The organism is Promicromonospora sp. NPDC057488 (assembly GCF_042802395.1).
GTDB lineage: Bacteria > Actinomycetota > Actinomycetes > Actinomycetales > Cellulomonadaceae > Promicromonospora.
The window spans coordinates 1-51,316 of the sequence record NZ_JBHVEG010000031.1 but is presented as its reverse complement, the minus strand read 5'-3'; the positions used below and the strand labels follow the sequence as shown (position 1 = coordinate 51,316).

Sequence of the window (51,316 nt, the reverse complement as noted above, 5' to 3'; positions counted from 1 at the left end):
GCTCAGGTCCCTCCGGGGACCTGAGCGTCTGACACGTTCTAGTAGACGACGACCGGCGTGCCCGACGGGGCGCCCCAGGTGTCCCAGATCCAGTCCATCGCGCTGTTCGACACCCGCACGCAGCCGTGCGACGCAGGGAACGCCGGCACCGACGCCGAGCCGTGCACCGCGATGCCGCCGGTGAAGAACTTGGGCCGCCACATGTCGCCGAGCTCCAGGCCCGACGCGTACATCCGGTTCTCCTCGCGGTAGACCGCGAACGACCCGCGCGGCGTGTACGCCGTGTAGGTGTTGCCCTTGGCCTGGTACGTCTCCCCGTTGCCGGACGACGCGTTGATGACCTTGACGACCTTGCCGTTCTCGACGGCGAGCACGAGCTGCCGGTCGATGTCGATCTCCAGCACCTTGCCCGACGACGTCTGCGCCTTCGGCACCACGCCCTTGTCGGCCGCGGACTGCGTGGCGTCACCCACCACGCCGTCCCGGTACAGGCCGCCGGCCTTCTGCAGCGCGAACACCGCCTGCTGCGTCTCGCCGCCGTACGCCTTGTCCACGGAGGTCACGAAGTACCCGAGGTCCTGCAGCCGCTGCTGGAGCTTGCCCACGCGGGTGCTGGTCTCGCCGTACTCGATGTAGTCGGGCTTCTCCGGCTCGTCGTCCTTGCCGCCCTTGCCGTTGTCCTTGTCGTCGGACTTGCCGTCGCCCTTGCCCTCGTCGGAGCCCTTGCCGGAGTCGCCGTCGTCGTTCGCGTCGTCGCCCGACCCGTCGGTGCCCTCGTCGCCCTGGCCGGACCCCTCGTCCGCACCCTCGCTCGCGTTGTCCGACGGCGTGGCGCTCGGCTCCGCCTCCTCGGACGGCTCGCTCGCCGTCGGCTCAGGGGTCGGCGAGCTCTCCTGGGGCGTCGCGCTCGGCGAGCTCGTCGTCCGGTCCGCGTCCGCCGGGGGCTCCTGGTCGTCGCCGCAGCCCGACAGCAGGGTCGCCGCAAGCGCGACCGCGCCCAACGTGCCCACGATCCTCTTGCCCACGGCCCGGCTGACCACGCCGTGGCTGGACCTGCTGTGCACAACCCGCATCGTGACTCCTCCTCGACCGCGCCTGCTGGGGGTGGCGCGGCACAACACCCGCGAGACGACGTCGTCCCCCCGCGAGTGTCCTGTATCTGTAGCCGACGCGCGGCGGATCAGGATCGTTGGGACAGTCGATCGTCACCCAATCGTGACTGTTCCGCCCGCGGGGAGCCGAACCGGCGCGCCGGCGGGGTCGGGGGCCAGCAACCAGGCGTCCACCTCGGCCAGCAGTCGCGCCTTGGTCGACGACGACGCCCGGCTGGCCCGGATCGACGACGCCGCCAGCCCCGCGAGCTCCGCGTCCGTGAACCCGTGCGCGTCGCGCGCGATCTGGTACTGGTCCACGAGCCGCGACCCGAACAGGAGCGGGTCGTCCGCGCCGAGCGCCACGACCGCGCCCGCGTCCACCAGGGTACGCAGCGGCACCTCGCTCGCCTCCCCGTACACCCCCAGCCCGATGTTCGAGCCCGGGTTCACCTCCAGCGCCACGCCGCGGTCCACGATCTCCGCGAGCACCCGCGGGTCCTCTGCGGCTCGCACGCCGTGCCCGATCCGGTCCGGCACCAGCTCGCGCAGGACCTCGCTGATGTGGTCGGGGCCGAGCAGCTCCCCGCCGTGCGGCACGGCGGCCAGCCCGGCCCGGCGAGCGATGTCGAACGCGGCACCGAACTGCGACGTCTCACCGCGGCGCTCGTCGTTCGACAGCCCGAAGCCCACCACCTCGCCGACGCCGTCGCCCGCGTACCGGGCGGCGAGCCGCGCCAGCGTGCGCGCGTCGAGCGGATGCTTCATGCGCGACGCCGCGATGATCACGCCCACCTCGATCCCGTACGCGGCGCTCGCGGTCCTGGCGGCGTCGATGACGATCTCGACGGCCGGCGTGATGCCGCCGACGAAGGGTGCGTAGGAGGTGGGGTCGACCTGGATCTCCAGGCGGCCCGAGCCCTCCGCGGCATCGTCGGCCGCGGCCTCGTGGACCAGGCGGCGCATGTCGCCCTCGGACCGCACGCAGGCGCGCGCGGCGTCGTAAAGGCGCTGGAAGCGGAACCAGCCGCGCTCCGTGGCGGGCAGGCGCAAGGGGTCGTTGTCGATGAGCGCATCGGGCAACCGGACGTTGTACGCGGCGGCCATGTCGACGAGGGTCGGCACCCGCATGGATCCGGTGAAGTGCAGGTGGAGGTGCGCCTTGGGAAGAAGTGCGAGGTCGCGCATCTGCGTAGTCTGGCAAAGCAGCGTGCTGCTGGCAGCCGCGATCGTGATACTCCGCACTACTCACACACATCGCGCCGACCATCTTTGGTGTGCGCGCGCTCCGCTACGTATCCTGAGAAGAACATGCCGCAGATAGCCGAAATGACTGATTTGCTCGATCCGCAACGATGGACACCGGTGAACCAGTGACTGAGAACAACACGGGCGAGGCCGACGCAGCCGACCTCCCGGTGCACGTCGTCCTCGGGGGCCGGTACGAGCTGGTCGACGTCCTCGGCACGGGCGCCACATTCACCGTCTACGACGCGCAGCGGGTAGCGGCCCCGGAACCCGAGCCGAACGACGAGGACGCGGAGTCCGAGGCGGCCGACGCGGCCGACGCATCCGAGGCGGACGACGCCGGTGCGGACGGCGAGGCCGCGGCCGCCGACGGCGACGAGGCGAAGGCCGACGAGGCCGAGGCCGACTCCGGCGACGGTTCCGGCAGCAAGGACGGCGAGCCGGGCGCGGACGCCGAGACCGACGTCGACGGCGAGCCGGCCGCCGGGCCCGAGTCCGAGGCCGAGTCCGAGGCCGATCCCGACGCGACGGCCGAGATCACCGAGCCCGCGGAACCCGAGGTCGACCCCTTCGACGGGCCGCTCGTGGTCAAGGTGCTGCACCCGCACCTGGTCGACGACCAGAACGCGCGGGCCTCCCTGCAGCGCGAGGTCGACGCGTCGGCGCTCGTGACGCACCCGGGCGTCGTGAAGGTCCTGGACTCCGGCGAGGAGGACGTCGCGGGCGCGAGCGTCCCCTGGACGGTCATGAACCGCGTGCCGGGCGTCTCCCTGTCCGACTACGCCGGGGACAGCGGCCTGCCCTGGCGGGACGCGCTCGTGATCATCGACGGCCTGCTGGAGGGCGTCGCCGCGGTGCACGCGGCGGGCCTGGTGCACCGCGACATCGCCCCGCGCAACGTCATGGTCGACAGGCACCCGGACGGCACGTTCGCCGTGGGCCTGCTGGACCTCGGGCTCACGCGACCGGCGGGCGGCGAGGGCGACGGCGACACGGTGGCCGGCTCGGTCATCGGCATGTCGCCCGAGCAGGCGCGCGGCAAGCCGCTCGACGCCCGGAGCGACATCTACGCCGTCGGCGCGCTCGCGTACTACACGCTGACCGGGCACGCCCCGTTCGAGCGGGCGCAGGCCGAGGACGTGCTCCGGGCACACGTGAACGCCCCCGTGCCCGCGGCGTCCGCGCGGCGCGCGTCCGTCCCGGCGTCCGTGGACCGCCTCGTGTCCCGGGCCATGGCCAAGGACCCGAACCGCCGGTTCCCGACGGCCGAGTCGATGCGCGAGACCGTCACCGTCCTGCTCGGCGGCCCCGCGGGCCGGATGGGCACCAGCGGCGAGACCATGCAGCTTGGCGTGGGCGCGGGCGGCACCGAGGTGATCGACCCGGTGACCGGCGCGCCCAGCTCCGGCACGATGGTGCTGGGCCAGGCCACCGACCCGGAGGACCGCACGACCATGGTCGCCGCGGTGGGGGCCGCCGGCGCCGCCGCGGCGCTCGGCGCCGACCCGGCCGCCGCGTCCGTGCCGCCGCCGGTCGCGCCGCCGGAGGAGAAGCGCACCTTCTGGCAGAAGATGACCACCGGCCGCGGCCGCGTGATCACGATCATCGTGTTCGCGCTGCTCGTGTTCGGCGGGGCCGGCCTGGTGATCGCGAACATGCTGGGCAACAACGGGACGCCGGAGGTGATCCCGACCGAGAGCCCGACGACGCGGGAGCCGTCGCGGTCGCCCGAGCCGTCGACGACCCCGAGCGAGACGGAGGAGGTGGCCCCGCCACCGGAGTTCACCCCGCGGCCGACGCCGACCCCGTCGCCGACCCCCACGCCGTCGCCCACTCCTACGCCGTCGCCGACCCCGACGCCCACGCCGACCGAGGAGCCGACGGAGGAGCCCACCGAGGAACCGACGGAGGAGCCGACGAACGAGCCCACGGAGCAGCCGACGAACGAGCCGACCACCCCGGTCGAGCCGTCGACCAACCCGAGCGGTGGCGTCCAGGCCGACGGCGGCACCACGCAGCCCGCAGGCAGCCGCTAGCCGCTAGCCGCAATACGGAGGGCGCCCTGGTCTCATGACCGGGGCGCTCTCCGTGCGTCACAGCTCCTTGAGACGCTCCTTCAGGGCCATGGCGGCGCGCGCCCGGAGCATGGGGCCCTCGGCCTCCTCGTCGGACGCCGCCTCCGCGACCGTCGCCATGTGCGCTGCGAACCGCGCGTCCGCGGCGGCCAGGGTCGCGTCGGGCGCGGCCCGGAAGGCTTCGCTGACGTCGTCCAGCGCGCCGTCGTGGAAGGTCACGCCCATGGTGTCGATCGGCAGCACCATGTCGTAGATCGCCGACGCGACCGCCGCCTCGACGCGTGCTGTGATGTCGATTTCGCCCGAGTTGTTCATGCGGGCAACCTATCGGCCGCCCGTCACGCCGTCCTGGAAAGACGCCGTCGTCCGTCCCTGGGGGTCAGGCGATCCAGCCGCGTTCCCGGGCCACCGTCACGGCGGCGGTGCGGTCGGCGACGCCCAGCTTGGCGAACGCCCGGATGAGGTGCGTCTTGACCGTTGCCTCGGTGATCGACAGCTCCCGCCCGACCTCGGCGTTCGACCTGCCGCGCGCCACGAGCGTCAGGACCTCGGTCTCCCGCGCGGAGGGCCGCTCCGACGCGGTGCGGACCGAGCTGACCAGGCGCGTCGCCACGCTCGGCGCCAGCACCGTCTCGCCCCGGGCCGCCGCGCGGATGCCCGCGACGAGCACGGCCCGCGGCGTGTCCTTGAGCAGGTAGCCGGTCGCCCCGGCCTCGACGGCGCGCAGGATGTCGGCGTCGGTGTCGTACGTGGTCAGCACCACCACCCGGGGCCCGGTGCCCACGATCCCCGCGGTCGCGGAGACGCCGTCGAGCACGGGCATCCGTAGGTCCATGAGCACCACGTCGGGCGCGAGCTCCCCGGCCAGCGCGACGGCCTGCTGCCCGTCGGCGGCCTCGCCCACGACCTCGAGATCGTCCTCGACCGCGAGCATGCCCGCCAGTCCCGACCGCACCACCGGATGGTCGTCCACCACCAGCACCCGGATCATCGCGCCACCCCCTGTGTCCCGTCCTCCGCCCGGACGGCTGCCTCGCCGTCCGATGCCGTGCCCGTGCCCGCATCCGCGCCCGTGCCGGGCACGGCGGCGTCGACCGGGACCCGCGCGCGCAGGGTCGTACCGCTGCCGGGCGTGGACTCGACCGACAGCGTGCCACCCACCGACCGCACCCGGTCGCGCATCCCGGCCAGCCCGAACCCGTCGTCGACGTCGGGGCCGAAGCCGCGCCCGTTGTCGGCCACGGTGAGCGTCACCGCCCCCTCGGCCTGGGCCAGGCGCACCAGGACGAGCATCGCCCGCGCGTGCCGCCGGACGTTCGACAGTGCCTCCTGGGCGGCGCGCAGCAGGACCACCTCGGTCGCCGGCGGCAGCGGTCCCACCCCGCTGGCCTCGAAGCTCACCACCTGGTCCGTCTCCAGGGCGTACCGGTCCGTGAGCCGCCGCAGCGCCTGCGGGAGCGAGGCGTCCTGCAACGCCACCGGGGCGAAGGCCGCGACCAGGGCCCGGGCCTCGGCCAGGTTCTCGCGCGCCGTCTCCTCCACCACGTGCAGCCGCTCCCGCACGGCGCCGTCGTCCCCGTGGTCCAGGGCCGCCGTCGCCGCCTGCGCCTGCATGACCACGCTCGTGAAGCCCTGGGCCAGCGTGTCGTGGATCTCGCGGGCGAGGCGCTCGCGCTCGGCCACGACACCCGCCTCGTGGTTGGTCCGGGCCAGCTCCGCCTGGGCGGCGCGCAGCTCGTCGAGCAGGCGCGCGTGCTCCTCGGCGCGCCGCATCGCGAGGTGGAACCAGAGCCCCAGCCCGATCGCGAACAGGAGCGTCACGACCATCTGCGGCACCACGTCGAGCACCACGTCCGACGCGAAGTCGTAGGCCGCGACGATGCCGATCGTCACCGACGCGGTGAGCGCCGCACAGCCCACCACGCCCTGCTTGATCGACTCCAGCAGCATCCACACCTGCGCGAACGCGATGAACATCAGGAACGTCGCCACGCCGGCCTGTGAGACGGCCACCCCGGTGGCCAGCACCAGCACCACCAGGTAGGCCAGGGCCGGACCCCGCTGCCGGGTCCGCGCCGCGCGGGCACCCCACAGCAGGTACGCGCCCACGAGCGCCGCCAGCGCCGCACAGGCCACCACGAGGTGCGTGCCGCGCGTGCCCTCCAGCACCAGGGCGGCCGCGGTGAGCGCGACGATCACGCCGAACGCCGCGTCCCACCACCGCACCTGCTGCTCCCACCCGGCGTACAGGAGATCGGCGGAGTGCCCGACACCCGCCGCGTCGTCGGCGCGCCCTGCTCCGCGGGCCTCGTCAGCCGTCATCGTGCCGTCGCCACCGGAACGTCCGGGTGCCGACCACGAGCGCTACCACCAGCCATGCCGCCAGTACAGCAGCCGTCGCGCCGTGCTGCCAGGAGCCGGCCGGCTCCGCCGCCGCGAACGCCTCCGGCAGGAACACCGACCGCATGCCCTGCGCGATCCACTTCAGCGGGAAGATCGACGACAGGTCGAGCATCCAGCCCGGCAGCTGGGTCACCGGGAAGAACACGCCCGACGTGAACTGCAGCACCAGGAGCGGCGTGACCACCACGGCGCTCGCAGACCTGCCGGAGCGCGGCACGGACGAGTACGCGACGCCGCACACGGCGCCCGCCGCCGTCCCCAGCACGAACACCCACGCGAAGGTGATCCAGTGCGCTGCGTCGTCGGGCAGGGGCACGTCGAACGCGAGTGCCGCGACCGCGAGCAGCAGCGCGGTCTGCGCGAGCACGGTGACCAGCGACAGGAACACCTTGCCCAGGAAGTACGACGTCGCGGGCAGCGGCGTGGCACGCAGCCGCTTGAGCGTCCCGTCGTCGCGCTCGACGGCGATCGACATCGCGAGCGTCTGGTAGGTCGAGAGCATGACGCCCGTCGCGACCATGCCGGGCAGGAAGTACTGCGCGAAGCCCACGGTGACGCCCTGGGAGACGATCGGGTCGTCGTCGCCGAAGACCGTGGAGAAGATCGCGAGCATGATGATCGGGTAGGCGAACCCGAAGACCATCGAGTCGCGCTCGCGGAGGAACTGCAGCAGCTCCACGCCGCCGCGTACCAGGCCCAGCCGGATGGTGCCGGGCAGTCGCCGGGCGGTGCTCGCCCCGGTCCGGGCCCTCGTGCTCGTCGCAGCAGCCGTGCTCATCACGCCGCCTCCTCGGTGTTGATGGTGCTCTCGCCGATCAGGGACAGGTAGACGTCCTCGAGCGTCGGACGGGTCACGGACAGGCCGGGCACCTCGCCGTCCGGCCCGGCCGCGGCGATCAGGCGCGCGACGGCGGCCGTGGGCCGGTCGGTCCGCTCGGTGCGGCGCACGCCCTCGTCGTCCCACGCGACGACCGGCGTGCGCGCCCCGGGTCCCCCGAGCGTCTCGGGCGTGCCCTCGGCCACCACGACGCCGTCGCGCACGACGAGCACGCGGTCCGCGAGCTGCGCGGCCTCGTCGAGGTAGTGGGTGGTCAGCAGGATCGTGGTGCCGTCGTCGCGCAGCCCGGTCACGAGGTCCCAGAAGGAGCGCCGGGCCTCCGGGTCGAAGCCGGTCGTGGGCTCGTCCAGGAAGAGCAGCTCGGGCCGGCCCACGATCCCGAGGGCCACGTCCAGCCGGCGCCGCTGCCCGCCGGAGAGCCCACGCGTCCGTGCCTTCGCCTTCTCCGCGAGCCCGACGGCGGCGATCACCTCCGCCGGGTCGCGCGAGTCCGGGTAGGCGGCTGCCGTGGAACGCACCTTCTCCAGGACCGTGAGCTCGCTCAGGTCCCGGGAGTCCTGCATGACCACGCCGATCCGGGCGCGCCAGGCGCGGCCCGCGTGCCGGGGGTCCTCGCCGAGCACGGCGACGTCGCCGTCGTCCCGGTCGCGGAACCCCTCGAGGATCTCGACGGTGGTGGTCTTGCCGGCCCCGTTCGGGCCCAGCACCGCCACGATCTCACCGTGGGCGACGTCGAGGTCCAGGCCGGCGACGGCGTCCTTGAACCCGGTACGGGCGGTGCCGTACCGCTTGCGGAGGCCGCGTACCCGCACGGCCGACGATCCGGTTGTCTCCATGTCTCGAGCATGCTCCGCGGGGCCCCTTCCGTGGGACGCCCGTTCGGCTGCATCTCGTGTCCGTCGTCCGGTGGACAGGGCTCACCCGGTGACCTGCGCGGGGCCCTGAGGAACGAGTTCGACCTACGGCGCTGGGTACCGTACAGTTGTGCCTCGGTGATCGATGCTCACCTGATGCGGCGCGCCCCTCCAGGGCTCGCGGTGGTCAGGACCGGGTATCGGACACATAGGGTAGTGGCGCAATTGGTAGCGCAGCGGTCTCCAAAACCGCAGGTTGCAGGTTCGAGTCCTGTCTACCCTGCCAGCGTGAACCCCAGCGGGGCCGCGCGCAGCGGGCCCACGTGAGTGGACCTGGAACGGCAGTCCGCGCCGCCTGGCGCGCCGGGCCACAGGAGTGGGGTAGCAGTGAGCGACACCGAGGTGATCCAGAGCGCCGCGGAGCGTCCGAGCAAGGGCGGCGGCAACATCTTCGCCCGGATCGCGCTCTTCGTGCGCCAGGTCGTGGCCGAGCTCAAGAAGGTCGTCTCGCCGACGCGCTCCGAGCTCATCACGTACACGACCGTCGTGCTCGTCTTCCTGGTCGTCGTCATGATCTTCGTGGTGGCCCTGGACTACGCCTTCGGCATGCTGGCCGGCTGGGTCTTCGGCTGATCGTCCCTCTCGGAGACGACGGCTGAGGCGGTCGTCGGCGGGCCCGTCTGACGGGCCTACGCCGGTCCGGGTGCGCCGGACCCACTCATGCGGCACGCTGCGCAGTACTTCGCTGTGATCGTTCTCGCCCGTCGCTGATTGTCCCTTCGCGGTACTTTCGCGCGACAATGGCCGGACACAGCTCGTAGAAGTACGCACACCCGTGCCGGGCGCAGCCCCGGCGCACGAAGAGAAAGCAGGTTCGTTCGTGTCCCAGGACTCTCTGGACCAGACGGAGAACGTCTCGCCGGCCGACGGCGACGAGACGGCCGTCGACGCGCCCCTGGACGCCGAGAACGCTGACGTGCCTGCGGACGCCGAGACCCCGGCCGAGACCGTCGAGGACGAGGTCGAGGACGACGCCACCGACGAGCGCCCCGCTGACGCCGACGGCGACGTCATCGTGGACGAGGTCGAGGAGTTCAAGCGAACCCTCCGTGGCCAGTTCGGCGACTGGTACGTCATCCACTCGTACGCGGGTTACGAGAAGCGCGTGAAGACCAACCTCGAGAACCGCATCCAGAGCCTGAACATGGAGGACTACATCTTCCAGGTCGAGGTTCCGATGGAAGAGGTCGCCGAGATCAAGAACGCGCAGAAGAAGATCGTGAGCCGGGTGCGCATCCCGGGCTACGTCCTCGTGCGCATGGACCTGACCGACGAGTCGTGGGGCGCCGTGCGACACACGCCGGGCGTCACGGGCTTCGTCGGGCACACCCACCAGCCGGTGCCGCTGAGCTTCGACGAGATCTACTCGATGCTCGCGCCGTCGATGCTGCCCCAGGCCGGTCAGCAGGTCGGCCAGCAGGCCCCTGGTGGCGGCACGGTGACCAGCTCCGGCAAGGCTCCGGTCCACGTGGACTTCGAGGTCGGCGAGTCGGTGACCGTCACGGACGGTCCGTTCGACACGCTGCCCGCCTCGATCTCCGAGATCAACGTCGAGGCCCAGAAGCTCAAGGTCCTCGTCTCCATCTTCGGCCGGGAGACCCCGGTCGAGCTGGGGTTCAACCAGGTCGCCAAGATCTGATTCGTCCGTACCCCAGCATTTGCAACCGGGTCATCGCCCACGGCGTAGGCCCAGCCAACAGAAGGTAGTGAACGCATGCCCCCGAAGAAGAAGGTCTCCGGCCTCATCAAGCTGCAGATCCAGGCCGGCGCCGCGACGCCGGCTCCGCCGATCGGCCCCGCGCTGGGTCAGCACGGCGTGAACATCATGGAGTTCTGCAAGGCGTACAACGCGGCGACCGAGTCGCAGCGCGGCAACGTCATCCCGGTCGAGATCACCGTGTACGAGGACCGCTCGTTCACCTTCATCACGAAGACCCCGCCGGCCGCCGAGCTGATCAAGAAGGCCGCCGGTGTGGCCAAGGGCTCCGCGACGCCGCACACGGTCAAGGTCGCCTCGATCACGAAGGACCAGGTCCGCGAGATCGCGACGACCAAGCTTCCTGACCTGAACGCGAACGACCTCGACGCCGCGTCGCTGATCATCGCGGGCACCGCCCGCTCCATGGGCATCACCGTTTCCGAGTGATCCCCTCCCGGGGCGCCAGTCCCGGGACCGAAACACCACAGTGGCAGGGCCGGTCGGCCCGCTACGACCACAAGGAGAGAAACATGGCAAAGCGCAGCAAGGCGTACCTCGCCGCCGCGGAGAAGATCGACAGCGAGGCGCTGTACGCGCCGCTGGACGCGATCCGTCTGGCCAAGGACACCGCCACGGTCAAGTACGACGCCACCGTCGAGGTCGCGTTCCGGCTGAGCGTGGACCCGCGCAAGGCGGACCAGATGGTCCGTGGCACGGTCAACCTGCCCAACGGCACGGGTAAGACCGCCAAGGTCATCGTGTTCGCCAACGCCGCCAAGGCGGAGGAGGCCCGTGCGGCCGGTGCCGACGAGGTCGGTGGCGACGAGCTGATCGAGAAGGTGGCCGCCGGCTACACCGACTTCGACGCGGCTGTCGCCACGCCGGACCTCATGGGCAAGGTCGGTCGCCTCGGTAAGGTGCTCGGCCCCCGTGGCCTCATGCCGAACCCGAAGACCGGCACCGTGACGATGGACGTGACCAAGGCTGTCACCGACATCAAGGGCGGCAAGATCGAGTTCCGTGTCGACAAGCACGCGAACCTGCACTTCATCATCGGCAAGGCCTCGTTCTCCGAGACCCAGCTGCTGGAGAACTACGTCGCCGCGCTCGACGAGGTCCTGCGCCTCAAGCCGTCGTCGTCGAAGGGTCGCTACATCAGCAAGGCGACCATGACCACCACGATGGGCCCCGGCATCCCGCTGGACCAGAGCAAGACCACCAAGCTTCTCGAGGAGCTCTCGGCCTGATCCGAGCGCCCCGAAAGCGCAGAGAGGCCCGCATCCCGCAAGGGGTGCGGGTCTTTTTGAATTTTCATCAGGATCATGTATCGAACCGGGTGGTCCCACCTCTTGTCTGATGGGCGGCAGGAAGCCGACGTGAGCCGAGGAGAGAGGAGTGCCTGATGGGCGCTGTTTTCTACCTCCCCGGATCCGTGTGCTCGGCCGTAGACTCGGTTGGTCCAAGCGCTCCACGTCCAGCACGCGACGTGGAAACATCCGCCAGCAGAGAATCCCGTGGTGCAATGACAGGATCAAGGGAGGCCCTGCCCGACGTCGACGGGTCCGGTCTCACGCTCGGTGATCGCGCCGCGATCGCCCTGACCGAGTACCGCGCCGGAAACCACCAGGCGCTCGGCGACCTGGTGCGCGAGGCGACGCCGCTGCTGTGGCACACGGTCCGTGCGCAAGGGGTCGACCGCGATGCCGCGGACGACGTCGTGCAGAGCACCTGGGTCGCGCTGGTGCGCCACGCCGAGTCGATCGCCGAGCCGAAGGCCGTGCTGAAGTGGTTGCTGGTGACCGCGAAGCGCGCCGCCTGGGAGGCGGTGCGCAAGCACCGTGACGACGAGAAGCGCCGTACCGAGCTGCCGGACGACAGCCCCGAGCATCCGATGGCTCTCCCCGCGAACGACCCGCCCCCGGACGCCGAGGTGCTGCGCGACGAGCGCGACCGCATCCTGTGGACGTCCCTGAAGAAACTGCCCGGACGCTGCCAAGAGCTGCTGCGTCTGGTCTCGCTCGCCGACCGGCCGGACTACCGGTACATCTCGGCGGCGATCGGAATGCCGATGGGTTCCATCGGTTCGACTCGCGGCCGCTGCTTGGCGAAGCTGCGCACCATCCTCGATGAGCAAGGGGACTTCTCGTGGACCTGACGCCGGAACCCAACCAGGACGACGAGGCCGTGGGGCACCTCTCGTTCGACCCGAAGGGCGTGCTGGACGCCGAGGACGGCGCCGTGCTGACCCGGCTCGCCCGCGCGGTCGGGGCCGTGGACCCGGTGCCGGAGGGGCTCGTCGAGCGGTCGCTGTTCGCGATCACGCTGGCCGGCCTCGAGGCCGAGCTGATGGAGGCCGTCTACCTCGACGCCCCGCTCGCCGGCGTCCGGGGGGCCGCAGCAGCGGCCCGGGCCGACGACGCGGCGCCCGCCGAGGCGAAGACCATCACCTTCACGCACGACTCGCTGACCGTGATGATCACGCTGTCCCCGTCCGCCGGCGGACGGGTCCGGATAGACGGCTGGGCCGCACCCGCGGCCGGCCTGGACGTGGAGCTGCACCGCCCCGGGGTCGACGTCGTCACGACCGCCTCCGACGAGGACGGCCGGTTCGCCTTCGACTCGGTGGAGCGAGGGCGCGCGAGCCTCGTCGTCCGCCGCACCGACGGTGGTGGCGGTGCCGTGAGCACGCCGATCATCGAGCTGTGAACCGCTGAACTACCCACTGTGTGTGATCTGGCCGAGGGGCGCGGCGGGATCTGTCGAGCAATCGTCTTCGATGGAGAGGTACTGCTGTGAGCGAGCCCATGCCTGAGCCCGAGCTGCGCGTCCGCGACCACGCCGGGGGGTGGCGCCCGGTCCGAGAGGTCGACCCGGAGTCGTACCGGCTCCCCGGTGGCGGTCGCGTCGCGCCGACCCGATACGTACAGGACCGCGTGATCGTGCGGGGCGACGCCGAGGGCGGCCACAACGCTCTGCTGGACCTGATCACCGCCCGCGCCCGCGAGCAGGGCATCACTGTGACGACCAGCGACTTCGTCCAGGCGCAGTCCCGCGCAGGCGCCGGAGTCCTTGGCGGGCGGCCCGACGTCGAGGTGCGGCTCGACGACGTCCGGGACGACTGGGACGCGCTGGGGCTGATGGCGGCCGTCGCAGAGGACGCCGGCGAGGGTCGTGCTCGGCTGACGCTGGATCACGTGATCACCGGACACAAGAACAAGGGCGGCTTCGGCGACCCCGACGAACGCATTCCGGCGGTCTACCCGGGTGCTGCCCCGGTCCGTGCCCTCGACGGGGCCTCACCGCTCGTGACAGCCGGGGGAGTCGAGCGGCCCGTCGTCGCCATCCTCGACACCGGGATCGGTGCCCACTCCTGGTTCGACGAGCCCCGTACCGTGGTACTGCGCGACGCGCTCCTCGACGGTCAGCCGATCGGCACGTTTCCCGAGGAGGACGTCGACGCCGAACGGGACGGCCGCCGGGACGGGCCCGCCTCCCCTCTCGACACGTTCGCGGGCCACGGCACGTTCATCGCCGGCGTGGTGCACCAGATCTGCCCCGACGCGGCCATCTTGCCCGTTCGCGTTTACGGCGGTGCGGGAACGGTGTCCGAGTGGGACTTCGCGCGTTCGCTCGAGAGGCTGCTCGAGTTCCACCTGCGAGGCCTCGCTCGTGTTCCGGGCTACTTTCCGGTCGATGTCGTGGTCATCGCCAGCGGCTACTACCTGGAGCACCCCGAGGACGACGACGACTACGAGGGCATCTACCGCGGGCGGCTCCGTGACCTGCGCCGGGCTGGCGTCCTCGTCGTCGTCTCGGCGGGCAACGACGGCTCGGCCCGCAAGTCGTTCCCTGCGGGCTGGGCGCCCCCCGTGCGGCGGACCGCCGAGGGCACCACACCCGTGGACCCCGGCGACCTGACGTCGGGCCATACACCGCTAATCGCTGTCGCGGCATCCAACCCGGACGGTACTCTCGCAGCGTTCAGCAACGACGGACCGTGGGTCGCGGCAGTGCGACCCGGTGTCAACGTGCTGAGCACGATGCCTACGACGTTCGACGGTGCGCTGCGGGGCGAGCGGACTGCGGACGGTTTGCGGCACACGATCGATCTGGACGACTTCACGCGTGGGTTCGGTACGTGGAGCGGTACGTCCTTCGCGTCACCGCATCTCGCCGCGCAGCTGGCCGCGGCGCTGTATGCGCGGCGCAGCGCAGGAGAGGTGGCAGCCCAGGACCCGCAGGGCCGTGTCCGTGATGCCTGGCATGCTGTCGTCGAGGTGGGCGATCTCTACTCGGAGATGCCTGGAGTGCCAGTCTGACGTCGTGAACGGGGGGTGAGCAGCATCGATCTGGTCGCACTCACCGAGCGGTTCGAACGAGCGCGCGAGTGGAACCTCCGCGCGCGCCCGAAGGTGGCCTTCCGTGAGTTCCGGGACCTGCTGGAAGACCTCGGACGGGAGGATCGGACAGCACTCGACGACACGGCACTGGAAGCGTGGGTCTGGCTCACCGCGCGGTCCTGGATGGGTCTGGCGCAAGCAGAGTTCGCGCTGTCGGGCGACGCGAGGGCGGCGATCGCCTCGCTCGACAGCGCCGTCGCCGCGGCAGGCGCCCTTACCGGTCCTGAGCGCGAGCATGTCGAGGCGGTCGCCGCTGGGCAGCGAGGAATGATCCTGCTCCACGCCGGTCAGATGCGCGAGGCGATCCCGCTCTTCGACAGGGTGCTCGAGGTGAGCCATCACGAGGCTCATCGTGACCGGGCGATGGCGCACCTGAATCGTGGCGTGGCCTACTCGGACCTTGGTGCCTTCGACCAGGCGCTGGCCGACGACCTGGCGGCCGCGCGCCATGCCGAGGCGTCGGACAACCACAGGCTGGTCGCCTTCGCCCGGCACAACGCCGGCTTCGATCTGAGCATGCTCGGAGACCTTCCCGCGGCGCTCGCCGAGATGGCGGCCGCGAGGGCACTCGCACCGGACCAGGACGACGGCATCCCTTTGCAGGGGCGCGCCGAGGTCCTGTACGGGGTAGGGCTGCTCGAGGAGGCGGAAGCCCTCCTGAGCGAGGCGATACCGCAGCTGCTCAAGGCCGGCCTCCGCACCGACCGCGCCATCGCCGAGTACTTTCGCTCCAGGTGCCTGCTCGCGCTCCGACGCTTCGACGAGGCGGCCGCGCTCGCGGTGCGAGCCCGGCAGCACTTCCTGGCCGTCGGTTTCGAGCAGTGGGCGTCGCTGGCTCGCGTCCTCGAGCTCGAGGCCGCACTCGCGCCCGTCCGGAACGACGCGCAGACGCTGCCCCAGGTGGTCGTCCGGCGCAGAGCGGCGCAAGCGCTCGCCGTCGCCGTCGAGGGCGATGCGGCAGGTCCTGTGCTCGGTCAGCACCCCGGTCATGCGGCGAGGCTGGTCGCGGCGCAGTGGCTGCTTCTGGCCGGAGACCGGGCCGGTGCCCGGTCGACGCTCGCCGAGCTGCCGCGAGGCCTGGTCAACGCTCCGCTGACCATGCGCATCCAGCACTACACCGCTCGCGCGGAGCTGGCCTTCGCCACGGGGGACCGGGCAACCGGCCTGCGCGCCGTCCGCTCGGGCCTGGGGCTGCTCGCCGACCACCGCAGCCGGCTCGGGTCCGTCGAGTCCGTCACGGCCGCCGCGGCGCACGGCGTCGACCTGACCCGCGTGGACGTCGTAGCGGCGGTCCGCACCGGCAGGCCCGCTGCCCTGTTCGACGCCCTGGAACGTGGTCGCACCACGTTCGCGGGGACCGGCCGCGTCACCCCGCCCGACGACCCGGAGGCGGCCGCGCTCCTGACCGAGGCGCGCGGGCTGCTGGCCCGGGCCCGCGAGCTCGGCACCGGCGACTCCAGGGAGCGCGAGCGGCTCACCCGCCGTGCGAGCCGCATCCAGGACGAGGTTCGCGAACGGTCCTGGCGGCACGCCGGCAACGCCGGAGCAGTGCGGCGCCCGGTCACCGCCCGCGAGCTGCGTGGTGTCCTCACCGGGACCCGTCGCGACAGCGTCGTGGCCAACTTCGTCGTGATGGACGGCACGCTCCGCTGCGTCCGCGTCGACGCCGCCGGCGTCACCACCGTCGACATCGGCTCGGCCGACGACGTCATCGAGCACGTCCGCCGCCTGAACGCCGACTTCGCGATGGCCGCCAACGACCTGATCCCGGCCCCCCTGCGCGCCGCGGCCTCGTCCTCCCTGGCCCGCAACCTCAAGGCGCTCGACGCCGTCCTGCTCGCGCCGCTGCGCGCCGACGGCGACCTCTACGTCGTGGGCCGCGAGCCCCTGCTCAGCGTCCCGTGGGCCGCCCTCCCGTCCCGCGGCGGCCTGCGGACCTCCGTCAACTCGTACGTCGCGCGCGGCCGCGCGCACGCCCGGCCCACCGGTGAGCACCGGCTGCTCGCCGCTTCCGGCCCCGGCGTCCCCCACGGCGCCGCCGAGGCGCGCGGGGTGGGGGAGCAGTGGCCCGGCGCGACCGTGCTGACCGGCAAGGACGCCGTCACCGAGCAGGTCCGCACTGCGCTCGCCACCCACGACGTCGTCCACCTGGCCACGCACGGTCAGCACGACGCCGACAACCCGCTCTTCGCGAGCATCGAGCTCGCCGACGGCCCGCTGTTCGCCCACGAGCTCGACGGCACGCCGCTGCCCGGCTCGGTCGTGATCCTGTCGTCCTGCGAGGTCGGCGGTTCCACCCAGGTGCTCGGCGGCGAGCTCCTCGGCCTGACCTCGGTGCTCCTGCGCCTGGGCGCCCGCGCCGTCATCGCCTCGGTCGCCAAGCTCTCCGACGAGCTCGCCGCCCGCGTCATGCCCCGCCTGCACGCCCACCTGCGTGAGACCGACGACCCGGAGGCGGCGCTCGCGGCCGCGCTCCGCGACGTCGCCGAGCCCGTGCCCCTGGTCTGCTTCAGCTCGGTCGAGGGGCTCGCCGCCGGGTGATATCGCGACACCATGCCAATTCTTCACCCGGGACAACTCGCTGACCTGCACCGTCGTGGCAGGCGATGACAGGCCGCCCCGCGCCCCGCTATCGTTTCCCGCCCGGTGTCCCTCGGGCCACCGCGAGGCAAGGGGACAAGCATGTGGCCGGAACTTGAGGCGGAGCTCCTGGCCGCCCGGGATCTGAACGCCCGGTCGCGGCCCGGCGACGCACTGCCACGGTTCCGGGACGTGCTCGACCGGCTCCGGGTCATGGACCTCGCCGAGCTCGGCACCACCGACCGCGAACGCTGGGCCGAGGGCATGGTGCGGTCGCTGGCGGGCCAGGCGGTCGCCGTCCACTCCGTCGAGGACACGCTGGACAAGCCCCTCGCCCTGCTCGACGACGCCGACGGCCGCGCGGACGCCGCACCACGCCGGGTCCGCCGGCGGCTCTCCGCCGTCGTCGACGGCACCCGGGGCCTGCTGCTGCAGCGCTCCGGCCGGCTCACCGACGCGCTCGCGGCCTTCGACCGGGTGCTCGCCGACGCGGACCAGCTCCCCGCGCGCGACTACGCGACCGCGCTGCTGAACCGCGGCGCGACCGCCATCGAGCTCGGCCGGCTGGACGCGGCGCTCGCCGACTTCGACGCCTGCCACGAGGCCGCGGGTCGCGCCGACCTGCCCGGCATCGCCTCGCTCGCCCTGCACAACACGGGCTTCGTCCGGTACGCGCTCGGCGACCTGCCGGGGGCGCTGCAGGCCATGGCCGCCGCACGCGCCGTCGACCCGGAGCGCGCCGACGGCGTGCTCGACATCGGCCGCGGCGCAGTCCTCTACGAGGCCGGCCTGCTCGAGGACGCCGAGCAGGTCCTCACCCAGGCGATCTCCCGCATGGTCGTCCCCGGCCGCGCCCAGCACCGCGCGGAGGCCGAGTACTTCCGCGCCCGCTGCCTCATGGCCCTGCACCGCTGGGACGAGGCGCGCACGGCGGCCGCGTTCGCGCGGCGGTACTACGTCGGCGTCGGCCACCCGCAGCGGGCCGCCGTCGCGCGCGTGGCCGAGCTGGAGGCGATCCTCCTGCCGATCCGCCGCGGCGAGGCCCCCGTGCCCGACGACGCCCGCCGGCGTGCCGAGCAGGCCCTCCAGGCCGCCGAGGCGGGCGACGAGGTGGACCCGCTGCTCGGGCAGCGCCCCGGCCTGAGCGCACGGTTCGTCGCCGCGCACTGGTACCTGCTGGCCGGTGACGTCGACGCGGCCCGCGCCGTCCTCGGCAGCCTGCCCGACGGGATGGCCGACGCCCCGCTGTCCACCCGCATCCAGCGGCAGACCGTCCTCGCGCAGCTCGCGTTCGCCTCCGGGGACCGGTCCGCCGGCATCGACGCCGTGCGTACGGGCCTCGGGCTGCTCGCCGACCAGCGCGTGGGCCTCGGCTCGGTCGAGTCCGTGACCGCCGCGGCGGCGCACGGCGTCGACCTGCAACGGACCGACGTCGAGGCCGCGCTGCGCACCGGCCGGCCGGACTGGCTGTTCGAGGCGCTCGAGCGCGGCCGGGTCACGTTCGCCGGGATGGGCGGCACCACCGCACCCGACGAGCCCGCCGTCGGCGCGCTCGTCACCGAGGCTCGCGGGCTCGTCGTCCGGGCGCGCACCCTCACCGACCGGGACAGCGCCACCGAGCGCGCCCAGCTCTTCGAGCGGTCGCGCCGGCTCCTGGCCACGGCGCGCGAACGCGCCTGGCACCGTACCGGCGCGGACCCCGGCCCCGCCGAGGACCGGCCGGCCACGGCGGAGGAGGTCCGCGACCTGCTCGCCGCCCGCGACGACGGCGCCGTCGTCGCCAACTACCTGGTGCTCGACGGCGTCCTGCGCTGCGTCCGCGTCGACGCGCACGGCGCGCGCACCCTGGATCTCGGGCCGCTGGCCGAGGTCACCGAGCGCGTGCTGCGCGTCCGAGCCGACTTCGGCGCGTGCGCCAACGAGCACGTGCCCCCCGCCCTGCGCGACGCCGCCCGCCGCTCCCTGGCCCGCAACCTCGGCGCGCTCGACCGCCTCCTGGCCGTGCCCATGGACGCCGACGGCCCGCTGTACGTCGTGGGCCGCGAGCCCATGCTCGGCGTGCCGTGGACGGCACTCCCGTCCCGGCGCGGCCGGCGCACGACCGTCCGGTCCTTCATGGCGCGCGGCCGCGCGCACCCTCGCCCGGAGGGCAGGCACCGGCTGCTGGCCGCGTACGGCCCCGGCGTCGCGCTCGGCGCGCGCGAGGTCCAGGCCGTCGGGGAGGTGTGGCCGGGCGCCACGGTCCTCACCGGGAGCGCCGCGACCACGGCCGCCGTGCGGTCCGTGCTCGCCACCCACGACATCGTGCACCTGGCCACCCACGGCAGGCACGACGCCGACAACCCGCTCTTCGCCTTCGTCGACCTCGCCGACGGGCCCCTGTTCGCCCACGAGCTCGACGGCACCCGGCTGCCCGGGTCCGTGCTCGTCCTGTCGGCCTGCGAGGTCGGCGGCTCGTCGCAGGTGGTCGGTGGCGAGGTGCTCGGCCTGTCGTCCGTGCTGCTGCGCCTCGGCGCGCGTGCCGTCGTCGCCGCCGTCGCCCCGCTGTCCGACGCCGTCGCAGCGCGCGTGATGCCCAGGTTCCACGCTCACCTGCGCGCCACCGACGACCCCGAGGCCGCGCTCGCGGCGGCGCTCGCGGACGAGCCCGAGCCGGTGCCGCTGGTGTGCTTCGCGTCCCTGGAGGGCCTGGAGCGCTGAGGCTCCGGGGACGGCCGGGAACAGGGGAGTGGCTGTGTGGCGCAGGCCACCACTCGCCGCGTGCGGCCGCACGCGCGGAGCCATGTATAGTTCTCGGGTAACCCAAGACCGCCGGTCGTCCGACGCCGCCCGCTCCTTCCGAGCACAGGACGGAAGAAGACCGAAGTCCCGCTGAGAGCGGGGGCCTGCGCAGGTGACGAACTCGAGTGCGGTTCTACCGCGCGAACCGAGCCCCGTGCACCTGCGCCGGGGCTCTTTTTCTCGTTCCGGGGCGACGCCCGGGGCCCAGTGCCCCAGGGGACGGTGGTACCACCACCGGAAGGATTGCCATGGCGAGGCCGGACAAGGCAGCCGCTGTCGCAGAGCTCGCGGACAAGTTCCGTGACTCCAACGCGGCCGTGCTGACCGAGTACCGCGGGCTCACCGTCGCGCAGCTCAAGGAGCTGCGTCGGTCGCTCAGCGGCAACGCAACCTACGCCGTGGTGAAGAACACGCTTACGGGGATCGCGGCCAAGGAGGCCGGTGTCGAGGGTCTCGACGCCGACCTGAAGGGCCCCTCCGCCATCGCATTCGTGACCGGGGACCCGGTCGAGGCTGCGAAGGGTCTGCGTGACTTCGCCAAGGCGAACCCTGCTCTGGTCATCAAGGGCGGCGTGCTGGACGGCGCCGCGATGTCCGCTGCAGAGATCACGAAGCTCGCGGACCTCGAGTCCCGCGAGGTTCTGCTGGCCAAGGTGGCCGGCGGTCTGAAGGCCACGCTGACGCGTGCTGCTTACGCCTTCACCGCTAAGCCCGCCCAGGTCGCCCGTGTCATCGATGCCCTGCGTCAGAAGCAGGAATCGGAGGGTGCTGCCGCCTGACCAGGTGGCAGTGCCAGTTCACAACCCCCTGCTTCTCGCGGGTCCGCACCGGCCCGCGAAGCGCCAACTGAAAGGAACGCCATCATGGCGAAGCTCAGCACCGACGAGCTCCTGTCCGCCTTCGAGGAGCTCACGCTCATCGAGCTCTCCGACTTCGTGAAGGCCTTCGAGGAGAAGTTCGACGTCACCGCCGCCGCTCCGGTCGCCGCTGCCGTTGCCGGCCCGGCCGCCGCTGCCGCTGAGGCCGTGGAGGAGAAGACCGAGTTCGACGTCATCCTCGAGGCTGCCGGCGACAAGAAGATCCAGGTCATCAAGGAGGTGCGCGCGCTCACGTCCCTCGGTCTCAAGGAGGCCAAGGACCTGGTCGACGGCGCGCCGAAGCCGGTTCTCGAGGGCGCCGACAAGGACGCCGCCGAGAAGGCGAAGGCCGCCCTGGAGGGCGCCGGCGCCACCGTCACCCTCAAGTGACCTCAGGCACCACCGCCTTCGGGCTGGTGTGACGGCAGCCCGGGCTCGTCCCGGGCGCCGTCCCGCCGAACGTAGAGGCCCGCACCCCTCGGGGTGCGGGCCTCTCGCGTGCTCTGGATCGTCCGTCCGGGCGCCTGGTTCCGCGGCACGCGCCTCACCAGTGCGGATACGCAACGTTTCGAGGTTTACCACAGTCTCGAGGTGCGGGCGCTAGGGGGACTGGACATACTAGAACCAGATAGGTATGCTAGCGCTTTGCGCCCGCGTGTGCCCTCGACGCCTCCCCCTGCTTCCCGAAAGTCCTGGTCGCATCCCCCTCGTGGTGGGATGCCCACCGGTGACCGGTGAAGTCCGGCAGAGCTTCCTGCAGCACCGCAGAGCGTACAGCGTTCACCCGAACTGCAGGGAAGGACCCCTCTTGGCTGCCTCGCGCACCCCTTCAGCTCCGTCCGCCGAAGCCATTGCGAACCGTACCGCTTCCCGTCGCGTTTCTTTCGCAAAGATCTATGAGCCACTCGAGGTCCCCGACCTGCTTGGCCTGCAGACCGAGAGCTTCGACTGGCTCCTTGGTAACCCAGCCTGGCAGGGCCGGGTAGAAACTGCCAAGGCGGCTGGTCGTAATGATGTCCCGGAAACCTCCGGACTGGAAGAGATCTTCGAGGAGATCTCCCCGATCGAGGACTTCGGCTCCTCGATGTCCCTCTCCTTCTCGAACCACCGCTTCGAGCCGCCGAAGTACACGGCGGACGAGTGCAAGGAGAAGGACTTCACCTACGCGGCCCCGCTGTTCGTCACCGCGGAGTTCGTCAACTACACCACCGGTGAGATCAAGAGCCAGACCGTGTTCATGGGCGACTTCCCGCTCATGACCGCGCGCGGCACGTTCATCATCAACGGCACCGAGCGCGTCGTCGTCTCGCAGCTGGTGCGTTCCCCGGGCGTGTACTTCGAGCGCACCCCGGACAAGACCAGCGACAAGGACGTCTTCTCCGCGAAGATCATCCCCTCGCGTGGTGCGTGGCTCGAGTTCGAGATCGACAAGCGCGACGCCGTCGGCGTGCGCGTCGACCGCAAGCGCAAGCAGTCCGTCACGGTGCTGCTCAAGGCCCTCGGCATGAGCGAGGCCGAGATCCGCGAGCAGTTCGCCGAGTTCCCGTCGGTGCTCGACACGCTCGAGAAGGACCACGTCCACACCGAGGACGAGGCCCTGGTCGACCTGTACCGCAAGATCCGCCCGGGCGAGCCGCCCACGGTCGAGGCCGGCCGCGCGCTGCTCGAGAACTTCTACTTCAACCCGAAGCGCTACGACCTGGCGAAGGTCGGCCGCTACAAGGCGAACAAGAAGCTCGGTGTCGACGCGGAGCTTGCTGACTCCACGCTGTCGCTGACCGACGTGGTCCACACGATCAAGTACCTCGCGTCGCTGCACGCGGACAAGACCACCATGGACGGCGTCCGCAACGGTCAGCCCGTCGAGGTGCGCGTCGAGACCGACGACATCGACCACTTCGGCAACCGTCGTATCCGCGCCGTGGGTGAGCTCATCCAGAACCAGGTGCGCACGGGTCTGTCCCGCATGGAGCGCGTCGTTCGCGAGCGCATGACCACGCAGGACGTCGAGGCCATCACGCCGCAGACGCTGATCAACATCCGTCCGGTCGTGGCGTCGATCCGTGAGTTCTTCGGCACCTCGCAGCTGTCGCAGTTCATGGACCAGAACAACCCGCTGGCCGGTCTGACGCACAAGCGTCGTCTGAACGCGCTGGGCCCGGGTGGTCTGTCCCGTGACCGCGCCGGCATGGAGGTCCGTGACGTCCACCCGTCGCACTACGGCCGCATGTGCCCGATCGAGACCCCTGAGGGTCCGAACATCGGTCTGATCGGCTCGCTGGCGTCGTTCGGTCGCATCAACCCGTTCGGCTTCATCGAGACGCCGTACCGCAAGGTCGAGAACGGCAAGGTCACCGACAACATCGAGTACCTCACGGCCGATGACGAGGACCGCTACATCATCGCGCAGGCCAACACGCCGCTGCTCGAGGACGGCACGTTCGTCCTCGACCGCGTCCTGGTCCGCACGAAGGGTGGCGAGACCAACGACATCCCGGGTGCCGAGGTCGACTACATGGACATCTCGCCGCGCCAGATGGTGTCGGTCGCGACGGCCCTGATCCCGTTCCTCGAGCACGACGACGCCAACCGCGCCCTCATGGGTGCCAACATGCAGCGCCAGGCCGTGCCGCTGGTGCGGTCCGAGGCCCCCGTGGTCGGTACCGGCATGGAGCGCCGTGCGGCGGTCGACGCCGGCGACGTCATCGTGGCGACCAAGCCCGGTGTGGTCACCGAGGTCTCGGCCGACCTGGTGCTCGTGGCGAACGACGACGGCACGACGGGCTCGTACCGCGTGCACAAGTTCGTGCGCTCCAACCAGGGCACGAGCTACAACCAGCGCGTGCTGGTCGACGAGGGTGCGCGGGTCGAGGTCGGCTCCGTGCTCGCGGACGGCCCGGCGACGGACGAGGGCGAGCTCGCGCTCGGCCGCAACCTGCTGGTCGCGTTCATGTCGTGGGAGGGTCACAACTACGAGGACGCGATCATCCTGTCGCAGCGCCTCGTGGAGGACGACGTCCTCTCCTCGATCCACATCGAGGAGCACGAGGTCGACGCCCGTGACACCAAGCTCGGCCCGGAGGAGATCACGCGGGACATCCCGAACGTCTCCGAGGAGGTCCTCGCGGACCTGGACGAGCGCGGCGTGATCCGGATCGGTGCCGAGGTCGGCGCCGGTGACATCCTGGTCGGCAAGGTCACCCCCAAGGGTGAGACCGAGCTGACCCCGGAGGAGCGCCTGCTGCGGGCGATCTTCGGCGAGAAGGCGCGCGAGGTGCGCGACACCTCGCTCAAGGTGCCCCACGGCGAGCAGGGCACGGTCATCGCGGTGCGCGAGTTCAACCGGGAGGACGGCGACGAGCTGCCCGCCGGCGTGAACCAGCTGGTGCGCGTGTACATCGCGCAGCGCCGCAAGATCACCGTCGGCGACAAGCTGGCCGGCCGCCACGGCAACAAGGGCGTCATCTCGAAGATCCTCCCGCAGGAGGACATGCCGTTCCTCGAGGACGGCACGCCGGTCGACGTCATCCTGAACCCGCTGGGTGTGCCGGGCCGTATGAACGTGGGCCAGGTGCTGGAGACCCACCTCGGGTGGATCGCCAAGCAGGGCTGGGACGTCTCGCTGGCCGAGGACAAGGGCGGCGAGTGGCTGGAGAGCCTGCCCGAGGTCGCGCACAAGAGCGAGCCGAGCCGGCCCGTCGCCACCCCGGTGTTCGACGGACTGGAGGAGGTCGCGCTCCGCGGTCTCTTCGGCGCCACCCTGCCCAACCGTGACGGTCAGCGGATGGTCAACCAGGACGGCAAGGCGCAGCTCTTCGACGGCCGCTCCGGCGAGCCGTTCCCGGAGCCCGTCTCCACCGGCTACATGTACATCCTGAAGCTGCACCACCTGGTCGACGACAAGATCCACGCGCGTTCGACCGGTCCGTACTCGATGATCACGCAGCAGCCGCTGGGTGGTAAGGCGCAGTTCGGTGGTCAGCGCTTCGGTGAGATGGAGGTGTGGGCGCTCGAGGCGTACGGCGCCGCGTACACGCTCCAGGAGCTGCTCACCATCAAGTCCGACGACGTCCCGGGCCGGGTCAAGGTCTACGAGGCGATCGTCAAGGGCGAGAACATCCCCGACTCGGGTATCCCGGAGTCCTTCAAGGTGCTTCTCAAGGAGATGCAGTCGCTGTGCCTGAACGTCGAGGTGCTCTCGAGCGACGGTGTCTCCATCGAGATGAAGGAGTCCGACGACGAGGTGTACCGCGCCGCTGAGGAGCTCGGCATCGACCTCTCCCGGCGGCCGAACGCCGCCTCCAGCGTCGACGAGATCTGATACCAGGCCGCGCCCGTGCACCGGGCGCGGACCTGGACACCCCGAGGATTTTCGAGAACTTCAGGAAGTAGGACACCTTGCTCGACGTCAACGTCTTCGACGAGCTGCGTATCGGCCTCGCCACGGCCGAGGACATCCGTGCCTGGTCGCACGGTGAGGTCAAGAAGCCAGAGACCATCAACTACCGCACCCTCAAGCCGGAGAAGGACGGGCTCTTCTGCGAGAAGATCTTCGGTCCGACCCGCGACTGGGAGTGCTACTGCGGCAAGTACAAGCGCGTGCGCTTCAAGGGCATCATCTGCGAGCGCTGTGGTGTCGAGGTCACGCGCTCCAAGGTGCGCCGTGAGCGCATGGGCCACATCGAGCTCGCCGCCCCCGTCACGCACATCTGGTTCTTCAAGGGTGTGCCGTCCCGCCTGGGCTACCTGCTCGACCTGGCGCCGAAGGACCTGGAGAAGGTCATCTACTTCGCGGCCTACATGATCACGTCGGTCGACGACGAGGCCCGCCAGGAGGACCTGCCCAACCTGCAGAACGAGATCGACCTCGAGAAGAAGGAGATCTCCGACCGCCGGGACAACGACATCAACACCCGCGCCCAGAAGCTCGAGGCCGACCTGGCCGAGCTCGAGGCCGAGGGTGCCAAGGCTGACGCGCGCCGCAAGGTGCGCGACTCGGCCGAGCGCGAGATGGCTCAGCTGCGCAAGCGCGCGGACCAGGAGCTGGACCGCCTCGAGCAGGTCTGGGACCGCTTCAAGAACCTCAAGGTCGCCGACCTCGAGGGCGACGAGATGCTGTACCGCCAGCTCCAGGACCGCTACGGCACCTACTTCGAGGGTGCGATGGGCGCGAACGCGATCCAGCAGCGCCTGCAGAACTTCGACCTGGACGCCGAGGCCGAGTCGCTGCGCGAGACCATCCGCTCGGGCAAGGGCCAGCGCAAGACCCGTGCGCTGAAGCGCCTCAAGGTCGTCAACGCGTTCCTGACCACCACCAACTCGCCCACGGCGATGGTGCTGGACGCCGTCCCGGTCATCCCGCCGGACCTGCGCCCGATGGTGCAGCTCGACGGTGGCCGGTTCGCGACGTCGGACCTGAACGACCTGTACCGCCGCGTCATCAACCGGAACAACCGCCTCAAGCGGCTCCTGGACCTGGGCGCGCCGGAGATCATCGTCAACAACGAGAAGCGGATGCTCCAGGAGGCCGTCGACTCGCTGTTCGACAACGGCCGTCGTGGTCGCCCGGTGACGGGCCCCGGCAACCGTCCGCTGAAGTCGATCTCCGACATGCTCAAGGGCAAGCAGGGCCGGTTCCGCCAGAACCTGCTCGGCAAGCGCGTCGACTACTCGGGCCGTTCGGTCATCGTGGTCGGCCCGCAGCTCAAGCTGCACCAGTGCGGTCTGCCCAAGCAGATGGCGCTCGAGCTGTTCAAGCCGTTCGTCATGAAGCGGCTCGTGGAGCTGAACCACGCGCAGAACATCAAGAGCGCCAAGCGCATGGTCGAGCGCACCCGTCCCGTCGTCTGGGACGTGCTCGAAGAGGTCATCACGGAGCACCCCGTGCTCCTGAACCGTGCGCCGACGCTGCACCGTCTGGGCATCCAGGCGTTCGAGCCGCAGCTCGTCGAGGGCAAGGCCATCCACCTGCACCCGCTCGTGTGCGGCGCGTTCAACGCCGACTTCGACGGTGACCAGATGGCTGTCCACCTGCCGCTGAGCGCCGAGGCGCAGGCCGAGGCCCGCATCCTCATGCTCTCGAGCAACAACATCCTGAAGCCGTCGGACGGCCGTCCGGTGACCATGCCCTCGCAGGACATGATCATCGGTCTGCACCACCTCACGAGCGACCGTCCGGGCGCCGTGGGCGAGGGTCGTGCGTTCGGCTCCGTGGCCGAGGCCATCATGGCCTTCGACCGGGGCGAGCTGGACATCAACGCGCAGATCAAGCTGCGGATGTCCGACCTGGTGCCGCCGCTGAAGGACTTCGAGGCGCCCGAGGGCTGGGAGCCGGGTCAGCAGCTGCTGTTCGACACCACGCTCGGCCGCTACCTGTTCAACGAGACGCTGCCCGTCGACTACCCGTACGAGAACGGGATCGCCGACAAGAAGCGCCTCTCGACGATCGTCAACGACCTCGCCGAGCGCTACCCGAAGGTCGAGGTGGCCGCGGCGCTGGACGCGCTGAAGGACGCCGGCTACCGGTGGGCCACGCGTTCCGGCGTCACGATCGCCATCTCGGACGTCGCGGCCCCGACCGTCAAGGGCGAGATCCTCGACGAGCACGAGGCTCGTGCCCTCAAGGTCCAGCAGCAGTTCGACAAGGGTCTGATCACCGACGACGAGCGCCGTCAGGAGCTCATCGAGATCTGGACCCAGGCGACCGACAAGGTCGCGTCGGCCATGCGGGTGAACCTCGAGAGCAACGCGCGGAACACCGTGATGCGCATGGTGGGTTCGGGCGCCCGTGGTAACTGGATGCAGGTCCGTCAGATCGCCGGTATGCGCGGCCTCGTGGCGAACCCGAAGGGCGAGATCATCCCTCGTCCGATCAAGTCCAACTACCGCGAGGGCCTGTCCGTCCTCGAGTACTTCATCGCGACGCACGGTGCCCGTAAGGGTCTGGCCGACACGGCCCTCCGTACGGCGGACTCGGGTTACCTGACCCGTCGTCTGGTGGACGTCTCGCAGGACGTCATCATCCGCGAGGAGGACTGCGGCACCGAGCGTGGTCTCACGCTGCCGGTGGCGGAGAAGCTCGCGGACGGCTCGCTCGTCCCGGACGACCGCGTCGAGACCAGCATCTACTCGCGTACCTTCGCGACCGACGTGGTGGACGCCGACGGCAACGTCATCGCGACCGCCGGGTCGGACGCCGGCGACGTCATCATCGACAAGGTCATCGCCGCGGGCATCGAGAGCGTCAAGGTCCGTTCGGTCCTGACGTGCGAGTCCCGCGTCGGTACCTGCGCCAAGTGCTACGGCCGGTCGCTGGCCACGGGTCTGCTCGTGGACATCGGCGAGGCCGTCGGCATCATCGCGGCGCAGTCGATCGGTGAGCCGGGCACGCAGCTGACGATGCGTACCTTCCACACCGGTGGTGTGGCCGCGGCCGAGGACATCACGCAGGGTCTGCCGCGTGTCACCGAGCTCTTCGAGGCCCGCACCCCCAAGGGTGAGGCGCCGATCGCGGAGTACACGGGTCGCGTGACGATCGAGGACACCGAGCGGACGCGTCACCTCGTGCTGACGCCGGACGACGGTGGCGAGGAGATCAAGTACCCGGTCACGAAGCGTGCGCGCCTCAAGATCGCGGACGGCGACCACGTGACGGTCGGTACCCAGCTCGTCCAGGGTGCCGTCGACCCGAAGAAGGTGCTGCGCATCCTCGGCCCCCGTGCCACGCAGACGCACCTGGTGGACCAGGTCCAGGAGACCTACCGCAGCCAGGGTGTGGACATCCACGACAAGCACATCGAGGTCATCGTGCGGCAGATGCTGCGTCGCGTGACCGTGCTCGACTCGGGTGACTCGCAGCTGCTGCCGGGTGAGCTCGCGGAGCGCATGCGCTTCGAGGACGCGAACCGCAAGGCCGTGTCGGAGGGTGGCCAGCCGGCCGCCGGCCGTCCGGAGCTGATGGGTATCACGAAGGCGTCGCTCGCGACCGACTCGTGGCTCTCGGCGGCCTCCTTCCAGGAGACCACCCGGGTGCTCACCGAGGCGTCGATGAGCGGTCGTCGTGACCCGCTGCTCGGCCTCAAGGAGAACGTCATCATCGGTAAGCTCATCCCGGCCGGTACGGGTCTGCCCCGCTACCGCAACGTCGAGGTCGAGCCCACCGAGCAGGCCAAGGCCGAGCTCTACCCGAGCTTCGGCTACGACGAGATCGACTTCCCGACCCTGGGTATGGGTTCGGGCGAGGCGATCCCGCTGGAGGACCTGGACCTCGGCGACTTCCGCTGATCCTGGTCCGCTGACCGCGAGGTAGAGAGCGCCTGTCCTGCTCCGCACGGGTTCGTCCCGTACGAGAGCCGGGCAGGCGCTCTACTTCGCGGATCTACGGGGCGCACGTCACATCCGATTCGTTTTGACCCCCCGTAGACACGCAGGTATTCTTAGAATTCGTGCCCGCGCCGTCGGGCCGCACCTCCTGAAGGCCGCCGCGAGGCAGCTTCGGAAAGCGGCCGATGTGAGTGCGTGGGCATCCCGGCGAGATCCTCCGGGGCACGTCGTGCCCCGATGGTGGAGCCGGGCCATCGAGCCGGTGGTACGTGGCGTAGCAGTCCCTGTCTGGGGCCTGTGGGTGCCGCATGCGACCGGCACGCACAAGCCAGAACCATTGACGGGGACGCCGGCAGGGCGTCGCCGAAGCTCAAGAAGACGACGGAGACGTAGTGCCTACGATCCAGCAGCTCGTCCGCAAGGGGCGGACCTCGAAGGCCGGGAAGTCGAAGACCCCGGCCCTCAAGGGCTCCCCCCAGCGGCGCGGCGTGTGCACCCGCGTGTACACCACCACCCCCAAGAAGCCGAACTCGGCCCTCCGCAAGGTCGCCCGCGTGAAGCTTTCCTCGCAGGTCGAGGTCACCGCGTACATCCCCGGTGTCGGCCACAACCTCCAGGAGCACTCGATCGTGCTCGTGCGTGGCGGCCGTGTGAAGGACCTTCCCGGTGTCCGCTACAAGATCGTCCGCGGCGCGCTCGACACGCAGGGCGTGAAGGGTCGCAAGCAGGCTCGGTCCCGTTACGGCGCCAAGAAGGAGAAGAGCTGATGCCCCGCAAGGGTCCGGCCCCGAAGCGGCCGCTCATCGTCGACCCGGTCTACGGGTCCCCGGTTGTCACGCAGCTGATCAACAAGGTCCTGCTCGACGGCAAGAAGTCGACCGCCGAGGCGATCGTCTACGGTGCCCTCGAGGGTGTCCGCGCCAAGACCGACGGCGACCCTGTCGTGGTCCTGAAGCGCGCGCTCGACAACGTCCGTCCCGCCCTCGAGGTGCGTTCCCGCCGTGTCGGTGGCGCCACCTACCAGGTGCCGGTCGACGTGCGCCCGACGCGTGCCACCACGCTCGCGCTCCGCTGGCTCACCGACTTCTCCCGCGCTCGCCGCGAGAAGACGATGACCGAGCGTCTCATGAACGAGATCCTCGACGCGTCGAACGGTCTCGGTGCCGCGGTCAAGCGCCGCGAGGACATGCACAAGATGGCCGACTCCAACAAGGCCTTCGCGCACTACCGCTGGTAGTAGCTTCCGAGCGGCCCCGGGTCACCCCCGGGGCCGTCGGTGGATGCCGCACCGCCGGCCACCCAAGCCCACCTTTAGACCAAGGGGTAAGACACCGTGGCACTCGACGTGCTGACCGACCTGAACAAGGTCCGCAACATCGGCATCATGGCCCACATCGATGCCGGAAAGACCACGACGACCGAGCGCATCCTGTTCTACACGGGTGTGAACTACAAGATCGGTGAGACGCACGACGGTGCGTCGACGATGGACTGGATGGAGCAGGAGCAGGAGCGCGGCATCACGATTACGTCCGCCGCGACGACCTGCTACTGGAAGAACAACCAGATCAACATCATCGACACGCCGGGCCACGTCGACTTCACGGTCGAGGTGGAGCGCTCCCTCCGCGTGCTCGACGGCGCGGTTGCCGTGTTCGACGGCAAGGAGGGTGTCGAGCCCCAGTCCGAGACGGTGTGGCGGCAGGCGGACAAGTACGACGTCCCGCGCATCTGCTTCGTCAACAAGATGGACAAGCTCGGCGCCGACTTCTACTTCACCGTCGACACGATCATCAACCGCCTCAAGGCGAAGCCGCTCGTCATCCAGCTCCCGATCGGTGCTGAGAACGACTTCGAGGGCGTTGTCGACCTCATCGAGATGAAGGCGCTGACCTGGCGCGGCGACACCAAGATGGGCGAGGAGTACGAGGTCGAGGAGATCCCGGCCGACCTCGTCGAGAAGGCGCAGCAGTACCGTGCCGAGCTCATCGAGGCCGTCGCCGAGGCGGACGACGAGCTGCTCGAGAAGTTCCTCGGTGGCGAGGAGCTCTCGATCGCCGAGATCAAGAGCGGCATCCGCAAGCTCGTCATCTCGTCGTCGGCCTTCCCGGTCCTGTGCGGCTCGGCGTTCAAGAACAAGGGCGTGCAGCCCATGCTCGACGCCGTCATCGACTACCTGCCGTCGCCGCTCGACGTGCCGGCCGTCGAGGGCCACGACGTCAAGGACGCCGAGAAGGTCGTCGTGCGTCGCCCCGAGGAGTCGGAGCCGTTCTCGGCTCTCGCCTTCAAGGTCGCCACGCACCCGTTCTTCGGCAAGCTGACCTACGTCCGCGTCTACTCGGGCAAGGTCGCGCAGGGCGCCCAGGTGCAGAACTCGACCAAGGGCAAGAAGGAGCGCATCGGGAAGCTCTTCCAGATGCACTCCAACAAGGAGAACCCGGTCGAAGAGGCGCACGCCGGCCACATCTACGCGTTCATCGGGCTCAAGGACGTCACCACCGGTGACACCCTGTCGGACCCGCAGAACCAGGTCATCCTCGAGTCGATGAGCTTCCCGGAGCCCGTCATCGACGTGGCGATCGAGCCGAAGACGAAGGCCGACCAGGAGAAGCTGTCGACCGCGATCCAGAAGCTCGCGCAGGAGGACCCGACCTTCCGCGTCAAGCTGGACGACGAGACCGGCCAGACCGTCATCGGCGGCATGGGCGAGCTCCACCTCGACATCCTCGTCGACCGTATGCGTCGCGAGTTCAAGGTCGAGGCGAACGTCGGCAAGCCGCAGGTCGCCTACCGCGAGACCATCCGCCGCGTGGCGGAGAAGGTCGACTACACGCACAAGAAGCAGACCGGTGGTTCCGGCCAGTTCGCCAAGGTCCAGGTGACCTTCGCGCCGCTGGAGACGTCGGAGGGCGAGCTCTACGAGTTCGAGAACGCCGTCACCGGTGGTCGTATCCCGCGCGAGTACATCCCTTCGGTGGACGCTGGTATCCAGTCGGCCATGCAGCAGGGTGTGCTGGCAGGCTTCCCGGTCGTCGGCGTCAAGGCGTCGCTGATCGACGGTGCGTACCACGACGTCGACTCCTCGGAGATGGCGTTCAAGATTGCCGGTTCGATGGTCTTCAAGGAAGGCGTCAAGCGCGCCGACCCTGTCCTGCTCGAGCCGGTCATGGCCGTCGAGGTGCGGACGCCCGAGGAGTACATGGGCGACGTGATCGGCGACATCAACTCTCGTCGTGGCATGATCCAGTCCATGGAGGACGCGACCGGTGTGAAGGTCGTTCGCGCCCAGGTGCCGCTGAGCGAGATGTTCGGTTACATCGGTGACCTCCGGTCGAAGACCCAGGGTCGCGCGGTGTACTCGATGCAGTTCGACAGCTACGCCGAGGTTCCCAAGGCAGTTGCCGAAGAGATCATCAAGAAGACCCGGGGCGAGTGAGTCCCCACAGGTCGACCCGCACAACCAACCTGTAGGAAAAACCGCACGCCCCGCAGTTGTAGGCTTCTTGGCCGGACATCTGCAACGTTCGGAACATCTACCCAAGTCCCAGGAGGACCCCAGTGGCTAAGGCCAAGTTCGAGCGGACCAAGCCGCACGTCAACATCGGCACGATCGGTCACGTCGACCACGGTAAGACGACGCTGACCGCCGCGATCTCGAAGACGCTTGCGGACAAGTACCCGGAGCTCCCGGCGAACACGCAGCGCAACTTCGACGAGATCGACGCCGCGCCGGAGGAGAAGCAGCGCGGTATCACGATCAACATCGCGCACATCGAGTACGAGACGCCGAAGCGCCACTACGCGCACGTCGACGCTCCGGGTCACGCCGACTACATCAAGAACATGATCACCGGTGCCGCCCAGATGGACGGCGCGATCCTGGTGGTCGCCGCGACCGACGGCCCGATGGCCCAGACGCGTGAGCACGTGCTGCTCGCCCGCCAGGTCGGCGTGCCCTACCTGCTCGTCGCGCTCAACAAGTCCGACATGGTCGACGACGAGGAGATCCTCGAGCTCGTCGAGATGGAGGTCCGCGAGCTGCTGTCGTCGCAGGAGTTCGACGGCGACAACGCGCCGGTCGTTCGCGTCTCGGGCCTCAAGGCTCTCGAGGGCGACCCGGAGTGGGTCGAGAAGATCGTCGAGCTGATGGACGCTGTCGACGAGAACGTTCCGGAGCCGGAGCGCGACCTCGACAAGCCCTTCCTCATGCCGATCGAGGACGTCTTCACGATCACCGGTCGTGGCACCGTCGTCACCGGCAAGGTCGAGCGTGGAACCCTGGACATCAACTCCGATGTCGAGATCGTGGGTATCCGCGTTCCGCAGAAGACCACCGTCACGGGCATCGAGACGTTCCACAAGCAGATGGACCAGGCGCAGGCCGGCGACAACACCGGTCTCCTCCTGCGTGGCATCAAGCGCGAGGACGTCGAGCGTGGCCAGGTCGTCGTGAAGCCGGGTTCGATCACCCCGCACACGAACTTCGAGGCTCAGGTCTACATCCTGGGCAAGGACGAGGGTGGCCGTCACAACCCGTTCTACTCGAACTACCGCCCGCAGTTCTACTTCCGTACCACGGACGTCACCGGCGTCATCACGCTGCCCGAGGGCACCGAGATGGTCATGCCCGGCGACAACACCGAGATGTCGGTCGAGCTGATCCAGCCGATCGCCATGGAGGAGGGCCTGGGCTTCGCCATCCGCGAGGGTGGCCGCACGGTCGGCTCCGGCCGTGTGACCAAGATCCTCAAGTGATCTTGGAGCACGAGCTCAGCTGACGGAAGTCGGCGATGCGGTGGGGCCCGGGCGCTTCGGCGACCGGGCCCCGCTGTGTAGTAGTGGGCATCACACCGCCTTGCGTTTGGCGCATGCCAGGACGTATGGCAAGATTGCATAGTTGCCTGTCACAGGCGCGCTCTTTCAAGTGTCGAACAGTGTGCAGAACCGCAGCCCAGGCCCCGGATCGTTGGGGGCCGCCAGAGGCTGGAGCGGTCACCCTCCCGGGGTAATCCGGACGAGGGGTCGCGGGGTTTATCGCCTGCTATTCGATGCATATATGGGGCGCCCCGCGGAGCACACGTCCTCTGGATATCCGGAGGCACTGTTCCGAGCAGGCTCGGCAAACGTCGTGGTCGGTCCGGCTGTACAGCTGGGTCAGATCACTTCCCAACGGCCCTGACGCCAGCAATGGTGTTCTGCGCCCGGCTGTGCCGCTCTAAGCGACACGCCCGAGTGCGTGGGTCGGACAGTAGCGGTTCGAGAGAGAGAGTCAGACGACGCCATGGCGGGACAGAAGATCCGCATCCGGCTCAAGTCCTACGACCACGAGGTGATCGACAGTTCGGCGCGCAAGATCGTCGACACGGTCACTCGCGCTGGTGCGACGGTCGTGGGTCCGGTGCCGCTGCCGACGGAGAAGAACGTCTTCGTTGTGATCCGGTCGCCTCACAAGTACAAGGACAGCCGCGAGCACTTCGAGATGCGTACGCACAAGCGGCTCATCGACATCATCGATCCCACGCCCAAGGCCGTCGACTCGCTCATGCGACTCGACCTGCCGGCGGACGTGAACATCGAGATCAAGCTCTGAGGCTGGAGGGGACATCATGACCAACCAGCAGAAGAACGTGACCGCGTTGCTCGGCACGAAGCTTGGTATGACCCAGCTCTGGGACGAGGCCGGTCGCCTCGTGCCGGTGACCGTGGTCTCCGTGGGCACCAACGTGGTGACCCAGATCCGTACGGTGGACGCCGACGGCTACGCGGCTGTTCAGCTCGCGGCCGGCCAGGTCGACCCCCGCAAGGTCACCAAGCCCCTCAAGGGCCACTTCGAGAAGGCCGGCGTCACGCCGCGCCGTCACGTGGCCGAGGTTCGTACCGAGAACGCGTCCGAGTTCACGCTCGGCCAGGAGATCACCGCCGAGGCCTTCGAGGCCGGCGCCCTGGTCGACGTGGTCGGTACCACCAAGGGCAAGGGCACCGCCGGTGTCATGAAGCGTCACGGCTTCTCCGGCGTGGGCGCCTCGCACGGTGCGCACCGCAACCACCGCAAGCCCGGCTCGATCGGTGGCGCCTCGACGCCGTCGCGAGTCTTCAAGGGCCTGCGGATGGCCGGTCGGATGGGTAACGCCCGTCAGACCACCCAGAACCTGACCGTTCACGCGGTCGACGCCGAGAAGGGTCTGCTGCTCGTCAAGGGCGCGGTTCCCGGCCCCAAGGGTGGCGTCGTCCTCGTGCGTAACGCCGCGAAGGGAGCGTGAAACCGATGACCGCTCTGACTGTCGACGTCCTGGACGCCCAGGGCAAGAAGTCCGGCACCGCCGAGCTCCCCTCTGAGGTGTTCGACGCCGCCGTGAACGTCCCGCTGATCCACCAGGTGGTCGTTGCGCAGCGCGCAGCCGCCCGCCAGGGCACGGCCTCCACGAAGACTCGTGGCGAGGTCCGTGGCGGTGGCCGCAAGCCGTACAAGCAGAAGGGCACCGGTCGCGCCCGCCAGGGTTCGACGCGCGCCCCGCAGTTCGCCGGTGGTGGCACCGTCCACGGCCCGCAGCCGCGCAAGTACGACCAGCGCACCCCGAAGAAGATGAAGGCCGCCGCCCTCCGCGGTGCGCTCTCCGACCGCGCCCGCGCCGGTCGCGTGCACGTCGTCGCCGGCTTCGGCATCGAGGGCGTCCCGTCGACCAAGACGGCGCTCGCCACGATCAAGAAGTTCACGGAGCGCGAGAACGTGCTCGTCGTGACGCAGCGTGACGACGAGGCCACGGTCAAGTCGCTCCGCAACGTTCCCGAGGTGCACCTCCTGGTCGCTGACCAGCTGAACACCTACGACGTGCTCGTCTCCGACGACGTGATCTTCACCGAGGGCGCGCTCGCCGCGTTCCTCGAGGGTCCGGCCAAGGCCGGGAAGGCTGTCGCCACGGAGTCCGAGGCCGAGACCGAGGAGACCGCAAAGTGACCGTCACCGTGAAGGACCCGCGCGACATCCTGCTCGCGCCGGTCGTCTCCGAGAAGAGCTACAACCTTCTCGACGAGGGCAAGTACACCTTCATCGTGGACCCGAGCGCCAACAAGACCGAGATCAAGATCGCGATCGAGAAGGTCTTCAGCGTCAAGGTCGCCTCGGTGAACACGATCAACCGCAAGGGCAAGACGCGTCGCACGCGTTTCGGCCTCGGCAAGCGTAAGGACACGAAGCGTGCGATCGTCACCCTCCGCGAGGGAACGATCGACATCTTCGGCGGTCCGGTCGGCTGAGCTGACGAGAGACGATTGAGGACAGGTTTCCATGGGAATCCGTAAGTACAAGCCGACGACGCCCGGCCGCCGCGGCTCCAGCGTCGCCGACTTCGTCGAGGTCACGCGCTCGCAGCCGGAGAAGTCTCTGATCCGGCCGCTGAGCAAGACCGGTGGCCGTAACAACACCGGTCGTATCACGACGCGGCACAAGGGCGGCGGCCACAAGCGCGCCTACCGCGTCATCGACTTCCGTCGCCACGACAAGGACGGCGTGCCCGCGAAGGTCGCTCACATCGAGTACGACCCCAACCGCACGGCTCGCATCGCGCTCCTGCACTACGCGGACGGCGAGAAGCGCTACATCATCGCGCCGAACAAGCTGTCGCAGGGCGACCGCATCGAGGCCGGTGCAGGTGCCGACATCAAGCCCGGCAACAACCTGCCGCTGCGCAACATCCCGACCGGTACGGTCATCCACGCCATCGAGCTCCGGCCCGGCGGCGGTGCGAAGATCGCGCGTTCGGCTGGTGCGTCGGTGCAGCTCGTTGCCAAGGACGGCCCCTACGCCCAGCTGCGTATGCCGTCCGGCGAGATCCGCAACGTCGACCTGCGCTGCCGCGCGACGGTCGGCGAGGTCGGCAACGCCGAGCAGTCGAACATCAACTGGGGCAAGGCCGGCCGTATGCGCTGGAAGGGCAAGCGCCCGACCGTCCGCGGTGTCGCCATGAACCCGGTCGACCACCCCCACGGTGGTGGTGAGGGTAAGACGTCCGGTGGTCGTCACCCGGTGAGCCCCTGGGGCCAGGCGGAGGGTCGTACCCGCCGTCCGAACAAGTCGAGCGACCGGATGATCGTCCGTCGCCGTCGTACCGGCAAGAAGCGCTGATAGGAGCCTGAAACATGCCTCGTAGCCTGAAGAAGGGCCCCTTCGTAGACGGACACCTTCAGAAGAAGGTGGACGTCCAGAACGAGAAGGGGACCAAGACAGTCATCAAGACCTGGTCCCGTCGGTCGGTCGTCACGCCCGACTTTCTCGGTCACACCTTTGCCGTGCACGACGGTCGTAAGCACGTCCCGGTCTTCGTGACCGAGGCGATGGTCGGCCACAAGCTCGGCGAGTTCGCTCCCACGCGGACCTTCCGCGGCCACGTGAAGGACGACAGGAAGGGTCGTCGCCGCTGAGGCGTGGGGATCTCCCTACCCACAGCAGTGATGACCTGGACTGTCTGAGAAAAGGAAGCAGGACAGCAATGGAAGCCAAGGCGCAGGCGCGGTTCGTCCGTGTCACGCCCCAGAAGGCCCGGCGCGTCGTGGACCTCATCCGTGGCAAGCAGGCCTCTGAGGCCGTCGCGGTGCTGAAGTTCGCACCGCAGGCCGCCAGCGAGCCGATCCGCAAGGTTGTTGAGAGCGCGATCGCCAACGCTCGGGTGAAGGCCGACCGCGCCAGCGAGCGCTTCGACGAGAACGACCTGGTCGTCTCCGTCGCGTTCGTCGACGAGGGGCCGACGCTCAAGCGGTTCCGCCCGCGGGCTCAGGGACGTGCAACGCGCATTCTCAAGCGCACCAGCCACATCACCGTGGTGCTCGCCGACAAGGAAGGGGCCCGATAGTGGGACAGAAGGTTCACCCGCACGGGTACCGCCTCGGTATCACCACCGACCACCGGTCGCGTTGGTTCGCCGACAGCACCAAGCCTGGTCAGCGGTACCGCGACTACGTCCGTGAGGACGTCCAGATCCGCAAGCTCATGGGCACCGGCCTCGAGCGCGCCGGCATCTCCAAGGTCGAGATCGAGCGCACCCGCGACCGTGTCCGCGTGGACATCCACACGGCGCGTCCGGGCATCGTCATCGGCCGTCGTGGTGCTGAGGCCGACCGCATCCGCGGTGAGCTCGAGAAGCTCACGGGCAAGCAGGTTCAGCTCAACATCCTCGAGGTCAAGAACGCGGAGATCGACGCGCAGCTGGTTGCTCAGGGCATTGCCGAGCAGCTCGCCAGCCGTGTCTCCTTCCGTCGTGCGATGCGCAAGGGCATGCAGTCCGCCCAGCGCGCCGGCGCGAAGGGTATCCGCGTTCAGGTCGCCGGCCGCCTCGGCGGCGCCGAGATGAGCCGTTCGGAGTTCTACCGCGAGGGCCGCGTGCCCCTGCACACGCTCCGCGCGTACATCGACTACGGCTTCTACGAGGCCCGCACCACCTTCGGCCGTATCGGCGTGAAGGTGTGGATCTACAAGGGCGAGACCACCGAGAAGGAGTTCGCCGCTCAGCAGGCTGCAGCCGCACCCCGTCAGGGTCGTGGCCGGGGCGACCGCCCCGAGCGTGGCGAGCGCGGCGGAGACCGTCGTGGCGGTGGCCGTCGCAACGAGCGTCCGGCCGAGCGCAGCGCAGAGTCCGCTCCCGCGGCCGAGGCGCCTGCAGCTCCGGCCGCAGAGACCGGAACGGAGGCCTGACCATGCTGATCCCGCGCAGGGTCAAGCACCGCAAGCAGCACCACCCGTCGCGCTCCGGCGCGGCCAAGGGTGGCACCCAGATCGCGTTCGGCGACTTCGGCATCCAGGCTCTGGAGCCGGCGTACGTCACCAACCGCCAGATCGAGGCGGCGCGTATCGCAATGACCCGCCACATCAAGCGTGGCGGCAAGGTGTGGATCAACATCTACCCCGACCGTCCGCTGACGAAGAAGCCTGCCGAGACCCGCATGGGTTCCGGTAAGGGTTCGCCGGAGTGGTGGGTCGCCAACGTCAAGCCGGGCCGCATCGTTTTCGAGCTGGCCGGCGTGGACGAGTCCCTTGCTCGCGAGGCCATGCGCCGCGCGATGCACAAGCTCCCGATGAAGTGCCGTTTCGTGGTGCGCGAGGGTGGTGTCTGATGGCTATCGGTACCCAGGGGCTCGCCCCGATCGATCTGGACGGCATGGACGACGAGACTCTCGTCGGCAAGCTGAAGGAAGCCAAGGAGGAGCTGTTCAACCTCCGCTTCCAGTCGGCGACCGGCCAGCTCGAGAGCCACGGTCGTCTCAAGGCCGTGCGTCGCGACATCGCCCGGATCTACACGATCCTGCGCGAGCGCGAGCTCGGCATCCGTACGGCTCCGAGCGTGAGTGAGTGAGGCAATGAGCGACAACACGACTGCTGCTGAGGCCCCCGAGGCCCAGCGCGCGACGCGTAAGGTGCGCCGTGGCTACGTGGTGAGCGACAAGATGGACAAGACCATCGTGATCGAGGTCGAGGACCGGGTTAAGCACCCCCTCTACGCCAAGGTCATCCGTCGCACCACGAAGGTCAAGGCGCACGACGAGCAGAACAGCGCCGGCATCGGCGACCTGGTTCTGATCATGGAGACCCGCCCGCTGTCCGCCACCAAGCGGTTCCGGCTCGTGGAGATCCTCGAGAAGGCCAAGTAAGACTTCTCTTCCCGCTGGGGGCGGTGCGTGACACACGTACGCGTGGCGCCCCCAGCACAGCAACTATCCGTTCGGCCAGGCTCGCCGGAAGCAGTCCGCGCGAGAACCAGTTCGACGACAGGAGTTCACTCAAATGATCCAGCAGGAGTCGCGACTTCGGGTCGCCGACAACACGGGTGCCAAGGAGATTCTCTGCATCCGCGTTCTCGGTGGCTCCGGCCGTCGCTACGCCGGAATCGGCGACACCATCGTCGCCACCGTCAAGGATGCGATCCCGGGCGGCAACGTGAAGAAGGGCGACGTCATCAAGGCCGTCGTCGTCCGGACCGCCAAGGAGCGCCGTCGTCCCGACGGTTCCTACATCAAGTTCGACGAGAACGCCGCCGTCATCCTGAAGAACGACGGCGAGCCTCGCGGCACCCGCATCTTCGGCCCGGTGGGTCGTGAGCTGCGTGACAAGCGGTTCATGAAGATCATCTCGCTGGCTCCGGAGGTGCTCTGACCATGGCGAAGATCAAGAAGGGCGACCAGGTCATCGTGATCTCGGGTCGCGACAAGGGCAAGACCGGCCGCGTGCTCGAGGTCCTGAAGGACTCCGACCGCCTCGTGGTCGAGGGCGTGCAGCGCGTCACGAAGCACACCAAGGTGGGCCAGTCGCAGCGCGGCACCCGCACCGGTGGCATCGAGACGGTCGAGGCGCCGATCCACGTGAGCAACGTGATGATCGTCGACCCGAAGACCAAGAAGGGCACTCGGGTGGGCTTCCGCGAGGAGCAGGTGGAGCGCGACGGTCGTACCAAGACCGTCCGCGTCCGCTACGCGAAGCGCTCGAAGGAGGACATCTGATGACCGAGACGACTATTGAGGCCCCGGCCCTGCCGCGCCTCAAGCAGAAGTACCGCGAGGAGATCCTCTCGGCGCTGATCGAGGAGTTCGGCCACAAGAACCTGCACCAGGCCGGCGGTCTCACGAAGATCGTCGTGAACATGGGTGTGGGCGACGCGGCCAAGGACTCGAAGCTCATCGAGGGCGCGATCCGCGACCTCTCGGCGATCACCGGTCAGAAGCCGCAGGTCACCAAGGCTCGCAAGTCCATCGCTCAGTTCAAGCTGCGCGAGGGCATGCCGATCGGCGCGCACGTCACGCTCCGCGGCGACCGCATGTGGGAGTTCCTCGACCGCCTGCTGTCCACCGCTCTGCCGCGTATCCGCGACTTCCGCGGTCTGTCGCCCAAGCAGTTCGACGGGCACGGCAACTACACCTTCGGTCTCACGGAGCAGTCGATGTTCCACGAGATCGACCAGGACAAGATCGACCGGGTCCGCGGTATGGACATCACGGTCGTGACGACGGCGACGACCGACGACGAGGGCCGCTCCCTGCTGCGCCGTCTCGGCTTCCCCTTCAAGGAGAACTGACATGGCGAAGAAGGCCCTGATCAACAAGGCGGCCGGCAAGCCGAAGTTCGCGGTTCGCGCCTACACCCGGTGCCAGAAGTGCGGTCGCCCGCACTCCGTCTACCGCAAGTTCGGCCTGTGCCGTATCTGCGTGCGGGAGATGGCCCACCGCGGCGAGCTTCCCGGCGTCACCAAGAGCAGCTGGTAACACAACTACGCCGTAGGTCTGTCCGGCCACACGAGGCCGTTCGGATACCCCGGCGAGGAAGGGCAAGAGCCCGATGACTATGACCGACCCGATCGCAGACATGCTGACCCGTCTGCGTAACGCGAACTCGGCGCACCACGACACGGTTTCCATGCCGTCGTCGAAGCTGAAGACGCACATCGCTGAGATCCTGCAGGCCGAGGGTTACATCTCCGGCTGGTCCGTGGAGGACGCCCAGGTGGGCAAGTCCCTCACGCTCGAGCTGAAGTACGGGCAGAACCGGGAGCGCGCCCTTGCCGGCGTGCGCCGGATCTCGAAGCCCGGTCTGCGCGTGTACCGCAAGTCCACCGAACTGCCCAAGGTCCTCGGCGGCCTGGGCGTGGCGATCCTGTCCACGTCCTCCGGCCTGCTGACCGACCGTCAGGCACAGGCCAAGGGCGTCGGCGGCGAAGTCCTCGCCTACGTCTGGTAATCCGGAAAGGAGAAAACGCCAATGTCTCGAATCGGCAAGCTTCCCGTTCCGGTCCCAGCCGGCGTGGACATCACTGTCAGCGGCGCGCTCGTGACCGTGAAGGGCCCCAAGGGTTCTCTCGAGCACAACGTGCCCGCACCCATCAATGTCGCCCAGGAGGACGCCCAGCTCGTGGTGTCCCGCCCGGACGACGAGCGGAACTCCCGTGCGCTGCACGGCCTCACCCGCACCCTGATCGCCAACATGATCACGGGCGTGACCGAGGGCTACGAGAAGAAGCTCGAGATCGTCGGTACTGGTTACCGCGTCGTGGCGAAGGGCTCGAACCTCGAGTTCGCGCTGGGCTTCAGCCACCCCGTTGTCATCGAGCCCCCCGCGGGTGTCACGTTCGCTGTCGAGAGCCCCACCAAGTTCTCGGTCTCGGGCATCGACAAGCAGCAGGTCGGCGAGGTCGCAGCGAACATTCGCAAGATCCGCAAGCCCGAGCCCTACAAGGGCAAGGGCGTGCGCTACGCCGGCGAGAACGTCCGCCGCAAGGTCGGAAAGGCTGGTAAGTGACGATGGCTATCAAGATCCTGGGCAAGGGCAAGTCCGTCGCTCGCCAGCGTCGTCACCTGCGCCTGCGCAAGAAGATCACCGGCACCGCCGTTCGTCCCCGTCTGGTCGTCACCCGCTCCGCGCGCCACATGGTCGCGCAGATCGTGGACGACAGCGTGGGCAAGACCGTCGCCTCGGCGTCGACCCTCGAGGCCGACCTGCGTGCGTTCGACGGCGACAAGACGGCCAAGGCCCGCAAGGTCGGCGAGCTCGTCGCCGAGCGTGCCAAGGCTGTCGGCGTCGACACCGTCGTGTTCGACCGCGGCGGCAACAAGTACCACGGTCGCGTCGCTGCTGTGGCTGACGGCGCCCGCGAGGGCGGTCTGGCCCTGTGATGACAAACGCACGGAAGAAGAGGACTCTCTGATGGCTGCAGGGCAGCGCAGCGGCGCCCCCCAGGGTGCCGCCACCGAGAACAAGGACCGTAACGACCGCCGTGGTGGCGGGCGTCGCGACGACCGCCGCGGCGGTCGCGAGGAGAAGAGCGCCTTCGTCGAGAAGGTCGTCTCCATCAACCGCGTCGCCAAGGTCGTCAAGGGCGGCCGTCGCTTCAGCTTCACCGCGCTCGTCGTGGTGGGCGACGGCGACGGCACCGTCGGCGTCGGCTACGGCAAGGCCAAGGAGGTGCCCGCGGCGATCGCCAAGGGTGTCGAGGAGGCGAAGAAGAACTTCTTCCGCGTCCCTCGCATCCAGGGCACCATCCCGCACCCCATCCAGGGTGAGGCCGCTGCCGGTGTCGTGTTCCTGCGTCCGGCGTCCCCGGGTACCGGTGTTATCGCCGGTGGTCCGGTGCGCGCCGTGCTGGAGTGCGCCGGCATCCACGACGTGCTGAGCAAGTCGCTCGGTTCGTCCAACGCGATCAACATCGTGCACGCCACGGTCGCGGCCCTGCAGGGTCTCGAGGAGCCGGCCGCAGTTGCCGCTCGTCGTGGGCTCCCGCTGGAGGACGTGGCCCCGGCCGCGCTGCTCCGCGCGCAGGCCGCCGGTCGTGCCGAGTCGACTGCAAAGGCGGGTGCGTGATGGCTCGACTCAAGGTGACTCAGACCAAGTCCGCCATCGGCGGCAAGCAGAACCAGCGTGACACGCTGCGGACGCTCGGCCTCAAGCGGATCGGCGACACCGCCGTGAAGGAGGACCGCGCGGAGATCCGTGGCATGGTCAAGACGGTGGCGCACCTCGTCGCCGTCGAGGAGGTCGAGTGATCATGGCGGAGAACAAGCCGCTGAAGGTCCACCACCTCCGTCCGGCCCCCGGCGCCAAGACCGCGAAGACCCGTGTGGGTCGCGGTGAGGGCTCGAAGGGTAAGACGGCGGGTCGTGGTACCAAGGGTACGAAGGCTCGTTACCAGGTCCCCGCGGGCTTCGAGGGTGGGCAGATGCCTCTGCACATGCGCCTCCCGAAGCTCCGTGGCTTCAAGAACCCGTTCCGGGTCGAGTTCCAGGTCGTGAACCTGGACAAGCTTTCCGAGCTGTTCCCCGAGGGTGGCACCGTCACCGTCGAGGACCTGGTCGCGAAGGGCGCGGTCCGCAAGGGCCAGCCCGTGAAGGTGCTCGGCAACGGCGACATCACCGTCAAGCTCGAGATCGCGGTCGACCGCGTCTCGGCTTCCGCCAAGGAGAAGATCCTGGCGGCCGGCGGTACGGTCTCGGAGGCCTGAGACAGCTGACAGGGCCGGCGGCGCGTGAGCGCGGCCGGCCCTGTGTGCTCTCTTGAGTATTTCCCGGAGCGAACGTGGTCCAACGGACCCCGTAAGCAACGTAGAATCCGACACGGTCTGGCTGCACCGTTGTGGTCTGGCCCACGTTCGACTCACCTCGCCGGCGTCCCGCCGGCGACACTAGATCCCGCAACGGCGGGCCAGGAGGATAGGGTGCTCAGCGCTTTCGGCCGGGCTTTCCGGACGCCAGACCTGCGGCGCAAGCTGCTGTTCACGATCGCCATCATGACGATCTTCCGCCTCGGGTCGTTCATCCCGACTCCGGGCGTGGACTACGCGAACGTGCAGCAATGTATCGCGCAGGCGGACAACGACAGCCTGCTCGGCCTGATCAACGTGTTCAGCGGCGGTGCGCTGCTGCAGCTGTCGATCTTCGCCCTCGGGATCATGCCGTACATCACGGCCAGCATCATCGTGCAGCTGCTTCGCGTGGTCATCCCGCGCTTCGAGGCCCTGCACAAGGAGGGCCAGTCGGGCCAGACCAAGCTGACCCAGTACACGCGCTACCTGACGATCGCCCTCGCGATCCTCCAGTCGACGACCGTCATCACGACGGCGCGCCAGGGCCTGCTCTTCAGCGGCTGTGGCCTCGACGTCATCGCGGACGACGGCATCCTGACCTCCATCTTCATGGTCATCACCATGACCGCCGGTACCGGCCTGGTCATGTGGCTCGGCGAGCTCATCACCGAGCGCGGCGTCGGCAACGGCATGTCGCTCCTGATCTTCACGTCGATCGCGGCCAGCTTCCCGACCTCCCTGTGGTCGATCGCCGGTGGCGCCAACGGCGTCGTGAACTTCACGATCATGGTCCTCGTGATCATCCTGGTCATCGGCCTCGTGGTGTTCGTCGAGCAGTCGCAGCGCCGCATCCCGGTGCAGTACGCCAAGCGCATGGTGGGCCGCCGCATGTACGGCGGCACCAGCACGTACATCCCGATCAAGATCAACATGTCCGGCGTGATCCCCGTGATCTTCGCGGCGTCGATCCTTGCCATCCCGGGGCTCCTCGCCCAGTTCGGGGACCAGACCTCCGAGTGGGTCATCTGGATCTCCAACAACCTGGTCCAGCAGTCGTCGCCGCTGTACATCGCGATCTACACGCTGATGATCATCTTCTTCTGCTTCTTCTACACTTCGATCACGTTCAACCCGGACGAGGTCGCGGACAACATGAAGAAGTACGGCGGCTTCATCCCCGGCATCCGGGCCGGCCGCCCCACGGCGGAGTACCTCGACTTCGTGATCACCCGGATCACCTCCGCCGGTTCCCTGTACCTCGCGCTGATCGCGCTGATCCCGACGCTGGTGCTCGTCTTCCTTGGCGTCAGCACCAACCTGCCCTTCGGCGGTAGCTCGATCCTCATCGTGGTCGGCGTCGGGCTGGAGACGGTCAAGCAGATCGACTCCCAGCTGCAGCAGCGCCACTACGAAGGATTCCTCCGTTGAGCCAGACTCCCACCACCACCTCTCGCCGCGAGCTCCACGCTCGTCCGGACCAGGAGGGCCAGGTCACGCGCCTGGTCATCATGGGTCCGCAGGGCGCGGGCAAGGGTACGCAGGCTGCCCGCCTCGCCGAGGTCTTCGGGATCGTCCCGATCTCCACGGGCGACATCTTCCGCAGCAACATCGCGGGGGAGACCGAGCTGGGCAAGCTCGCACAGGAGTACACGAACAAGGGTGACCTCGTCCCGGACGAGGTCACCAACGAGATGGTCCGTTACCGTCTCGGCCAGCCGGACGTCAAGGACGGCTTCATCCTCGACGGCTACCCGCGCAACGCGGCCCAGGTGACGGAGCTCGACCAGATCCTGGCCGCCCTCGGCTGGGAGCTGGACGGCGTCATCGAGCTGACGGCGGACCGTGCGGAGCTGCTCGCGCGGATCGCCCGCCGGGCCGAGGAAGAGGGCCGCGAGGACGACACCGAGGACGCGATCGCGCGTCGCCTGGACATCTACGCGGAGCAGACCGCTCCGCTCACGGCGGCCTACGGTGAGCGCAACCTGCTGGTGCAGGTCGACGGGCTCGGCGAGATCGCCGAGGTCACCGACCGCATCGTCGCCTCGCTCGCGACCCAGCTGGGCTGAGCGGTGGTCTTCGGCCGGGAGCGCGTCGAGTACAAGACGCCGGACCAGGTGCGCCTCATGCGGCGCGCCGGTCTGGTGGTCGCCGACACCCTCGCCGCGGTCCGGGCCGCCGCCCGGCCCGGCCTGACCACCGCCGACCTCGACGCCGTCGCCGCGCGGACGATCGAGGCGGCCGGCGCCAAGCCGTCGTTCCTGGGCTACCAGGGCTTCCCGGCGGTCATCTGCGCCTCGGTCAACGACGAGGTCATCCACGGCATCCCGGGCAGCCGGGTGCTCGCCGCGGGTGACCTCGTCTCGATCGACTGCGGCGCGATCGTCGAGGGCTGGCACGGCGACTCGGCGATCTCGTTCGTCCTGGGCGCCGAGGGTGCCCTCGACCACCGCCTGCCCGACGACGACCTGGTCGCCGCCGGCGCGGATCTCGCCGACATCGCGCTCGTCCGGGCGACCGAGACGGCCATGTGGGCCGGTATCGCGGCCCTGGCGTCGGCCAAGCGGCTCAACGCCGTGGGCGAGGCCGTCGAGACCGCCGTCGAGCTGGCCGGGGAGTTCACCGGCACCGAGTACGGCATCGTCGAGGAGTACGTGGGGCACGGCATCGGCAGCGCCATGCACCAGCCCCCGGACGTGCACAACTACCGGACCTCCGGGTCGGGCCCGCGCCTGCGGTCCGGCATGTGCCTCGCCATCGAGCCGATGATCAGCCGGGGCGGCGGCGAGACCAAGGTGCTCGCGGACGACTGGACCGTGGTCACGACCGACGGCTCGCGCGCGGCCCACTGGGAGCACTCGACCGCGATCATGGCGGACGGCATCGTCGTCCTGACGGCCGTCGACGGGGGAGCGGAGCGCCTCGCCGACTTCGGTGTGCGGCCCGTCGACCTCGGGTGAGAAAACTTCACCCCGGGTCTATTTAAGTCCCAGTCAGTTGGCTACGATCGGCCTGTGACCGACGACGCGCACACCCTGCCCGACACCCGTACCCAGGCGCCGGCGCACGCCGCGCCGGGGCGGTCGCGCGAGGCGTGGTACGTGCGGGCCCTGACGGCGCTCGGCCGGGGGCTGCGCCGGTTCGGGCGCTGGCTCGCCGCCTGGGGGCGCCGGCTCGCCCCGAGCCCCTTCCTGTGGGTCGGGATCGTGCTCGGCTTCGGCACGTCGCTCCTCGTGTGGGAGTCGGTCCTGCTGCTCGGCGTCGTCGTGTGGCTGTTCGGCATCTGGGTCTGGGTCACCCGCGGGCGGCCCGTGCTGGTGGCGCTCGGCCTGGGCATCGTGCTCGGCTGGCTCCCGATGCTGTATTTCTTCGTGGGCAGCCTGCCCCACACGATGATCGGTCTGCCCGGGGTCGAGTACGACCTCTGAGGGGCTCCGCGTGGCGAGGCTCACGCGCCGGACGTGCGCCGTCGGCGGTCTTCGCTTTGAATGGTTTACGAACTGACGTAAGATAGATCGCTGGGTGTAGTCCGTTCAACGCCTCCAGATCTTGAAAGGGTGCCGACGGCGCCTGCCGGTCCCCGCGCATGCGGGGCGCAGGCCGAGGCACACGAGGTAGGCGGTACACGGACACACGCGACATCCACACCCGACTGTCGGACTCGCAGGTCTCCTGCGGTGCCGTGGGCGTGGAAGCAGTCACGACGAGAGTTAGCGGAGGATATGGCAAAGAAGGACGGTGTCATCGAGATCGAGGGCAGTGTGATCGAGGCTCTGCCGAACGCGATGTTCCGCGTCGAGCTGTCGAACGGTCACAAGGTTCTCGCGCACATCTCAGGAAAGATGCGACAGCACTACATCCGGATCCTCCCCGAGGACCGCGTGGTGGTGGAGCTCAGCCCGTACGACCTGTCCCGCGGCCGGATCGTCTACCGCTACAAGTAGTCAGTCCCCGATCCGGGGCTGCGTCACCCACGGCCTGGCCGAGGACGACGTCGCCGTACGATCGACCACCCACGACACTGCTGCGCGCGCACCGGGAGACCGGACGTTCGTGGCGGAGGAAAACCCGATGAAGGTCAAGCCGAGCGTCAAGAAGATCTGCGACAAGTGCAAGGTGATCCGCCGGCACGGTCGCGTCATGGTGATCTGCGACAACCTGCGCCACAAGCAGCGCCAGGGCTGATCACGCCCCGGGCTCACGCCCGGGCCGGTGGCTGAGGCCACCACCAGCGCACCACCTCGAACTATGTCCCGCGGGCAACCGCGCGGGCAGGGGAACCCTCGGTCCGGAGGCCGGGGCCCGCGAAGAATCGCGGGATGGCGGTGCGGCAGACCTCCGACGAGCAGTACAGGAGCCGGAAGGCACATGGCACGTCTTATCGGCGTCGACCTCCCCCGCGACAAGCGGCTTGAGGTTGCGCTCACTTACATCTTCGGTGTGGGTCGTACCCGCGCGAAGGAGACCCTGGCCGCCACGGGCATCAGCCCGGACGTCCGCGTGAAGGACCTCGGCGACGCCGAGCTCGTTGCGCTCCGCGACTACCTCGAGGGCAACTTCAAGCTCGAGGGTGACCTCCGCCGTGAGGTCGCGGCCGACATCCGCCGCAAGGTCGAGATCGGCACCTACCAGGGCCTGCGCCACCGTCGCGGCCTGCCGGTGCGTGGTCAGCGCACCAAGACCAACGCGCGCACCCGCAAGGGTCCCAAGCGCACCGTCGCGGGCAAGAAGAAGGCCCGCTGATAGCAGTCCGTGGAGCGGTCGGCTCACCGAGCTGAGACCGCCCCGGTCCGATCAGACCAGGAGATTACAGAACAGATGCCTCCCAAGACTCGCGCCGCCGCCGGCCGCAAGCCGCGCCGCAAGGACAAGAAGAACGTCCCGCTCGGCCAGGCGCACATCAAGTCCACCTTCAACAACACGATCATCTCGATCACCGACCCGTCCGGTGCCGTGGTGTCGTGGGCCTCTGCCGGCCACGTCGGCTTCAAGGGCTCCCGTAAGTCCACCCCGTACGCCGCGCAGATGGCCGCCGAGTCGGCTGCCCGCCGCGCGCAGGAGCACGGCGTCAAGAAGGTCGACGTCTTCGTGAAGGGCCCGGGTTCCGGTCGCGAGACCGCCATCCGCTCGCTCCAGGCGACCGGCCTCGAGGTCGGCTCGATCCAGGACGTGACGCCCCAGGCGCACAACGGCTGCCGCCCCCCGAAGCGTCGTCGCGTCTGACGACTCGTCGTAGCCGGTCGCGGCTGCGGGCCTCAGGCCCCGGCCGCGACCGGACCGCGACATCCGCTCACCGCTCGCGGTGAGCACCCCCGCCCGGTCGGTGACAGAGATCCGTCCGGGCTGCGAGAGATCGCGAAGACCGTGATGCGTCATATAGCGGACGCACACCGAAAGGACACCCACAGTGCTTATCGCACAGCGCCCCACGCTGACCGAAGAGGTCATCTCGGAGAGCCGTTCCCGCTTCTCCATCGAGCCGCTCGAGCCTGGCTTCGGCTACACGCTCGGCAACTCGATGCGTCGCACGCTGCTGTCGTCCATCCCGGGCGCAGCCGTCACGTCCATCCGTATCGACAACGTGCTGCACGAGTTCAGCACCGTGTCGGGCGTGAAGGAGGACGTCACCGAGATCATCCTCAACATCAAGAACCTCGTCGTCTCCTCGGAGAACGACGAGCCCGTCGTGATGTACCTGCGCAAGCAGGGCGCCGGCACCGTGACCGCCGCGGACATCGTTCCGCCGGCGGGGGTCGAGGTGCACAACCCCGACCTGCACATCGCCACCCTCAACGACAAGGGCAAGCTCGAGATCGAGCTGACCGTCGAGCGGGGCCGTGGGTACGTGTCCGCCGCGCAGAACAAGCAGTTCGACGCGGAGATCGGGCGCATCCCGGTCGACTCGATCTACTCGCCGGTCCTCAAGGTCACGTACAAGGTCGAGGCCACCCGAGTCGAGCAGCGCACCGACTTCGACAAGCTCATCGTCGACGTCGAGACCAAGCAGGCGATCACGCCTCGCGACGCGCTCGCTTCGGCTGGCAAGACCCTGGTCGAGCTGTTCGGCCTGGCACGTGAGCTGAACGTTGAGGCCGAGGGCATCGAGATCGGCCCGTCGCCGACGGACACCGCGCTGGCCGCGGACCTGGCGCTGCCGATCGAGGAGCTCAACCTCACCATCCGTTCGTACAACTGCCTCAAGCGCGAGGGCATCCACCAGGTGGGCGAGCTCGTGGCCCGCAGCGAGGCGGACCTGCTCGACATCCGCAACTTCGGTGCGAAGTCGATCACCGAGGTCAAGGAGAAGCTGGCCGAGCTCGGCCTCAGCCTCAAGGACTCGCCGCTGGACTTCGATCCGGCCGGCGCCTCGTACTTCGAGGGTGGCGACTCCGCGGCCTACGGCAGCGACGAGCAGTCGTACTGACGTCCCGCACCCGGCCTAGGCCGGGTGCGCGGAACCACATTCAAGGAGACAAGCAATGCCTACCCCCACCAAGGGCGCACGGCTCGGCGGTAGCCCGGCTCACGAGCGTCTGATCCTCGCGAACCTGTCGACCTCGCTCTTCGAGCACGGCCGCATCACGACCACCGAGACCAAGGCCAAGCGCCTTCGTCCGCTGGCCGAGCGTCTGATCACGTTCGCGAAGAAGGGCGACCTGTCCGCCCGCCGCCGCGTGCTCACCGTCGTGCGCGACAAGGGCGTGGTCCACACGCTGTTCACCGAGATCGCCCCGGCCATGGCCGAGCGCAACGGTGGCTACACGCGCATCACCAAGATCGGCACCCGCAAGGGCGACAACGCGCCGATGGCGGTCATCGAGCTCATCACCGAGCCCGTGAGCCCCAAGCAGGCCGTCGTCAAGGAGGCCACCAAGGCCGCCGAGAAGGCCGCCCCGGTCGAGGACGCGCCCGTCGAGGACGCTCCCGTGACGGAGACCCCCGCCGAGGACGTCAAGGACGCCCCCGTCGAGGACGCTCCCGCCGAGGAGACCACGGAGGAGAAGAAGGAGGCCTGAGCCTCTTTCCTCCCTGCACGACGCCGGGCCGCACCTTCCGTACGG

56 protein-coding genes and 1 tRNA gene are annotated in these 51,316 nt (G+C 69.3%); 50 read left to right on the top strand and 7 right to left on the bottom strand.

Annotation, left to right across the window (positions count from 1 at the left end; genetic code table 11):
• Window positions 1–38: 38 nt before the first annotated feature.
• The gene (locus ACFU5G_RS09195; RefSeq protein WP_377242909.1) at window positions 39–1,073 is read right to left on the bottom strand and encodes a L,D-transpeptidase family protein; all 1,035 of its coding nucleotides are present in this window, start codon (window positions 1,071–1,073) and stop codon (window positions 39–41) included.
• A gap of 132 nt (window positions 1,074–1,205) precedes the next feature.
• Window positions 1,206–2,279 carry an adenosine deaminase gene (locus tag ACFU5G_RS09190; protein WP_377242907.1) on the bottom strand — a complete coding sequence of 358 codons (1,074 nt, stop codon included), beginning with the start codon at window positions 2,277–2,279 and terminating at the stop codon, window positions 1,206–1,208.
• A 185-nt stretch (window positions 2,280–2,464) separates the two neighbouring features.
• Here ACFU5G_RS09190 and ACFU5G_RS09185 point away from each other — a divergent pair, with 185 nt between their 5' ends.
• Window positions 2,465–4,375 (top strand): serine/threonine-protein kinase, encoded by a 1,911-nt coding sequence (locus tag ACFU5G_RS09185; protein ID WP_377242905.1) that lies wholly within the window; start codon window positions 2,465–2,467, stop codon window positions 4,373–4,375.
• Window positions 4,376–4,432: 57 nt separating this feature from the next.
• Here the strand turns inward: ACFU5G_RS09185 and ACFU5G_RS09180 are convergent, their stop codons facing one another.
• The 5 genes from ACFU5G_RS09180 to ACFU5G_RS09160 form a co-directional block, all read right to left on the bottom strand.
• Window positions 4,433–4,729, bottom strand: a complete 297-nt coding sequence (locus tag ACFU5G_RS09180; RefSeq protein WP_377242903.1) for a hypothetical protein — start codon at window positions 4,727–4,729, stop codon at window positions 4,433–4,435.
• A gap of 64 nt (window positions 4,730–4,793) precedes the next feature.
• Window positions 4,794–5,405: a response regulator gene (locus tag ACFU5G_RS09175; protein WP_377242901.1), complete on the bottom strand. Its 612-nt coding sequence runs from the start codon at window positions 5,403–5,405 to the stop codon at window positions 4,794–4,796.
• Window positions 5,402–6,736, bottom strand: a complete 1,335-nt coding sequence (locus ACFU5G_RS09170; protein ID WP_377242899.1) for a sensor histidine kinase — start codon at window positions 6,734–6,736, stop codon at window positions 5,402–5,404. The genes ACFU5G_RS09175 and ACFU5G_RS09170 overlap by 4 nt, the downstream gene beginning before the upstream one ends.
• Window positions 6,726–7,595, bottom strand: a complete 870-nt coding sequence (locus ACFU5G_RS09165) for an ABC transporter permease (protein WP_377242897.1) — start codon at window positions 7,593–7,595, stop codon at window positions 6,726–6,728. The genes ACFU5G_RS09170 and ACFU5G_RS09165 overlap by 11 nt, the downstream gene beginning before the upstream one ends.
• Window positions 7,595–8,491, bottom strand: a complete 897-nt coding sequence (locus ACFU5G_RS09160; RefSeq protein ID WP_377242895.1) for an ABC transporter ATP-binding protein — start codon at window positions 8,489–8,491, stop codon at window positions 7,595–7,597. The genes ACFU5G_RS09165 and ACFU5G_RS09160 overlap by 1 nt, the downstream gene beginning before the upstream one ends.
• A gap of 228 nt (window positions 8,492–8,719) precedes the next feature.
• Between ACFU5G_RS09160 and ACFU5G_RS09155 the strand changes: the two genes are divergently transcribed.
• The 49 genes from ACFU5G_RS09155 (at window position 8,720) to rplQ (ending at window position 51,271) form a co-directional block, all read left to right on the top strand.
• A tRNA-Trp gene (locus ACFU5G_RS09155) sits at window positions 8,720–8,795 on the top strand.
• 101 nt (window positions 8,796–8,896) lie between these two features.
• The gene (gene secE / locus ACFU5G_RS09150) at window positions 8,897–9,142 is read left to right on the top strand and encodes a preprotein translocase subunit SecE (protein WP_020016096.1); all 246 of its coding nucleotides are present in this window, start codon (window positions 8,897–8,899) and stop codon (window positions 9,140–9,142) included.
• A gap of 247 nt (window positions 9,143–9,389) precedes the next feature.
• On the top strand, window positions 9,390–10,208 hold the full coding sequence (nusG, locus tag ACFU5G_RS09145) for a transcription termination/antitermination protein NusG (RefSeq protein ID WP_121385084.1): 819 nt from the start codon (window positions 9,390–9,392) through the stop codon (window positions 10,206–10,208).
• 75 nt (window positions 10,209–10,283) lie between these two features.
• Window positions 10,284–10,715, top strand: coding sequence for a 50S ribosomal protein L11 (rplK, locus tag ACFU5G_RS09140; protein WP_020016098.1), 432 nt, complete (start codon window positions 10,284–10,286; stop codon window positions 10,713–10,715).
• An 83-nt stretch (window positions 10,716–10,798) separates the two neighbouring features.
• Window positions 10,799–11,515 (top strand): 50S ribosomal protein L1, encoded by a 717-nt coding sequence (gene rplA, locus ACFU5G_RS09135; protein WP_377242893.1) that lies wholly within the window; start codon window positions 10,799–10,801, stop codon window positions 11,513–11,515.
• Window positions 11,516–11,790: 275 nt separating this feature from the next.
• Window positions 11,791–12,423, top strand: coding sequence for an RNA polymerase sigma factor (locus ACFU5G_RS09130; RefSeq protein ID WP_377242891.1), 633 nt, complete (start codon window positions 11,791–11,793; stop codon window positions 12,421–12,423).
• Complete coding sequence (locus tag ACFU5G_RS09125; RefSeq protein WP_121385087.1) at window positions 12,414–12,974, top strand: hypothetical protein; 561 nt, start codon at window positions 12,414–12,416, stop codon at window positions 12,972–12,974. Before ACFU5G_RS09130 ends, ACFU5G_RS09125 begins: the two co-directional genes overlap by 10 nt.
• Window positions 12,975–13,060: 86 nt before the next feature.
• The gene (locus ACFU5G_RS09120) at window positions 13,061–14,587 is read left to right on the top strand and encodes a S8 family serine peptidase (protein WP_377242889.1); all 1,527 of its coding nucleotides are present in this window, start codon (window positions 13,061–13,063) and stop codon (window positions 14,585–14,587) included.
• A 15-nt stretch (window positions 14,588–14,602) separates the two neighbouring features.
• Window positions 14,603–17,209, top strand: coding sequence for a CHAT domain-containing protein (locus ACFU5G_RS09115; RefSeq protein ID WP_377242887.1), 2,607 nt, complete (start codon window positions 14,603–14,605; stop codon window positions 17,207–17,209).
• A 141-nt stretch (window positions 17,210–17,350) separates the two neighbouring features.
• Window positions 17,351–19,948, top strand: coding sequence for a CHAT domain-containing protein (locus tag ACFU5G_RS09110; protein ID WP_377242885.1), 2,598 nt, complete (start codon window positions 17,351–17,353; stop codon window positions 19,946–19,948).
• Between the two features lie 329 nt (window positions 19,949–20,277).
• Window positions 20,278–20,808, top strand: a complete 531-nt coding sequence (rplJ, locus tag ACFU5G_RS09105; RefSeq protein WP_121385091.1) for a 50S ribosomal protein L10 — start codon at window positions 20,278–20,280, stop codon at window positions 20,806–20,808.
• Between the two features lie 84 nt (window positions 20,809–20,892).
• Window positions 20,893–21,276: a 50S ribosomal protein L7/L12 gene (gene rplL / locus ACFU5G_RS09100; RefSeq protein WP_285100977.1), complete on the top strand. Its 384-nt coding sequence runs from the start codon at window positions 20,893–20,895 to the stop codon at window positions 21,274–21,276.
• Between the two features lie 418 nt (window positions 21,277–21,694).
• Window positions 21,695–25,207, top strand: a complete 3,513-nt coding sequence (gene rpoB, locus ACFU5G_RS09095) for a DNA-directed RNA polymerase subunit beta (protein ID WP_026365830.1) — start codon at window positions 21,695–21,697, stop codon at window positions 25,205–25,207.
• Window positions 25,208–25,284: 77 nt separating this feature from the next.
• Window positions 25,285–29,169, top strand: coding sequence for a DNA-directed RNA polymerase subunit beta' (locus ACFU5G_RS09090; RefSeq protein ID WP_377242883.1), 3,885 nt, complete (start codon window positions 25,285–25,287; stop codon window positions 29,167–29,169).
• Between the two features lie 431 nt (window positions 29,170–29,600).
• On the top strand, window positions 29,601–29,975 hold the full coding sequence (gene rpsL / locus ACFU5G_RS09085) for a 30S ribosomal protein S12 (RefSeq protein ID WP_020016109.1): 375 nt from the start codon (window positions 29,601–29,603) through the stop codon (window positions 29,973–29,975).
• Complete coding sequence (gene rpsG / locus ACFU5G_RS09080) at window positions 29,975–30,445, top strand: 30S ribosomal protein S7 (RefSeq protein WP_020016110.1); 471 nt, start codon at window positions 29,975–29,977, stop codon at window positions 30,443–30,445. Before rpsL ends, rpsG begins: the two co-directional genes overlap by 1 nt.
• A 96-nt stretch (window positions 30,446–30,541) precedes the next feature.
• Complete coding sequence (gene fusA, locus ACFU5G_RS09075; RefSeq protein ID WP_377242881.1) at window positions 30,542–32,644, top strand: elongation factor G; 2,103 nt, start codon at window positions 30,542–30,544, stop codon at window positions 32,642–32,644.
• Window positions 32,645–32,766: 122 nt separating this feature from the next.
• On the top strand, window positions 32,767–33,963 hold the full coding sequence (gene tuf, locus ACFU5G_RS09070) for an elongation factor Tu (protein WP_285100985.1): 1,197 nt from the start codon (window positions 32,767–32,769) through the stop codon (window positions 33,961–33,963).
• A 526-nt stretch (window positions 33,964–34,489) separates the two neighbouring features.
• The gene (rpsJ, locus tag ACFU5G_RS09065) at window positions 34,490–34,798 is read left to right on the top strand and encodes a 30S ribosomal protein S10 (protein ID WP_019146773.1); all 309 of its coding nucleotides are present in this window, start codon (window positions 34,490–34,492) and stop codon (window positions 34,796–34,798) included.
• A gap of 16 nt (window positions 34,799–34,814) precedes the next feature.
• Window positions 34,815–35,468: a 50S ribosomal protein L3 gene (gene rplC, locus ACFU5G_RS09060; RefSeq protein ID WP_020016113.1), complete on the top strand. Its 654-nt coding sequence runs from the start codon at window positions 34,815–34,817 to the stop codon at window positions 35,466–35,468.
• A gap of 5 nt (window positions 35,469–35,473) precedes the next feature.
• The gene (gene rplD, locus ACFU5G_RS09055; RefSeq protein ID WP_377242879.1) at window positions 35,474–36,163 is read left to right on the top strand and encodes a 50S ribosomal protein L4; all 690 of its coding nucleotides are present in this window, start codon (window positions 35,474–35,476) and stop codon (window positions 36,161–36,163) included.
• Window positions 36,160–36,462, top strand: coding sequence for a 50S ribosomal protein L23 (gene rplW, locus ACFU5G_RS09050; protein ID WP_182620563.1), 303 nt, complete (start codon window positions 36,160–36,162; stop codon window positions 36,460–36,462). Before rplD ends, rplW begins: the two co-directional genes overlap by 4 nt.
• 31 nt (window positions 36,463–36,493) lie before the next feature.
• Window positions 36,494–37,330, top strand: coding sequence for a 50S ribosomal protein L2 (rplB, locus tag ACFU5G_RS09045; RefSeq protein WP_020016116.1), 837 nt, complete (start codon window positions 36,494–36,496; stop codon window positions 37,328–37,330).
• A 14-nt stretch (window positions 37,331–37,344) separates the two neighbouring features.
• Entirely contained in the window at window positions 37,345–37,626 is a 282-nt protein-coding gene (gene rpsS, locus ACFU5G_RS09040; RefSeq protein WP_116673590.1) for a 30S ribosomal protein S19, read from the top strand.
• A 68-nt stretch (window positions 37,627–37,694) separates the two neighbouring features.
• Window positions 37,695–38,054 (top strand): 50S ribosomal protein L22, encoded by a 360-nt coding sequence (gene rplV, locus ACFU5G_RS09035; RefSeq protein ID WP_020016118.1) that lies wholly within the window; start codon window positions 37,695–37,697, stop codon window positions 38,052–38,054.
• On the top strand, window positions 38,054–38,893 hold the full coding sequence (gene rpsC, locus ACFU5G_RS09030; protein WP_182620565.1) for a 30S ribosomal protein S3: 840 nt from the start codon (window positions 38,054–38,056) through the stop codon (window positions 38,891–38,893). Before rplV ends, rpsC begins: the two co-directional genes overlap by 1 nt.
• A 2-nt stretch (window positions 38,894–38,895) precedes the next feature.
• On the top strand, window positions 38,896–39,312 hold the full coding sequence (rplP, locus tag ACFU5G_RS09025; protein WP_020016120.1) for a 50S ribosomal protein L16: 417 nt from the start codon (window positions 38,896–38,898) through the stop codon (window positions 39,310–39,312).
• Window positions 39,312–39,551, top strand: a complete 240-nt coding sequence (gene rpmC / locus ACFU5G_RS09020) for a 50S ribosomal protein L29 (RefSeq protein WP_020016121.1) — start codon at window positions 39,312–39,314, stop codon at window positions 39,549–39,551. The genes rplP and rpmC overlap by 1 nt, the downstream gene beginning before the upstream one ends.
• Before the next feature lie 4 nt (window positions 39,552–39,555).
• Window positions 39,556–39,846, top strand: a complete 291-nt coding sequence (gene rpsQ / locus ACFU5G_RS09015) for a 30S ribosomal protein S17 (RefSeq protein WP_020016122.1) — start codon at window positions 39,556–39,558, stop codon at window positions 39,844–39,846.
• A gap of 133 nt (window positions 39,847–39,979) precedes the next feature.
• Entirely contained in the window at window positions 39,980–40,348 is a 369-nt protein-coding gene (rplN, locus tag ACFU5G_RS09010) for a 50S ribosomal protein L14 (protein WP_020016123.1), read from the top strand.
• Between the two features lie 2 nt (window positions 40,349–40,350).
• A complete protein-coding gene (gene rplX, locus ACFU5G_RS09005; protein ID WP_377242877.1) occupies window positions 40,351–40,692 on the top strand; it encodes a 50S ribosomal protein L24 in 342 nt (113 codons plus the stop codon).
• Window positions 40,692–41,264 (top strand): 50S ribosomal protein L5, encoded by a 573-nt coding sequence (rplE, locus tag ACFU5G_RS09000; protein ID WP_182620568.1) that lies wholly within the window; start codon window positions 40,692–40,694, stop codon window positions 41,262–41,264. Before rplX ends, rplE begins: the two co-directional genes overlap by 1 nt.
• 1 nt (window position 41,265) lies before the next feature.
• Window positions 41,266–41,451, top strand: coding sequence for a type Z 30S ribosomal protein S14 (locus tag ACFU5G_RS08995; RefSeq protein WP_020016126.1), 186 nt, complete (start codon window positions 41,266–41,268; stop codon window positions 41,449–41,451).
• A gap of 73 nt (window positions 41,452–41,524) precedes the next feature.
• The gene (rpsH, locus tag ACFU5G_RS08990; protein ID WP_377242875.1) at window positions 41,525–41,923 is read left to right on the top strand and encodes a 30S ribosomal protein S8; all 399 of its coding nucleotides are present in this window, start codon (window positions 41,525–41,527) and stop codon (window positions 41,921–41,923) included.
• A 21-nt stretch (window positions 41,924–41,944) separates the two neighbouring features.
• Window positions 41,945–42,481 carry a 50S ribosomal protein L6 gene (gene rplF / locus ACFU5G_RS08985; RefSeq protein ID WP_377242873.1) on the top strand — a complete coding sequence of 179 codons (537 nt, stop codon included), beginning with the start codon at window positions 41,945–41,947 and terminating at the stop codon, window positions 42,479–42,481.
• A 2-nt stretch (window positions 42,482–42,483) separates the two neighbouring features.
• Window positions 42,484–42,855, top strand: a complete 372-nt coding sequence (gene rplR, locus ACFU5G_RS08980) for a 50S ribosomal protein L18 (protein WP_026365834.1) — start codon at window positions 42,484–42,486, stop codon at window positions 42,853–42,855.
• Window positions 42,856–42,886: 31 nt separating this feature from the next.
• Window positions 42,887–43,540, top strand: coding sequence for a 30S ribosomal protein S5 (gene rpsE, locus ACFU5G_RS08975; protein WP_020016130.1), 654 nt, complete (start codon window positions 42,887–42,889; stop codon window positions 43,538–43,540).
• Window positions 43,540–43,722, top strand: a complete 183-nt coding sequence (gene rpmD, locus ACFU5G_RS08970; protein ID WP_020016131.1) for a 50S ribosomal protein L30 — start codon at window positions 43,540–43,542, stop codon at window positions 43,720–43,722. Before rpsE ends, rpmD begins: the two co-directional genes overlap by 1 nt.
• Window positions 43,723–43,724: 2 nt before the next feature.
• A complete protein-coding gene (gene rplO / locus ACFU5G_RS08965; RefSeq protein ID WP_036964706.1) occupies window positions 43,725–44,177 on the top strand; it encodes a 50S ribosomal protein L15 in 453 nt (150 codons plus the stop codon).
• Between the two features lie 213 nt (window positions 44,178–44,390).
• Entirely contained in the window at window positions 44,391–45,686 is a 1,296-nt protein-coding gene (secY, locus tag ACFU5G_RS08960; RefSeq protein WP_377242870.1) for a preprotein translocase subunit SecY, read from the top strand.
• A gap of 80 nt (window positions 45,687–45,766) precedes the next feature.
• The gene (locus tag ACFU5G_RS08955; RefSeq protein ID WP_377242911.1) at window positions 45,767–46,324 is read left to right on the top strand and encodes an adenylate kinase; all 558 of its coding nucleotides are present in this window, start codon (window positions 45,767–45,769) and stop codon (window positions 46,322–46,324) included.
• A gap of 3 nt (window positions 46,325–46,327) precedes the next feature.
• Complete coding sequence (gene map, locus ACFU5G_RS08950; RefSeq protein WP_377242868.1) at window positions 46,328–47,215, top strand: type I methionyl aminopeptidase; 888 nt, start codon at window positions 46,328–46,330, stop codon at window positions 47,213–47,215.
• A gap of 54 nt (window positions 47,216–47,269) precedes the next feature.
• Entirely contained in the window at window positions 47,270–47,683 is a 414-nt protein-coding gene (locus ACFU5G_RS08945) for a hypothetical protein (protein WP_377242866.1), read from the top strand.
• A gap of 294 nt (window positions 47,684–47,977) precedes the next feature.
• Window positions 47,978–48,199, top strand: coding sequence for a translation initiation factor IF-1 (gene infA, locus ACFU5G_RS08940; RefSeq protein ID WP_020016137.1), 222 nt, complete (start codon window positions 47,978–47,980; stop codon window positions 48,197–48,199).
• A gap of 127 nt (window positions 48,200–48,326) precedes the next feature.
• Window positions 48,327–48,440: a 50S ribosomal protein L36 gene (gene rpmJ, locus ACFU5G_RS08935; RefSeq protein ID WP_003956441.1), complete on the top strand. Its 114-nt coding sequence runs from the start codon at window positions 48,327–48,329 to the stop codon at window positions 48,438–48,440.
• A gap of 183 nt (window positions 48,441–48,623) precedes the next feature.
• Window positions 48,624–48,998, top strand: coding sequence for a 30S ribosomal protein S13 (gene rpsM, locus ACFU5G_RS08930; RefSeq protein ID WP_036964594.1), 375 nt, complete (start codon window positions 48,624–48,626; stop codon window positions 48,996–48,998).
• A gap of 75 nt (window positions 48,999–49,073) precedes the next feature.
• Window positions 49,074–49,478 carry a 30S ribosomal protein S11 gene (rpsK, locus tag ACFU5G_RS08925; RefSeq protein ID WP_020016139.1) on the top strand — a complete coding sequence of 135 codons (405 nt, stop codon included), beginning with the start codon at window positions 49,074–49,076 and terminating at the stop codon, window positions 49,476–49,478.
• 184 nt (window positions 49,479–49,662) lie between these two features.
• The gene (locus ACFU5G_RS08920) at window positions 49,663–50,679 is read left to right on the top strand and encodes a DNA-directed RNA polymerase subunit alpha (RefSeq protein WP_020016140.1); all 1,017 of its coding nucleotides are present in this window, start codon (window positions 49,663–49,665) and stop codon (window positions 50,677–50,679) included.
• Window positions 50,680–50,734: 55 nt separating this feature from the next.
• The gene (gene rplQ, locus ACFU5G_RS08915; RefSeq protein ID WP_377242864.1) at window positions 50,735–51,271 is read left to right on the top strand and encodes a 50S ribosomal protein L17; all 537 of its coding nucleotides are present in this window, start codon (window positions 50,735–50,737) and stop codon (window positions 51,269–51,271) included.
• Window positions 51,272–51,316 lie beyond the last annotated feature (45 nt).

Bases quoted from the DNA above. Each gene is read 5' to 3' on its own strand.
- rplK (WP_020016098.1), top strand. From the start codon at position 10,284: ATGCCCCCGAAGAAGAAGGTCTCCGGCCTCATCAAGCTGCAGATCCAG.
- ACFU5G_RS09180 (WP_377242903.1), bottom strand. From the start codon at position 4,729: ATGAACAACTCGGGCGAAATCGACATCACAGCACGCGTCGAGGCGGCG.
- ACFU5G_RS09195 (WP_377242909.1), bottom strand. From the start codon at position 1,073: ATGCGGGTTGTGCACAGCAGGTCCAGCCACGGCGTGGTCAGCCGGGCC.
- ACFU5G_RS08955 (WP_377242911.1), top strand. From the start codon at position 45,767: ATGGGTCCGCAGGGCGCGGGCAAGGGTACGCAGGCTGCCCGCCTCGCC.
- rplE (WP_182620568.1), top strand. From the start codon at position 40,692: ATGACCGAGACGACTATTGAGGCCCCGGCCCTGCCGCGCCTCAAGCAG.
- ACFU5G_RS09110 (WP_377242885.1), top strand. From the start codon at position 17,351: ATGTGGCCGGAACTTGAGGCGGAGCTCCTGGCCGCCCGGGATCTGAAC.
- rplD (WP_377242879.1), top strand. From the start codon at position 35,474: ATGACCGCTCTGACTGTCGACGTCCTGGACGCCCAGGGCAAGAAGTCC.
- rpmC (WP_020016121.1), top strand. From the start codon at position 39,312: ATGGCTATCGGTACCCAGGGGCTCGCCCCGATCGATCTGGACGGCATG.
- rplJ (WP_121385091.1), top strand. From the start codon at position 20,278: ATGGCGAGGCCGGACAAGGCAGCCGCTGTCGCAGAGCTCGCGGACAAG.
- rplA (WP_377242893.1), top strand. From the start codon at position 10,799: ATGGCAAAGCGCAGCAAGGCGTACCTCGCCGCCGCGGAGAAGATCGAC.
- rplV (WP_020016118.1), top strand. From the start codon at position 37,695: ATGGAAGCCAAGGCGCAGGCGCGGTTCGTCCGTGTCACGCCCCAGAAG.
- rpsJ (WP_019146773.1), top strand. From the start codon at position 34,490: ATGGCGGGACAGAAGATCCGCATCCGGCTCAAGTCCTACGACCACGAG.
- ACFU5G_RS09160 (WP_377242895.1), bottom strand. From the start codon at position 8,491: ATGGAGACAACCGGATCGTCGGCCGTGCGGGTACGCGGCCTCCGCAAG.
- rpsK (WP_020016139.1), top strand. From the start codon at position 49,074: ATGCCTCCCAAGACTCGCGCCGCCGCCGGCCGCAAGCCGCGCCGCAAG.
- ACFU5G_RS08995 (WP_020016126.1), top strand. From the start codon at position 41,266: ATGGCGAAGAAGGCCCTGATCAACAAGGCGGCCGGCAAGCCGAAGTTC.
- rplR (WP_026365834.1), top strand. From the start codon at position 42,484: ATGGCTATCAAGATCCTGGGCAAGGGCAAGTCCGTCGCTCGCCAGCGT.
- rplO (WP_036964706.1), top strand. From the start codon at position 43,725: ATGGCGGAGAACAAGCCGCTGAAGGTCCACCACCTCCGTCCGGCCCCC.
- rpmJ (WP_003956441.1), top strand. From the start codon at position 48,327: ATGAAGGTCAAGCCGAGCGTCAAGAAGATCTGCGACAAGTGCAAGGTG.
- rpsG (WP_020016110.1), top strand. From the start codon at position 29,975: ATGCCCCGCAAGGGTCCGGCCCCGAAGCGGCCGCTCATCGTCGACCCG.
- rplC (WP_020016113.1), top strand. From the start codon at position 34,815: ATGACCAACCAGCAGAAGAACGTGACCGCGTTGCTCGGCACGAAGCTT.
- rplN (WP_020016123.1), top strand. From the start codon at position 39,980: ATGATCCAGCAGGAGTCGCGACTTCGGGTCGCCGACAACACGGGTGCC.
- ACFU5G_RS09190 (WP_377242907.1), bottom strand. From the start codon at position 2,279: ATGCGCGACCTCGCACTTCTTCCCAAGGCGCACCTCCACCTGCACTTC.
- rplX (WP_377242877.1), top strand. From the start codon at position 40,351: ATGGCGAAGATCAAGAAGGGCGACCAGGTCATCGTGATCTCGGGTCGC.
- rpsQ (WP_020016122.1), top strand. From the start codon at position 39,556: ATGAGCGACAACACGACTGCTGCTGAGGCCCCCGAGGCCCAGCGCGCG.
- rpsE (WP_020016130.1), top strand. From the start codon at position 42,887: ATGGCTGCAGGGCAGCGCAGCGGCGCCCCCCAGGGTGCCGCCACCGAG.
- infA (WP_020016137.1), top strand. From the start codon at position 47,978: ATGGCAAAGAAGGACGGTGTCATCGAGATCGAGGGCAGTGTGATCGAG.
- ACFU5G_RS09165 (WP_377242897.1), bottom strand. From the start codon at position 7,595: ATGAGCACGGCTGCTGCGACGAGCACGAGGGCCCGGACCGGGGCGAGC.
- rplB (WP_020016116.1), top strand. From the start codon at position 36,494: ATGGGAATCCGTAAGTACAAGCCGACGACGCCCGGCCGCCGCGGCTCC.
- rplP (WP_020016120.1), top strand. From the start codon at position 38,896: ATGCTGATCCCGCGCAGGGTCAAGCACCGCAAGCAGCACCACCCGTCG.
- ACFU5G_RS09175 (WP_377242901.1), bottom strand. From the start codon at position 5,405: ATGATCCGGGTGCTGGTGGTGGACGACCATCCGGTGGTGCGGTCGGGA.
- rpsH (WP_377242875.1), top strand. From the start codon at position 41,525: ATGACTATGACCGACCCGATCGCAGACATGCTGACCCGTCTGCGTAAC.
- rpmD (WP_020016131.1), top strand. From the start codon at position 43,540: ATGGCTCGACTCAAGGTGACTCAGACCAAGTCCGCCATCGGCGGCAAG.
- rpsM (WP_036964594.1), top strand. From the start codon at position 48,624: ATGGCACGTCTTATCGGCGTCGACCTCCCCCGCGACAAGCGGCTTGAG.
- rplF (WP_377242873.1), top strand. From the start codon at position 41,945: ATGTCTCGAATCGGCAAGCTTCCCGTTCCGGTCCCAGCCGGCGTGGAC.
- rpsS (WP_116673590.1), top strand. From the start codon at position 37,345: ATGCCTCGTAGCCTGAAGAAGGGCCCCTTCGTAGACGGACACCTTCAG.
- rplL (WP_285100977.1), top strand. From the start codon at position 20,893: ATGGCGAAGCTCAGCACCGACGAGCTCCTGTCCGCCTTCGAGGAGCTC.
- ACFU5G_RS09170 (WP_377242899.1), bottom strand. From the start codon at position 6,736: ATGACGGCTGACGAGGCCCGCGGAGCAGGGCGCGCCGACGACGCGGCG.
- ACFU5G_RS09130 (WP_377242891.1), top strand. From the start codon at position 11,791: ATGACAGGATCAAGGGAGGCCCTGCCCGACGTCGACGGGTCCGGTCTC.
- rplQ (WP_377242864.1), top strand. From the start codon at position 50,735: ATGCCTACCCCCACCAAGGGCGCACGGCTCGGCGGTAGCCCGGCTCAC.